A 55,332-nucleotide genomic window follows, 5' to 3' on the forward strand; every position below is an offset into this window, starting at 1 on the left:
AAGACCGTGCGCTCGACAATCTCATCTACCAGATCCGGATGAAGATCCGCGACGCGGGTGGAGGGGACGTGATCCTGTCCTCTCGCAACCGCGGCTACTACTTCACCGGATTCCCCGAGTGGGCCGGATAAGCCGGTTCCGCCTGTCGTTCTGCGCTACAGGAAATTCGGATATTTGCTCGAAATTTTACGAAAATCCATTAAATTGGTCACTTCTCTGAAGTCAACTTGATCCTGGACAGTCGGATTTGATGTTTCTGATAACATCTCAATATTTTTAATATTGATGCGAGCTTTGTCAGTTTCCGATCTGATCGTTCGGAACGAAAACAAATTCATTATCCGCGATAGCTTATCTTTGATCACGAAATCATGACCCCGATCGGAATGCATCATCCTATCGGGGTTTTTGAAAGTGTTGAAGGAATATTGAAATGGGCGCCGCGGCGATCTCATTCAGGATCCCGGCTCGAAATCCAGACTGAGCGGGCCCATCCCTGGGCCCACCCATTGCTCCGCGAAGCCCACCGTGCCGGTTTCCGCGCTGGCCCAGAAGCGATTCGTCACGGGCGAGAAGCCCGGCACCCGGCACCGCTCCTCGATCAGGATCATCCCCTCCTCGGTGCGGGCGCCGCGCAGGCGGCAGTCGAAGGCGACGCCGAAGCGCATGGTCTCCGGATCGCGCGAGGCGCCTGAGATATCCACCAGCCGCCGCACCTCGGCGCTGCGGTCCACCAAAGCGCGGGGATCGTCGAGCGGGTCGGGGCCGTCGAGGCGCGTGGCCATCACGATCTGCGGCAGCCCCGCCGTCGCCACCACGCGCGGGCCATCGGTCGCCACCACCACCCCGCCCGGGGCGCGCCACATCCGCCGCTCGCCCTGCTGCTGGATCAGCGTGGCATTGGCGGCGCGGCGGCCCAGCGCGAAGCGGAGCTGCGGCGTCTCGCCCTCCTCCTCGCTCTCGGCCTCGGCGATGGCGAGGCGGTCGGGCTCGCGCTCGCCGTCGAGGTCGAGCAGCCGCGTGACTTCCGCCCAGGGCGAGCCCCGGCCGCAGGCGGCGAGGGACAGCAGCAGAACCAGGATCGGCAGGACGCGCATGGGGTCAGCTTACAAACACAAATGCCATGTAACGAGGGGAGTCTTGCCCCCAGCCGGCAAAACCCGCAGAGACGCGAGGTCATGATCCCCCTCGCGAATGCCCGACGCATCGTCGTCAAGATCGGTTCCGCCCTCCTGGTGGAGAAGGCGGAGCCGCGCAACGCCTGGCTGGATTCCGTGGCCGCCGACATCGCCGCGCTCCGGGCGCGGGGCGTCGAGGTCGTCGTGGTCTCGTCGGGCGCGGTGGCGCTGGCGCGCGGCACGCTGGGGCTGAACCGCAAGGTGCTGAAGCTGGAGGAGAAGCAGGCGGCCGCCGCCGTCGGGCAGATCCGCCTGGCCGGCGCCTGGGACCGCGCGCTCTCGGCCCATGGGCTGCGCGCCGCCCAGCTGCTGCTGACGCTGGAGGACAGCGAGGACCGCCGGCGCTACCTGAATGCCCGCGCCACCCTGGCCACCCTCGCCGAGTTGGGCTGCGTGCCGGTCATCAACGAGAACGACACGGTCGCGACGGCCGAGATCCGCTTCGGCGACAATGACCGCCTGGCCGCCCGCGTGGCGGAGATGATCTCGGCGGACGCGCTGATCCTGCTCTCCGACATCGATGGCCTCTACACGGCCGATCCGCGCAAGGACCCGGCCGCGACGCATCTGCCCGAGGTGGATCGCCTCACCGACGAGATCATGGCCATGGGCGGCGATCCGCCCCCCGGCTATTCCTCGGGCGGCATGCGCACCAAGCTCATCGCGGCGCGCATTGCCACCGGCGCGGGCTGCGCCATGGCCATCGCGCTCGGCCACGCGCCGCATCCCCTGGCGCGGCTGGAGGCCGGCGAGCGCTGCACCTGGTTCCTGGCCTCGCCCGAGGGCCGCACGGCGCGCAAGCGCTGGATCGGCGGTTCGCTCCAGCCGCATGGCGCGCTGGTGGTCGATGCCGGGGCGGCGCGGGCGCTGCTGCGCGGCGGCTCGCTGCTGCCGGCCGGCGTGCGCGCGGTCTCCGGCGACTTCACCCGCGGCGATCCCGTGAGCGTGCAGGACGAGGCCGGGCGCGAGCTGGCGCGCGGGCTTTCCGCCTATGACGCGGCGGATGCCTCGCGCATCGCCGGCCATCGCAGCGCGGAGATCGAGGCGCTGCTCGGCTGGCGCGGGCGCGACGAGCTGATCCATCGTGACGATCTCGTGCTTCTGGAGGGATAACGGATGTTCGATGCTTTTCTGATGGGCCTTCTCGAGGGCCTCACGGAATTCCTGCCCGTCTCCTCCACCGGGCACCTGATCCTGCTGGGCCAGCTGATTGGCTTCGAGGGGCCGCCGGGCAAGGTCTTCGAGATCTCCATCCAGCTGGGCGCCATCCTCGCCGTCATCGTCGTCTTCTGGCGCAAGCTGCTGGACGTGGTGCTACGCATGTGGCGCCCGCGCTCGCCGCAGCGCTACTTCGCCGTCAACATCATCCTCGCCTTCCTGCCGGCGATGGTGCTGGGCGCGACGCTGCACAGCACGATCACCTCGCTGCTGTTCAACCCCTACGTGGTCTGCGTGGCGCTGATCCTGGGCGGCGTCGCCATCATCGCGATCGAACGCGCCATGCCCACGCCCACCATCCACTCCGTGCCCGAGATCGGGCCGCTCGCCGCCCTGCTGGTGGGCTTCGGCCAGGCGCTGGCGATGATCCCCGGCACCTCGCGCTCGGGCGCGACGATCATCACCGCGCTGCTCTGCGGCGTGGACCGCAAGACGGCCGCCGAGTTCAGCTTCATCCTCGCCATCCCGACCATGCTGGCGGCCACCGCCTATTCGCTGCTGAAAGCGCGCAACGAGCTCTCGATGGACGGGATGTCGATGATCGCGGTGGGCTTCGTGACGGCCTTCGTCGTGGCGCTGGTGACGGTGAAGGCGGTGCTGGCGGTGATCGGGCGGATCGGCTTCACGCCCTTCGGTTGGTATCGCATCGCGATCGGCGTGGTGATGCTGGCGGTGCTGCTGCTGGGCTAGTCCCGGCAACTCTCCAAGTCTCCCGGCGTTCAGAACGCATCCGCTGGCAACGGGTCGAGGGCTCGCCACTGCGGCGTTCCACGCCCGGCTTCGACCGGCTTGCGGCTCCGCGCGGCAACGCGCCTGGACACCGACCGATATGAGGAGGCCCCGAACATGCGTAACAGAACCTGGCTCCCCGCCGCCGTGGGCGCCATCCTGCTCGCCACCCCCGCTCTGGCGCAGGCACAGCACTATTCCAATCCCGGCCGCAGCGACGCCCTGACCGAGATGGAGCGCGAGCGCCGCAATGCCGGCCCGCCCTCCGTCCCGCTCCAGAACCGCGACGGCGCGGTCGCCGACGACATCGATGCGCGCAACGTGCGCGACTGGCTGATGCAGGCCAAGGCCGCCATCGGCCGCGGCCAGATGGGTCAGGCCAATGAGTTCCTGGAACGCGCCGAGACGCGCCTGCTGAGCCGCAGCACGGAGCCGTCGCGCGCGGGCGAGCCCGCTTCGGGACCGCGCGTGGAATCGATCGCCGGCGCCCGCCAGGCGCTGCGCAACCGCGATCGCCAGGAGGCGATCCGCCAGATCGAGACGGCCTTCCGCGGCGGCTGAGCGACGCGCGATCGCAGCTTCGAAGCCGGCGGGGGCGAAGGCCCTCGCCGGTTTTTTTTCGCCTGCGCCCGCGCGGCATGTCGGAGAAAGATTCACGATCTCGGGCGGCGTTAGCCGGGCGTTAACCGGCGCGGGTTCATTTTTACGGGACGACAGGATCGGACCCGCAGGATGCAGGACTCCTCATTGGCCGCGAAGGGCGTCTGGCCCGGCGGACCGCAAAGGCGCCGTTTCGCGGCCGCCGCTCCCGCGCGCTCGTCCCCGCAGAGCTGACCCACCCACCCGCGCCGGCCCCTGGGCGCCGACAGACGAGGAAAAACACCCATGTCGATGAATTCCGTGAACACCAATCTGGGCGCGATGGTCGCATTGCAATCGCTCAACCGGACGGGCGCCGAGATGGAGGCGACGCAGAAGCGCATCTCCACCGGCTATCGCGTGGCCGATGCGCGCGATGACGGCGCGGCCTATGCGGTGGCCGAGCGCATCCGGGGCGATCTTGCTTCCACCACCTCGGCGAACCAGCAGCTGGGCGGCATCAAGGGCCTGCTCGACACCACACGCACGGGGCTGGAGAACATCTCTACCGTGCTGAAGGACGTGAAGGCCACGATCGTGGCGCTGTCGGACGCGAACATCACCGCGAGCCAGCGCAGCCAGTACATCGCCGCGCTGAAGGAGAAGTTCAGCCAGATGGCGAACTTCGTGACGGACACGACCTATAACGGCCAGTCGATGCTCAACACAACCGCGACGGCGGGCGATACCGGCACCACGCTCGGCCAGGTGAAGACCGTCCGCAACGGCGAGGGCGCGACCTATTCCTTCGCGCGGGTGGCGACGCAGGGGATCAACGGCCAGGCCGGATTCACGGCGCTGACCCATCTGGGCATGACGACGTCGGGCGTGGCCCAGGGCGGGACGCTGGCCGCGGCGATCAGCAGCTTCGGCGCGGCGCTCACCACGGGCGGGGCGGTGAACGTCGCGATCAACAATGCGCTGACCGCGATGAACAACCTCGGCAGCTACAGCAAATACGTGGACAGCCAGATCACCTTCAACAAGGCGAAGATGGACGCGCAGGAAGCGGGCATGGGCGCGCTGATCGATGCGGATCTGGCGAAGGAATCGGCGCGTCTTCAGTCGCTGCAGATCCGCCAGCAGCTCGGCAGCCAGGCACTGGGCATCGCCAACCAGGCGCCGCAGATGCTGCTGTCGCTGTTCAAGGGATAGCGCGCGAGGTCGCCGCCCGGCCGTGACCGGCGGCGACCCGCGACGCCGAGGCCGCTATGCGCGCTCCAGGCACATGGCCACGCCCATGCCGCCGCCGATGCACAGCGTGGCGAGGCCCTTCTTCGCGTCCCGGCGCTGCATCTCGTAGAGCAGCGTGGTCAGCACGCGCGCGCCGCTGGCGCCGATCGGATGGCCGAGCGCGATGGCGCCGCCATTCACGTTCACCTTCGACGTGTCCCAGCCGAGATCCTTGTTCACCGCGCAGGCCTGCGCGGCGAAGGCCTCGTTCGCCTCGATCAGGTCGAGGTCGCCGACGGTCCAGCCGGCCTTCTCCAGCGCCTTGCGGCTCGCCGGGATCGGGCCCGTGCCCATGATCGAGGGATCCACGCCCGCCGTCGCCCAGCTCTTGATGGTCGCGAGCGGCTTGATGCCGCGGCGCTTGGCCTCCTCGGCCGACATCACCACCAGCGCGGCCGCGCCGTCATTGATGCCCGAGGCATTGCCGGCGGTGACCGTGCCGTCCTTCGAGAAGGCGGGACGCAGCTTGCCCAGGATTTCGGCCGTGGTCTCCGGCTTGGGGTATTCGTCGTCGGAGACGATGGTGTCGCCCTTGCGGCCCTTCACCGTGACGGGGACGATCTCGTCCTTGAAGCGGCCGGCCTTCATGGCCTCGCCCGCCTTGCGCTGGGAATTGGCCGCGAACTCGTCCTGCTCGCCGCGCGTGAGCTGGTATTTCTGCGCGACGTTCTCGGCCGTGTTGCCCATGTGGTAGCCGTGGAAGGCGTCCCACAGCCCGTCCTTGAGCATCGTGTCGACGAATTCGAGGCTGCCCATCTTCTGGCCGTTGCGCAGGTTCTGCGCGTGCGGCGCCTGGCTCATGCTCTCCTGCCCGCCGGCGACGACGATCTTCGCATCGCCGGTCGCGATCTGCTGCGCGGCCAGGGCCACGGCGCGCAGGCCGGAACCGCAGAGCTGGTTGATGCCGAAGGCGGTCGCGCCCACGGGGATGCCGGCGTTCACCGCGGCCTGGCGGGCCGGATTCTGGCCCGCGCCGGCGGCGAGGATCTGGCCGAGGATCACCTCGTCCACATCGGCGGCATCGACGCCCGCGCGGCTCAGCGCCGCCACGATGGCGATGCGGCCGAGCTCATGCGCGGGGAGGGAGGCGAGGGCGCCGTTGAAGCTGCCGACGGGCGTGCGGGCAGCCGAGGCGATGACGATGTCGGTCATGGGTCTCTCCCAGTGATGTAGGGCGTGTTTGGCGGCCACTCTGCATCTGGGGGCTCGCGACGTCCAGTTTGAGGGCGCGTCGACGAGAGCGGGCCCTGGTCCGGACAGCGGCGCGACAGATGCGACAGCAAAGGATTGGCCGATGAATATTTCCTGGGAATAGGATTTCCATGCATCAGGAGGAGTTTCGGTCATGGCTTCGATGGTCATCCACGACCGCCGGCTCAGCGGCGAGACGCCGGCCTTTTATAACTTCGTCATGCAGGTGAACATTCGCACGCATATCCGTCACATCACGGAGGTGGTCGCGCGCCGGGCGCGGCAGGTTCGCAAGCTGAACCGGCTGCACATCCTCTGTCACGGCTACGAGAACAACTGGGACCTGCGCGGCCAGATGTCCCTGCCCGCGGCCCATGGCGGCTTCGGCCTGCAGCTCGGCGCCGAGGGGCTGAACCTGTTCAATTATGGGCTGACGAGCGCCTGGAAGGGGCTGGTGGACGAGATCGTGCTCTTCGCCTGCGCCCCGGCCGAGACCTATCACGCCAATGCCGGTACCTGGGGCGACGGCAAGCGCTTCTGCGGCTACCTCGCGCTGACCTCGGGCGCGCGGGTGATCGCGGCGCGCGACACGCAATACTACAACGACGACAGCGGCCCGATCGACTTCCATGACTGGGAAGGGCCCGTCTACCAGTTCTCCGACGCGAGTCCCGAGGGGGCGATCATCAACAATCCCTCGCCCTATCGCGTGCAGCGCGACCGCGCCTCGGCCGCCGCCTAGAGACCCGTCAGCCAGTCGCCGAGCGGCCGCCACAGCGCGGCCTCGGCGCCCTGGCCGGCGACCATCCCGATATGCCCGGACGGCGCGATATGCGTCACCGCGCCGGGGATCGCCGCGGCCAGCGGCAGGGCAGAGCCCGGCGGCACGATGCGGTCGCGCGCCGGCACGGCGATGAAGGCCGGCTTGCGCCAGTCGCCGGGAAGCACCGGCAGGCCGGCCACCGTCCATTCGCCACGGGCCGGCGTGTTCGCGCCGTACCAGCCGCCGAGCGTCTCGCGCGCCACCGGGGCGGCGAGGGGGATGCCGTCATTCAGCCAGTCCTCCAGCGCGACGAAGCGGCGCGCGCGGGCGCTCGCGGGGTCGAGCCGGGCGAAGGCGCGGAACTTCTCCGGAATGCTGAAGGGATCGAGCATGGCGAAGAGGCTTTGCAGCGCGTCGACGCCAAGCGCGCCGGCGGGCTCCATCATTGGCTCCAGCCCCGGCAGCAGGCGCGACAATCCGCGCGACTGCGGATCGGCCGAGAAGTCCCAGGGCGTGGCCAGCAGCGCCAGGGCGTGGACGCGATCGGGCCGGCGCAGCGCGGCGGCCAGCGCCAGCAGCCCGCCCATGCAGTAGCCGGCCAGCACCAGGCCGGACGGCGCGGCGAGAAGCGCGCGCTCCAGCCGGCCGGCGATGTGGTCGGTGAGGGTGAAGCGCCGTTCGACCGGCCCGGGCCAGCCCCAGTCCAGCAGCAGGGGCCGCAGCCCGCGTCCGGCGAGGTGGCGCATGAGCGAGGCGCCCTCGTCCAGATCCAGCACGTAATGCCGGTTGATCAGCGAGGGCACGAAGAGCACCGGCCGTCCGCCGCCGCCATAGTCGAGCAGGCGCGCGGAGCCCTCGGCCCAGATCACCGGCGGGTCGGCCAGCTCGCGACGATGCGGATGGCGGCGATAGGCGGCGAGGCCGCGCAAAAGTCCGGCATCCTCGCGCCAGAGCCGCCGCAGCACGGCGGCCCGGAAGGCCTCAGGGCTTGCCGCGCCGGGCTCGAGGCTTGCGAGGGACCGGGCGATCCGTGCCGCCTCCGCCTGGCCCGCCTTCGAGCGCGGCCAGCCGTTGTTCCAGCTCGGCCAGCCGGGCGCGGAGGGTGGCATCCCCGGTAGAGGGAGTGGTCCCGGGAGCGGCATCGTCATCGCCGCCATGCCCCGCGCCGCGCCGAGCATCAGGTGCAGGGGCAAGGGGCGCGGGCCGCGGCGCGGCGGGGTCATGCGCGCGCCACGCCATCTGCGCCGACAGGAACGAGCCCTGCGCGCGCCAGAAGGCCGCCATCATCGCGACCGACGAGGCCCAGGCCTCGGCCAGCTCCGCATCCTGGCCGAGCGCCGACAGCTCGCTCTCCCACAGAGCGATCCAATCGGCGGCCAGTCGGTCGAGATCGTCGGGTCGGTCCATCCATGCCCGTGACTAATGCTGATACGGATCGGAACGCGAAGGTTGCTCGCATGCCGCGACCCCGTGCTACGCTCGCGGGGAAACAAACGCCAGACCACAAACGCCAGCCGTGGGAAAACGCCGCATGCTCGAACAATCGGCAGATACGAAGCCCGCGACGCCTCCGGTCGTCGTGAAGAAATACGCGAACCGCCGGCTCTACAACACGGAAAGCAGCAGCTACGTCACGCTCGAGGACCTGGCGCAGATGGTACGACTGGGTCGCGATTTCGTGGTCTATGACGCCAAGTCGGGCGACGACATCACGCGCTCCGTGCTCACGCAGATCATCGTCGAGGAAGAATCCAAGGGCAGCCATCTGCTGCCCGAGAGCTTCCTGCGCCAGCTGATCGGCTTCTACGGCGACAGCCTGCAGGGCGTTCTTCCCCGATACCTGGAGGCCACCATGTCCGGCTTCTCGCGCCAGCAGGACGAGATCCGCCGCGGCATGGAGCAGGCGCTGCGGCCCTTCTCGCTGGAGGAGGTCAGCCAGCGGAACATGGCGATGCTGGAGCGGGCGATGAGCCTCTTCACGCCCTTCCAGGCCGGCGCCCCGCGCAGCGAGGTCGATACGCTGAAGGCGGAGAACGCGGCGCTGAAGGCGGAACTGGCGGCGGCCCGCAAGGGCTCGTAACCGCCGCCAAGACCGATCCTGGGCTCTGGCCTCGGGTTTTGCGCGCGCATATGCGCAAGGTCATCGGCTCCATCGAACGCCACTCCGCGCAACGCCCCGAGGGCGATGTCCGAGACACCGCCCGGCGCGCCGGTTTGCGGAACCGGGGGCGTGTTCCCCCGACGGATCAGGAGGTCGCGCGCCGGGAGGGCCCGCCAGCCTCCGCGAGGCGCGTGAGCTCACGCCAGGTCGCGTCATATCCCGCATCGGCGACCAGGGCGCGCGGCAGGCTGCGCTTGCGCCAGGAGGCGTCCCAGGCCTCCGCCTCGGCCCAGCATTCGGCGGCGGCCGATGCCGTCATGGAAGCGGCCATGCGCTCGGCGAAACGTGCCTCCAGGGCATCGCGCCCGGGCTTCAGCTCCGCGAGCACCGCGGCGAAATCCCCGAGCAAGGCGCCGCGGTGCAGGTCCTCGTGCCGCCACCAGGGCGTCGCCGCGTCGCGTCGGTCGCTGGGGCGCGGTGCCTGCGGCGGCAAAGCGAGATCGGCGAGCACGGGGCGGAAGACCGAGAGGCAGGGCGCCGACGTGCCGGTCACCCAATGCAGGGCGCGCCCATCCGCATGCAGCTCCGAGACCAGGGAGGCCGTGCTCTGGCCGCGCCGCTCGTCTCCGGCGGCGTGCATGCAGATGGTGCGGCCGGTCGCGCGCGCGGGATGCCAGTGCGGGTCGCTTTCGCCCGCCGCGCCGTGGTCGCGCAGGATCGCCATCATATCGGCCGTGGTGAGGGCGCCGTCCTTGCGGGCCATCAGCTCGGTCGAGCGGGCGCAGCGCGCGCGGCCCTGGGTGGCGGCGTCACGCTCGGGGTCGAGATAGGCTTCCGCGAAGTCGAGATCGCCCTCGCCGCTGGCCCAGCCCCGCGCCGTCGCATCGGCGATCAGCGCGGGGCTGGCGCGCCAGATCGCGCCGCGCCCGATGGACAGCGCGTTGGAGATGGCGCGCGTCCTCGCGACGCGCTCCACCACCCAGAAGCGGCCCACCGTCTCCAGCACGAAAGCGCCGTCGCGGTCGGCGATGAGATAGGAGTTGTCGTAGAAATGCGCGTGAAGGTGGCCGCAATCGCCGCCCTGTCCGTGGCGTTCGAGCAGCTCGACGATGATCCCGACCGCCGCCTCGGCCGTGGCGGCGCGTTCCAGCGCGAGGCGAACCAGGTCCATGCCGATGAGCGAGGGCTCGCGACCTGGCGGGAGGCGGGCATGAACGGCCTCGTTGCCGATCACCACGCCGGCCGCATTGGCGCCGATCTCGGCACCCCAGCACCAGAAGGGCCGGCTCAGCAGGACGGCCTGCGTCTCGGCGACCTGCGGGATCTCGATATAGCTGCAGCGCAGCGGGCTGCCCGGCGGGTGGCGCGCGGCGGCGCGATGCTCGAGGAACTGGGCTTCGTTCCTCTCGCGGTCGCTGTTCTTTGCGAAAAGGACGTGGCCGGATGCGGTCGCCAGCGGCAGCGCCAACATGGTGTCGCACATTGTCAGTTTTCTCCAGGAATAGGTGAATCATCACGTTTCACGCCTGAAGCGAATAGCCACCCTTGCATCCGCCATGCCAACCTTGCGGAGCTCGTCGCGGTTGAGCGCAAGGCCGCCTCCTGCACGAAAAAGGTGCGCAGGGAGCAATTTTGAGTTGATATTTTGGTGTTTCGTTTATATTGTTAGATGAATTCGAGGAGGAAGCCATGTCTCAAAATATTTCTGGATCCCAAGTCCGGACCACGGAATCGATGCTGGCGGAGTTGGTCCATCACATGGCCGAGATGGTGAAGGCGCAGAAGGAAACCAACGTCGCCATTCATCAGATGCTTCTGAGCCAGAAGCGCGGCTGACTCTCTAAGGTCGGCACTAAATAGCTCACGAGAGCAAGTCGTAACGCGAGAGTGTTGACGGTTTTTCTGTCGGCATTCTTCCTGAGTGGCGGCTGTCGGCATTCGCCACAGAGGTTCGCCTTCGGTCATTCAGGCGAATATGCGCACCCCGACTGAGCTTGCGCCTGTCGAAGGCGCGCCCAGGCAGAAGCTGTCATGGGCCCCATGGGCGGGGCGCCGTCATCGGCATTGCAAAATCCCGATCGCCGAACCGTCGCCGATCCTGGTCAGCCCTCGCGGGATTCCCGGCATTCCTCGATCGGCTTGCCCAGCGCCGCCACCCGATCGCCGTCGCGCAGGCAGCCGGCCTGCCACTCCCCGCGGAACCAGCCTTCCTCGACGCTGTAGAACTCGCCGGGGCCCTGGGGCAGGCCGTCGCGGAACTCGCCGCGGAAGAGGTTGCCATTGATCCAGAACATCACGCCGCGGCCATGGCGCTGGCCCTGGCGCCACTCACCGTCATAACGGCCCGTGGGGAAGACGCGCAGGCCACGGCCATGCTCGCGGCCCTCCTGGAACTCGCCCTGGTAGATCTCGCCCGTGGATTCGAGATAGGTGCCGATGCCGTGCATCCGCCCGCGCGCCATGGTGCCGACGTAACGCTCGCTGCCCGGCTCGCCCTCGCGCTTGTAGTTCCAGCCGAGCACGCCCTCGCCCTGCGCCGGGCCCTCGGGGCAGGGACCGGTCCAGTGGACGGTCTCTTCCTGCTGCGGGTTGGGGTTCCAGACCCAGCAGCCGCTCCCGGCATCCACGGCCCAGCCGGGATGGTCGACCGAGGCGAGGGCCTCCGCGGCGGGAGGGGCCGGGCGCGGCTGCGCCGGCTCGGGGGTCTGGGCCGCGGCTGCACCCGTCAGGGCCAGGTAAAGAAGACACCAACGCATCGTCCGACTCCTCGTCACGCGCCCCTGCGGAGCGCGGATACACTGAGCGCCATTCCGCCGCCGAGCGCTACCACGGCCAGCGCAAGGGGCAGACCCCATCCGGGGGTGGATTCCAGCAACAACCCGCCCAGCGGCGCGCCGACGGCACCCCCCAGCAAATAGGCCGTGTTCAGCCCCGCCATGCCCAGGGCGCGCGCCGGGCCGGCGAAGCGCTGCACGGCGCGCACCATGCCCAGCGTGTAGATCGAGCCCGCCGCGCCGCCCCAGACGGCCAGGACCGGCCACATCCCCCAGCCCGGCACCAGCATCGGCCAGAGCAGCGATCCGATGGCCACCACCACCGCGCAGGCGAGCAGCGCGCGATGGGTGCCGAAACGGTCGGCCACCATCCCCACGGGATATTGGGCCAGGACATTGCCGAAGCCCGTCGCCACGACGATGGAGGCCGCCGCCGCGGCCGCCAGGCCGAGCGCCAGCCCCTGCACGGGAAAGACCGCGCCGGCCGAGCCTTCGAGCGCGCCGCAGAGCATCGCCGCGCCAAGCGGCGCGATCATCATCATCGCCACCGGCTTCAGCCGGAAGATCGACAGGCGCATGCGGCGCGGCACGGCGCCCGGCGGCTCGTGCAGCGCGAAGGTCAGCATCAGCCCGAGGCCCATGAGGAGCGCGGAGCCGTAGAAGGCCTCGTTGCGGACGCCGAAGAGCCACAGCGCCGCCGGCCCGCCGCCGATCGCGGCCGAGACGAAGGTCTGGTAGATGCCGAGGAACTGCCCCTCGCGCCCGGCCGGCGCCATGGCACCCGCGATCGCGTCCGAGCTTGTCCAAGTGAGGCAGGAGGCGATCCCCAGCACCGAACCCAGCACGAACCACAGCGCGATCGGCGGGTTGGAGCCGAGCCCGGCCAGGGCCAGCATCGACAGCACGACGGCCCCCTGATGCAGCCGCAGCGCGCCGCCCACCCGGCCCGCGAGCCAGGGCGAGAGGGGCGCGGCCAGCAGCGCTGAGATCCAGACGGCGGCGGCGTAGAGCCCGACCATCGCCGGAGAGGCGCCGCGCTCGGTCAGCAGGACGGAGGCCAGCGGCACGCTCATCCAGACGCCGGCGAAGGCGCAGGTGGCGGCGGTCACGAAGACGGGGAACTGGATGCCGCGCGGAATGGGCGCAGCCTGAAGCATGGACATGGGGTGATCGGCGCCCTGGGGCGCGTCCTCGGTCATGGGTTGCGGGTCGGCAGGCGCGGCGTCAGCCGCGTTTCAGCCCGCGTGATCCGGGGTCGAGGAGCGTCGCCCGCCACGCGGCAAGGCCCGCATGCGACGGAAGGCGGGAGGAGCGCATGGCGCGGATGTGCCCTGGCGCGGGGGCGAAAGTCAAACGCCTCACGGCTGCCTCCCGCGCCGCGCATGGCCTGGCGCGGCGGCTCAGCTCAGCTTGGACCAGGGTTCGCTGAAGCCGGTCAGTGCCTCCTCCGGCGTCTCCGGCAGCAGCGCCGCATAGAGCCCGCGCTCGCGTCCCGCCGTCGGGTGATCGCGGTGGAGGATGCGGTCGAAGCCCAGCTCCAGCAGCATGTGCTTCACCGCCTCGGGATTGGGCGCCCAGCCGGCCACGGCCGGGCCATAGGTCATGGGCATGGTCCGCGCCATCATCGCCGGCCGGGCCTGGTCCATCCCGCCCTGGATCGTCTCCAGGAGCAGCAGCCGCGAGGTCACCGCGCGCAACCCCTTGAGCCCGGCGATGGGATTGAACATCTGCGTGAAATACTCGGTCGCCACCACGACGTGGAACTGGCCGAAATCGGCGGTCAGCGCGCGCGGATCCACGGCCCGCGTCTCGATCTCCAGCCCCGTCGCGCGCGCGGCGAGTTCCGTCGCGGCCTGGGCCTCGGAGCCCGGCCGCGTCCAGGCCAGATGGTCCGTCGCCACCACGCGGGCCGCGCCGCGGCGCCGGGCCGCGAGGCTGAAGGCGCCGTTCCAGGCGCCCACCTCCAGGACCTCGGCGCCGCTCAGATTGAGCGGGCCGAACAGCGCCTCCTCGACGGCGGCGAGCTCCGCCTCGCCGCGGATGCCCGGCGTGACGAGGTCCGGGCGCAGGCGGAGGCTCTGCAGCCAGTTGTGGGAGGCGACGGCGACCGCGAGCTCGGCCTCGGAAAGGGGATGCATCGGGCTCATGCGCGGATCTCGGCCGCGAGAGCAGGGATCATCCCCGGCGCATCCAGGTCGCGCCATTCCGGCCCGATCTTCGCGATCAGAGCGGGGTCGGCCTCGGGCGTCAGGCAGGCGTATATGCCGCGGTTCATCGTCTCGCCCGCCGAATGCGGGTAGTGGCGGTACAGGATGCGGGCGAAGCCCAGCTGGTTCAGCAGGTGGCGCATCAGCGCGGGATTGGGTCCCCAGCAATTGGTGGAATCATGGTTCAGCGTCGCGCCGGGATAGAAGATCATGCCCGGCTCGGTCCGGTCGGCCAGGTCCTGATGGGTTTCGACCAGGAGCAGCTGGCTCGTCACCGAGCGCACGCGCTGCAGCACGTCGATCGGGTCGAAGAGATGGTAGAAGACGCCCAGGAACAGCACGATGTCGAAGCTGCCGAGCTCGGGCGTGATCTCCGTCGGGTCGATCAGCCGGGTCTCGATGTCCAGGCCGAGCTCGTCGCGCGCCAGCTCGAAGGTCTCCCGCCCGCGGAATTTGGGGTGGGTCCAGCAGAAGCTGTCGGTCGCGAGGACGCGCGCCGCGCCGAGGCGCTTGGCGGCGAAGCTGTAATACCCGTTCCAGGCGCCGATATCGAGCACGCTGCGGCCCTTGAAATCGATGCCGGAGGTGAGCGCGGCCTCCTCCGCCGTCAGGATCGCCTGGGTCTTCAGGCCAGGGGTCGTGATGCCGGGGCGCAACGGGATCGAGTGGAACCAGAAGAGCTGCTTGATGCGGGTCAGCAAGGCGTTGTTGCTGAGGCGGGGCTTGGGCAGATCCATGCGCGTCTCCCGAAATGAGGTGGGACCGCGTAGCACGGGCGTCCCGGAGCGGCCATTGACCCTGCGGCGGCCGCCAAGCAGAGAGAGGGCATGCGCGTCCTGATTCTCGGTGCCGGTGTCACCGGCCTGGCCAATGCCTACCTCCTCGCGCGCGAGGGCCATGCGGTGACGGTGCTGGACGCCGAGCCCGCGGTCGGTCGCGGCACCAGCTACGCCAATGGCGGGCAGCTCTCCTACAGCTACGTCGCGCCTTTCGCGGGGCCGGGTGTGATCCGCAAGGTGCCGGGGTGGCTGATGGACCCCGACGGGCCGCTGCGCTTCCGTCCGCGCATGGATCCCGGACAGTGGAAATGGCTGATCGGCTTCCTGCGCGCCTGCAACGCCGCAACCTCCGAGCAGACCACGCGCCGGCTGCTGCGGCTGGCCTATCTCTCGCGCGACCTGACGCAGGAGCTGGCGGCGCGCGAGGCCATTTCCTTCGACTTCGCGCCCGCGGGCAAACTCGTGGTGCTGCCCGACGCGGCGGCGGTGGCGGGCGCGCGGCGGCAGGTGGCGCTCCAGGCCGAGTGGGGCAGCGAGCAGCGCGTCCTGGACCGCGACGCCTGCCTGGCGCTGGAGCCGGCCCTGGCCGGCATCGCGCATCGCATCGCCGGCGGTGTGCATACGGTCAGCGAGGATGCGGGCGACTGCCGGCTCTTCTGCGAGGGCCTCGCGGCGGTGATGGCCGCCTCCAACAACGCCGTTCAGTTCGAGCTCGGCACGCGGGTGACGCAGATCATCCGGGCCGAGGGCCGGGTGCGCGGCGTGCAGACCTCCGCCGGGGTGATCGAGGCGGATGCCGTGGTGGTGTCCCTCGGCACCGGCGCACGCCCTTTGCTGCGGCCGCTGGGGATCGACCTGCCGGTCTATCCGCTCAAGGGCTATTCGCTGACCCTGCCGATCGCGCGCGACGAATCGGCGCCGCGCGTCAGCGTGACCGACAGCGCGGCCAAGGTGGTCTATGCCCGAATCGGGGATCGGCTGCGCGTGGCCGGCATGGCCGATGTGGTCGGCTATTCGCGCGCCTTCGACGAGAAGCGGCTCTCGACCCTGGTGCGCCAGGCGCGGGAGGCCTTCCCCGAGGCGGCCGACTGGACGGAGCTGAACCCCTGGACCGGCCTGCGCCCGGCGACGCCCAAGGGGCTGCCGCTGCTGGGCCAGGTGCCGGGAACGGCGGGGCTTTTCCTCAACCTCGGCCAGGGCGGACTGGGCTTCACCCTGGCGATGGGCTGCGCGGCGGTGGTGACGGCCGCGATCGAGGGCCGCCCGGCGCCGATTCCCCTCGACGGCCTGGGATTATGACGCACCGCACCATGGCTTGACCCTCGGTCAAGCCACTGCCAAACACCCCGCGCTCGCGCGATGTGAGCCAGCCTGACCGGGGTGTCCGGTCGCCCAGGGGCTGATTTCACAATCACCTCCTCCAGCGACAAGAGGCCGAACCAAGCCATGCGCGATACGGGCGAATATCTTTTCACTTCGGAGAGCGTCTCCGAGGGTCACCCCGACAAGGTTGCGGATCGCATCAGCGATACCGTTCTTGATACTTTCCTTGAGCAGGATCCGTATGCCCGCGTGGCGTGCGAAACGCTCGTCACGACCAACCGCATCGTCATCGCCGGCGAGACGCGCGGCCCGGGCTCCATCACGCCCGAGCTGCTGATCCACCGTGCCCGCATGGCGGTCCGTGACATCGGCTATGAGCAGGAAGGCTTCCATTGGGCCAATGCCCATGTCGAGTGCCACCTGCATGCCCAGTCCGCGCATATCGCGCAGGGCGTGGACGCGGCCGGCAACAAGGACGAAGGCGCCGGCGACCAGGGCATCATGTTCGGTTATGCCTGCACCGAGACGCCTGATCTCATGCCGGCGCCGCTCTACTACGCGCACCTGATCCTGCGCCGCATCAACGAGATGCGCCACAATGGCGACCTCGCCGTGAAGGGCCTGCTGCCCGACGCGAAGAGCCAGGTCACGCTGAAGTATGTGAACGGCAAGCCCGTCGGCGCCACCTCGGTCGTGCTCAGCACGCAGCACGAGGAAGGCCTCGACTCCGCCCAGATCAAGGCGATGGTGCGCCCCATCATCGAGACGAGCCTGCCCGGCGGCTGGATGTGCCCCGAGGCCGAGCTCTACGTGAACCCGACCGGCACCTTCGTGATTGGCGGTCCCGACGGCGATTGCGGCCTCACGGGCCGTAAGATCATCGTGGACACCTACGGCGGCGCGGCCCCGCATGGCGGCGGCGCGTTCTCCGGCAAGGATCCGACGAAGGTCGACCGTTCGGCCGCCTATGCGGCGCGCTATGTGGCGAAGAACGTCGTGGCCGCCGGCCTCGCCGACAAGTGCACGATCCAGGTCAGCTACGCGATCGGCGTGGCCAAGCCCCTCTCCGTCTATTTCGACCTCGCCGGCACCGGCAAGGACGTGGACGAGGAGAAGCTGGCCAAGGTCGTGCAGGAGCTGGTGAACCTGTCGCCGCGCGGCATCCGCGAGCATCTCCACCTCAACCGGGCCATCTACGTCCCGACCTCCAGCTACGGCCATTTCGGCCGCACGCCGGATGAGGAGAAGGGCACCTTCACCTGGGAGAAGACCGACCTGGTGGACGAGCTCAAGCGCGCCTTCGGCCGCTGAGTTCATTGTGACTTCGAAGGGGCGGCGCCGGTCTCGGCGCCGCCCTTTTTCGTTTATGGGTGGCGCATGACCGAAGACTTCCTTGCCGAAGAACCCCCGACCGATTGGCCGGAAGGCGTCCCGCATCGCCTCTATGGCCGCCGCCGGGGCCACAAGCTGCGCCCGCGCCAGGAGCGCCTTCTGTCCGAGGCCGTGCCGCGCATCCGCTTCGCCGATACGGGCTTCGCGGAAGGGGCCACCGCGCTCTGGATGGAGGTCGGCTTCGGCGGTGGCGAGCACACGCTGGCCTTGCTGCGCGAGCATCCGACCACGGCGATCATCGCCAGCGAGGTCTATGAGCATGGGCTCTGCTCGCTGCTGACGGAGATCGTCCCGGACGGGGCGGAATCGACCTTCCCGCTGCCCGGGCGCCTGCGCCTCTGGCCCTCGGACGCGCGCGAATTGCTGCTGGCCCTGCCGGAGGCGAGCCTGGACCGGCTCTACCTCATGTTCCCCGATCCCTGGCCCAAGACGCGCCACGCCAAGCGGCGCTTCGTGCATCCGGAGATGCTGCCCATCCTCTCCCGCGCGCTGAAACCCGGCGCTCAATGGCGCATCGCCTCCGACGACCCGACCTACCAGGCCTGGGTGGAGGAGGTCGTGCGGCCGAGCCCGCTGTTCAGCGGCGAGGCCCCGGCGGAGGAACGCCCCGAGGGCTGGCCGCCGACGCGCTACGAGGCGAAGGCGATCGTGGCGGGGCGCAAGCCGAAATACTGGGTCTGGACGCGGGTCTAGAGCCTTCTCCGTTCGCAAAGGCTCACTGCACAGGCCCTAGCTATTTGTTTTTACGAGCATCTTTATCCGGCCAGACGATTCCGTCTGGTCGGATGATGCTCTGGGGCGTTCCGTTCAGGTGAGGTCGTGCAGGTCCTTGCCGAGCGGGCGGCCGATCCGCCACTCCGAGAAGCGCACCGTCAGCCCGGCCCGCTCGGGCGAGCAGCACATGGGCCCGACGCGATAGCGCCTCGCCTCGGGGAAGGGGCATAGCCGAACCAGCGGCCAATGGCGGCCATCCCCGGAAACCTGCACGCGCAGGACGCCGCCCTGGACGGTGATGCGCATCCAAAAATCGGCCGGATCGCCGAGAAAGGGGCCGGTGGCCCAGTCGGATGTCTCGCGCGTGAGCACGCTGCCGAGCATGGGGCTTCCGTCGGAATATTCGAGGCCGGCCTTCAGCCAGTTCCGCTCGTCGATGAGCACCAGCAGACCGGCCTGATCGTAGAGGGCCTGATAGTCGCCCTGGACCCGGACGCTCGCGGTGAAATCCCCGGCGCGCGGGGCCAGGAGCGCATGGCCGCTGTGGCGGACGAAGCCGTAATGCGTCTCGCGCCAGAAGTCGGTCTTCGCCTCGGTGACGACGGTGAGCCGGCCCGCATCCTGGGACCATTGCCCCGGCTCGTTGAGCCACTCGCCGCCGTCGATCATGTCCCGGTCAGTGCGCCTTCGCCGCGCTCTCGCCGGGCTCCTTCGGGCCGAAGCCGAATTTGCCCTTGATCCATTCGCGCGTGCTCTGGAACACCACGTAGAGCATCGGGATCATGAAGATGCCGAAGATCGAGGCCGCGAGCATGCCGCCGAAGACCGGCAGGCCCACCGCCTGGCGCGACAGCGCCGCCGCGCCCTGCGCGATCACCAGCGGCACCAGGCCGAGGATGAAGGCGAAGCTCGTCATCATCACCGCGCGGAACCGCATGCGGCTGCCGAGAATGGCGGCCTCGCGGACGGTGTGGCCCGCCTCGCGCTGCTCCTTCGCGAATTCGATGATCAGGATGCCGTTCTTCGCCGCGAGCGCGATCAGCACGACCAGGCCGATCTGGGCATAGACGTCGAGCGGCTTGCTCGCGATGTACAGCGCGACGAAGGAGCCGAGCACGCCCACGGCGACCGACATGAGCACCGGGATCGGAATGGTCCAGCTCTCGTAGAGCGCCACCAGGAAGAGGTAGGCGAAGAGCAGGGCCAGTGCGATCAGCAGGCCCGTTTGCCCCGCGGCCTGCTTCTCCTGGAAGGCGGTGCCCGTCCAGTCGAAGCTGTAGCCCGAGGGCAGCACGCGCGCCGAGATCTCCTCCATCGCGGCCAGCGCCGCGCCCGAGGAGACGCCCGGCCGCCCCTGGCCGTTCAGCGTCAGGCTGCGCGTGTTGTTGTAGCGCTGGATGGTCTGCGGCCCGAGCACGACGCGGACGTCGGCGAAAGCGCGGATCGGCACCATCTGCCCGCGCGAGTTGCGGACCTGCAGACGCCAGATGTCCGGGATGTCGTCGCGATCCTCGGCCACGGCCTGGATGTTCACCTGCCAGGTGCGGCCGAAGAGGTTGAAGTCGTTCACGTAGAAGCTGCCGAGCGCCGCCTGCAGCGTGGTGAAGATGTCGCTGATGCGCACGCCGAGCGCCTGCGCCTTGTCGCGATCCACGTCGAGGTAGAGCGACGGCGTCGTGGGCGAGAAGGTGGAGAAGACGCCGACCAGCCGCGGGTCCGCATTGGCCGCGCCCATCATGGCGAGCATGACGCCGCCGAGCTCGACGGGGTCGCGTCCCTCGAAGTCCTGCAGCTGGTATTCGAAGCCGCCGCCGGTGCCCAGGCCGATGATCGGCGGGATGTTGAAGGCGAAGACATTGGCCGTGCGGATGCCCGCCGCGCCACCGAAGACGCGGCCGATCCCGGCGAAGACGCTGTCGCCGACCGCCGTGCGATCGGCGAAGGGCTTCATCCGGGCGACCAGGAAGGTAGCGTTGGACTGCGCGCCGCCGTCGATCAGCGAGAAGCCGACGATGGCCAGGACGTCCTGGATCGCCGGATTGCTGCGGAGCATGTTCTCCACCAGGATCGTCGCCTCGCGCGTGCGGGCGACGGAGGAGCCCTGGGGCAGCTGGAGCTGCACGAAGAAGGCGCCCTGATCCTCGGAGGGGAGGAAGCCCTGCGGCGTGCGGCTGCCGATCCAGCCGATGGCGAAGGCGATGACGCCGGTCAACACCAGCGAGAGCACGGCGAGGCGCACGAGCCGGGTCACGATCCAGGCATAGCCGTCGCGCACCTTGTCGATGCCGCGCAGCACGTACTTGATCGGCCCGCGCTTGGGCCCCTCATGCCGCAGGAACAGCGCGCAGAGGGCGGGCGAGAGGGTCAGCGCGTTGATCGCCGAGATCAGCATGGCGACGCTGATCGTGACGGCGAACTGCTTGAAGAGCTGGCCCGCGACGCCGGAAATCAGGCCGATCGGCACGAAGACCGAGAGCAGCACCAGGGTGATGGCGATGATCGGGCCGGTGATCTCGCCCATGGCCTTGATGGTGGCCTCGGAGGGCGTGAGCTCGGGATGCTCCTCCAGCACGCGCTCGACGTTCTCCACGACCACGATGGCGTCGTCGACGACGATGCCGATGGCGAGCACCAGCGCCAGCAGCGAGATGGTATTGGCCGTGTAGCCGATGGCGAAGAGCACCGCGAAGGTGCCGATGAGGCTGACCGGCACGGCGACCACCGGGATGATCGTGGCGCGGAAGGACCCGAGGAAGAGATAGACGACGATGACGACGAGGATGAACGCCTCGACCAGCGTCTTGATGACCTCGTGCATGGTGTCGAGCACGAAGGTCGAGGTGTCGTAGACGACGGTGGTGGACATGCCCTCGGGGAAGCGGGCCTGCAGGCGGGTCAGGGTCTGGGTCACCGTCTCGGCGACCTGCACCGCATTGGCGCCGGGGGAGAGGTAGATGCCCATGGTCACCGCGGGCTTGGTGTTCAGCCGCGCCTCGACGTCCATGCTGGCCGCGCCGAGCTCGACCGTGGCCACGTCGCGCACGCGCAGCACCGAGCCGTCCGGATTGGCCCGGATGACGATGTTGCCGAACTCCTCGGGCGTGACGAGGCGGCCGGCGGTCTGGATGTTGAACTGGAACTGCTGGTCGTCGCCGATCGGCCGCGCGCCGATGCGCCCCGCCGCCGCCTGGATGTTCTGGTTCTGGATCGCCGCGATGATCTCGGTGGTGGAGATGTTGAGGTTGTTCAGCCGGTCCACCTGGAACCAGACCCGCATGGAGTAGTCGAGCGCGCCGAACATCTGCACGTCGCCCACGCCGGGCAGGCGGCGCAGCACGTCGAGCATGTTGATGGTGACGTAGTTGGAAAGGAACAGCGGATCCTGCGCGCCGGAATCCGAGGTCACGGCGATGAACTGCAGCACGGCCGAGGATTGCTTGCGCACGGTCACGCCGCTGCGCTGCACTTCCTGCGGCAATCGCGCCAGGATGCCCTGCACGCGGTTGTTGACGTTCACCGTGTTGATGTCGGGATTGGTGCCCAGCGCGAAGGTGACCGCCAGCGAATAGGTGCCGTCATTCGCGCTGTTGGAGCGCATGTAGAGCATGCGGTCCGCGCCGTTCACCGCCGATTCGATGAGCTGGCCGACGGTGGATTCCACCACGGCCGCCGAGGCGCCGGGGTAACGCGCCGTCACCTGCACGACCGGCGGCACGATGTCCGGGAACTGGGCGACGGGAATGGCGGTGAGGGAGAGCAGCCCCGCCAGCGTCATCACGATCGAGATGACGATGGCGAAGCGCGGGCGTCGGACGAAGATCGCGGAGAACATGCGCCGGTCAGCCCGCCCGGCCGGGGGCGGCGGGTCGCGGCGCGCTGGCCGGGGCGGGGGTCACCACCGCCCCGGGGCGGACGCGCTGGATGCCCTCGGTGATCACCTTGTCGCCGACCTCCAGGCCGCTCTCGATGGTGGCGTTCTCGGCCGTGCTGGTGCCCAGGCGGATGTTGCGGCGCTGGGCCTTGTTCTCGCCGTCCACGACATAGACGAAGAAGCCCTGCTGGTCCTGCGCCACGGCCGAGCGGGGGATGACGATGGCCTGGACGGGCTCCGCGCCCTCCAGCAGCACGGTGACGAACTGCCCGTCGATGAGCCCCCGCGCGCCGGGCTGGTCCGCCTGCGCGCCGGGGCGGACGGGATTGGCGATGGTCGCGCGGATCAGCAGGGTGTCGGTGTCGCGGCTGATCGAGGTGTCGATGAAGTTGACGCGGCCGGCCTGCTCATAGATCGAGCCGTCCACGCGGCGGATGCGCACCACCACGGCCGAGGTGCCGCCCCGGCCCTCGAAGCGGTTGCGCAGCTCGATCGCGGTGCGCTGCGGCACGGTGAAGGCGATGCGCATCGGGTCCTGGCTGACGATGGTCGCCAGCGCCTGGCTCGAGGGCGAGACCACATTGCCCGGCGTATAGGTCGTGGCGCCGATGGCGCCCGCGATGGGCGAGGTGATGTCGGCATAGGCGAGGTTGATCTCGGCGATCCGCACGGCGGCCTGGGCGCCCAGCAGCTGGGCGGCGGAGGTGCGCTCCTGCGCGACGGCGTTGTCGAGGGCGACCTGGGTGCCGGTGCCGCTGGTGCGAAGGTCCCGCGCGCGGGTGAGGGAGACGCGGGCATTGGCGAGGCTGGCCTCGGCCGCGGCGACATTGGCGCGCGCCTGGTCAACCTGCGCCTCGAAGGGGGCGTGCTCGATGGTGAAGAGCCGCGCGCCCTCGGCGACCTCGCTGCCCTCGGTGAAGAGGCGCTGCTCCAGGAAGCCGGTGACGCGGGCGCGGATATCGACGCGGTTGATCGCCTCGATGCGGCCGATGAACTCGGTGCTTTCGGTGACGGGCCGGCGGGCGGCCTCGATGATGCCGACGGCGGGCGGCGGGCCGCCCGGCATCTGGGCCCGGGCCGCGGGGACCTGGGCCGCCAGGAGGACAACGCCCAGAATCAAGGGAGCCGAGGAAAGCCGCATTCGTGCCAGACCCTATGGTTTTCCGCTGCCATCCGAGAACAGGGCAGTCTTCAGGCAAACAATCCCATTCCTGCGTTCCCGAAACAAGGGCCGCGCGCGTCCACGATCATGCGCGTTCCAAAGGCTTCTCCGAGAGCGATCCGCCCTCGATCCAGGCGCGCCACGCGGGCCAGCGCGTGAAGGCATCGGCGATGAGCGCGTAGCCCTGCTCGTTCGGATGCGCGCCATCGCCTGCCGCGACCTCCTTCCGCCAGGCCTCGGACGCAAGGACGATATCAATGACCGGCAAGAACGCGAGGCCCAATCGATCGCAGAGCGCGGCGAACCGCCTCGACAGGGCCGCGACGCGCGCATCGGTGATCGGTTCGCCGATGGGGAAGGGGCCGACCATCAGGACAGGGCGCCGGGCCATCGCCGCGACAAGGATCGCCTCCGCATTCGCGACGGCGCGATCGGCGCTCACGCGCGGGGCGCCATCCTCGCCGGTGCAGGCGTCGTTGGCGCCGAAGCAGAAGACCAGGCCGCCGTCATGGCCGGGCGGAAGCCGGCCTTTCGTCTCGTATTCCCAACGGGCGTGGATATCCTCGCTCGTGTCGCCGCGGATGCCCAGATTGTAGAAGGTGAGATCGCGCCCGGCGCGTCGCGCGGCGGCGCAGGCGCGCCCGACCCAGCCGAGGGCCGTATCGTCGCCGGTGCCGTTCACCATGCTGTCGCCGAAGAAGCAGATGCGGAGGGGGAGCGCTTCATGGCCCGATTGCAGCACACGAAGAATGCTATCGTCCCCCTTTTCCTTTGGTCCATCATCGTCAGATGATGCGCTGAAACAGCGGCGAGGAGATTTCCATGGCGAAGTTCGGATTGAGCCAGTCGGTGCGGCGCATCGAGGATCCGCGGCTGCTGAAGGGCAACGGCCTCTACACCGGCGACATCCAGGTGCCCGGCGAGACCCATGCCTATGTGCTGCGCAGCCCCCATGCCCATGCGAAGATCCTCTCGATCGACACCACGGACGCCAAGGCGATGCCGGGCGTCGTCGGCGTCTTCACCCATGCCGACCTGATCGCGGCCGGCGTGGGCGAGGTGCCCTGCATGATCCCCATGAAGAACATCGACGGCAGCCGCCGCACCGACACGCCGCATTTCGCGCTGGCCAAGGACACCGTGCGCCATGTGGGCGACGGCGTGGCGCTGGTGATCGGCGAGACGCCGGAGGCCGCGCGCGACGCCGCCGAGGCCATCCTCGTCGATTTCGACATCCTTCCCTCCGTCACCGACCTCGCCACGGCGACGGACGCCGGCCAGCCGCTCGTCTGGCCGGATTCGAAGGACAATATCTGCTTCGATTGGGCGGTCGGCGACAAGGCCAGGGTGGACGGGCTCTTCGCCCAGGCCGCGCATGTCACCAGCCTCACCGTGGTGAACAACCGCGTGGTGGTGGCGAGCATGGAGGCGCGCGCCGCGCTCGCGCAGTACGACGCGGCGGCCGGCAGCTGGACGCTGCACACCAACACCCAGGGCGCCTGGTCGGTGAAGGGCATGCTGGCCGGCGTCTTCGGGCAGGAGGCGGAAAAATTCCGCGTGGTGACGACCGATGTGGGCGGTGGCTTCGGTATGAAGCTTTTTCTCTATGCCGAGCACGTGCTGACCTGCTTCGCCGCGCGCAAGACCGGCCGCCCGGTGAAGTGGGTGTCCGAGCGCACCGAGGCCTTCATGTCGGACAGCCACGGCCGCGACAACGTGACGCTGGGCGAGCTGGCGCTGGATGCCGGCGGGAAATTCCTTGCCATGCGCACGCGCAACCTCGCGGGCATGGGCGCCTATCTCTCCAACTACGCGCCCTTCATCCCGACCGGCGCGGGCACCAAGGTGCTGGCGAGCGTCTATAACTTCCAGGCCATCTACGCCCATGTCATCGGCGTGCTGACCAACACCGTTCCGGTGGACGCCTATCGCGGCGCGGGCCGGCCGGAATCCAATTATCTCGTGGAGCGCCTGATCGACACGGCGGCGGGCGAGATCGGCGTGGACCGCATCGAGCTGCGCCGGCGCAACATGGTTCCCTCCAGCGCGATGCCCTACGTCTCGGCGATGGGCCAGCGCTACGACAGCGGCGAATTCGCCATGCTGATGGAAGAGGCGCTGAAGCGGCTGGACTGGGCCGGCTTCCCAGCCCGCAAGGCGGCCGCCGCGGCGCGCGGCAAGAAGCGCGGCATCGGCATCGCCTATTACCTCGAAGCCACCGGGGGAGACGCGACGGAGAACGCCTCGGTGAAATTCGCCGAGGACGGCTTCGTCGACGTCTATGTCGGCACGCAGAGCACCGGCCAGGGCCATGAGACGGCCTATGCCATGCTGACCTCGCACGAGCTCGGCGTGCCGATGGACAAGATCCGCATCCGCCAGGGCGACAGCGACAGCCTGCCCTCCGGCGGCGGTACGGGCGGGGCGCGCAGCCTTTACTCCGAGGGCCAGGCGATCCTGGTGACGACGGCCTCCGTGATCGAGAAGGGCCGGCAGGCGGCGTCGGAGATCCTGGAGACGGCGCTGATCGACATCGAATTCGACAAGCTTCGCGGCTTCCACGTCGTCGGCACGGATCGCGAGATCGGCATCATCGACCTCGCCTCGCAGCAGCGCGCGCGCATCGCGGCGGGCGAGGACACGATCCTGCTGGACGCGCTGGAGATCGCCAAGATCGACAACCACACCTTCCCCAATGGCTGCCACGGCGCCGAGGTGGAGGTCGATCCCGACACGGGCATGATCCGCTTCGAGAAATACGTGGTGGTGGATGATGTGGGCCATGCGCTGAACCCGCTGATCGTACGCGGCCAGGTGCATGGCGGCGTGGCCCAGGGCATCGGCCAGGCCTTCATGGAACGCACCTCCTACGATCCGGAGAGCGGGCAGCTGCTTTCGGCCAGCTTCATGGACTACGCCCTGCCGCGCGCCGAGGACCTGCCGAGCATCGAGGTCGAGCTGATGTCGGTGCCCTGCGAGACCAATCCGCTCGGGGTGAAGGGCGCGGGCGAGGCGGGCGCCGTGGGCTCGCCGCCGGCGGTGGTGAACGCGCTGATCGACGCGCTGGGCGTGAAGTCCATCGACATGCCGGCGACGCCGGAGATCGTGTGGCGGGCGCTGCAGGCGGCGTGACGCTCACGCCTTAGGCCCGAAGGTCAGTCGGGGGCGTCGAGCGGCACGCCCTCGGGCGCGTGGCTGCCGGAGCGATAGCGGTGCGTGGAGGCCCCGAAGGCGACCAGGGTTCCGGCCTCGTCCTTCACCTCGCCGCGGGCGAAGAAGATGTTGCGGCCCGCGGTGACGACACGGCCCTCGGCGATGAGCTTTCCGCCCAGCTTCGCCTGGCCGGTGAAGCGCGTGTCGAGATCGAGCGTGACGGCCAGCCGCGTCCGGCCGGGGAAGGGGCAGAAGAGCCCCGCGAAGGCGTTGCACTGGTCGAGCAGCGCCAGCATCACGCCGCCATGCACGATGCCCGAGCGGTTCGCATGCGCGGGCCCCGGCGTGCAGACGAGCCGCGCGAGCCCGTCCTCCCAGGTGAGCAGGGAAACTCCCATGAGTTCATGGAAGGGCGAGCGCGTCTGGGCGCGGATGTGGTCGGGCAGGTCCATGCGCAAGGCGTCCGACGTGGCGCGCCGCGCGTCAAGAGCCCCGGTTCAGGTGATGGTGAGTTCCTGCAACGCCGCCTCCATCTCCTGGAAGGACGGCATCAGCCCCGAGGGCGCGACCTTCCGCCCCGTCTCCACCGAGACCTGGGGCGCATTGCCGTGCAGATGCGCCACGATCACCGCGCGGATCACCTCGTAATAGGGGGCCTCCTCGTCCACGACGCCCTTCAGCCGCGAGGCGAAGGGTCCCATCATCCCATAGGCCAGCAGCACGCCGAGAAAAGTACCGACCAGCGCGCCGCCGATCATCCCGCCCAGCACGGCGGGCGGCTGGTCGATCGCCGCCATGGTCTTGATGACGCCCAGCACCGCCGCGATGATTCCCAGGGCCGGCAGCGCGTCCGCGATGTTCTGCATCGCGTGGGAGGGGTGCATCTCCTCCTCTTTGATCTTCTTGAGCTCCCGCGCCATCGTGTCCTCGATCTGGTGCGGGTCGTCGGCATTCATGCCGACCATGCGCAGATAGTCGCAGATCAGCACCGTCGCGTGATGGTCCTTCTGGATCTTGGGGAACTTCGCGAAGGCGATGCTCTCCTCCGGCTTCTCGATATGCGGCTCCAGCGCCATCGCGCCCTTGGTCTGGGCGAGCCGGACGAAGAAGTAGAGCAGCGACAGGAGCGCGGTGTAGTCCTCCTTGCGGAAGCGCGAGCCTTTGACGATCTTCCCGAAGCCCGCGAGCGTGTGCTTCACCTCATGCATCGAATTCGCCATCAGGAAGGCGCCGATGGCGGCGCCGCCGATCATCATCATCTCATAGGGCAGCGAGTGCAGGATGATGCCGAACTTGCCGCCGGCGATGGTGTAGCCGCCGAAGACCATGGCGAGCATGAAGACGAAGCCCAGGATCGTCATCATCGCGGCGCATCCTGCCGCAGCAGCGTGATCGCGACGCGGCGGTTTCCGGCGGCCTGGGGCTGCGCGGGCAGCAGCAGGTCACGATCGGCCATGCCGCTGACGCCGCGGATGCGGGCATCCGCGACACCGTCCTCGGCGAGCAGCCGGCGCGTGGCATTGGCGCGCTCGGCCGAGAGATCCCAGTTGCTGCGGCCCGTGCCGCGGAAGGGCGCGCTGTCCGTGTGGCCCGTCACCTGGATCGCATTGGGCAGCCGCCCGGCCGCCTGCGCGACGGTGCGGATCATCAGCCGCGCGCGCTCGGTCGGGGCGGCGCCGCCTGTGGCGAACATGGGCTGCCCGTCCGCCTCGAGAAGCTGGATGCGCAACCCCTCGGGCGCGATCTCCACCAGCACCTGGCGCGCGAGCTCGGCTAGGGCGGGATCGGCGCGGAAGGTCTCGCGCAGGGCGTCCACCATGCCTTCGAGCGATTGCTGCTCGCGCTCGGCGGCGGCGCGCCGCATCTCGCGCTCGCGGGGCGATTCCACGAAGGCCTCGGCCTCGCCGCCGCCGGAACTTCGCGGCCCCCCGCCGGGGCCGGAATCGCCGTCGGCGACGCGGCGGGCCAGCACCTCCTGATCGCCCGCCGGGCCGTCGAAGCGGGTGACGGGTTCGGCCGGGCGATCGTTGTCGTCTTCCTCCTCGATATGCGTCGGGCGGGGGCCGCGTTCGACGCGGATGGCGCCGGTGTCGGCGGCCATCTCGCCCACGCTGTGCGGCGTGCGCCCGCCAAAGGGCATGCCCGTGCCGGAGGAGGAGGAGACGAGGGCGGTGGAGGGATTGAAGTAGTCGGCCAGGCCGCGGCGCTGCTCCTCCGTGGTGGCGTTCAGCAGCCACATCAGCAGGAAGAAGGCCATCATCGCCGTCACGAAATCGGCATAGGCGACCTTCCAGGCGCCGCCATGATGCGCATGCGCCCCGTCTTCGATCCGCTTGATGATGATGGTCCCGCCACCATTGCCGCGCCTGGCCAATGCCGCACCCTGACTGTCCTGCGCGAGAATGTGACGCGCAGGGGTTGAGGGAGCGTTAACGCGAGGAACTAGGCCGCCTGGGCCGCGGCGCGGCGGCCCAGAAGCCGGCCCGGCTCCAGGGCGAAGGCGCCGGCGCCGAGACCCGCCTGGACCACCAGCAGCGCCGCCAGCAGGGCCGGATACTCCCAGCCGCCGCCCGGCGCGTTGAAGACCCAGCCATTGCCGGCATGCACGAAGGTGGCGCCCAGCACGATCGGCAGAGCGAGCAGCGAGGCGGTGCGCACCAGCACGCCGGCGATCAGCGCCAGGCCGGCCGCGGTCTCGCCGAAGGCGACGATCGCACCCAGGATGGGCGGCAGGCCGAGCGAGCCGAAATAGCCCATCGTTCCGGCGAGGCCGAAGGTGCCGAGCTTCAGCACGGCGCCATGCGCCAGCAGGGTCAGGCCGAGGGAAAGGCGAAGGAGAAGGGCCGAATAGGCCGCGGTGTTGAGGTTCATGGGATGGCTCCTGAAAGACCGGTTTTGATGGAGCGGAGACTGATCCTTGGCGCGCGGCGCTTCCAATGCCGTATCGGAACGTGGAACATCACCATCATGAATGATGCGACGCGCCGATGACCGACCTCGCCCATCTGGATCTCAACCTGCTGCGCGTCTTCGACGCCGTCGCGCGCGAGCGGCACGTCACCCGCGCGGCCGAGCGGCTGAACCTCTCCCAGCCCGCCGTCTCCAACGCGCTGGCGCGGCTGCGCGTGGCGCTGGGCGACGAGCTCTTCCTGCGCCGGCCCGGCGGGGTGGAGCTGACCGCGCTCGCCACCGCGCTCGCCGCCCCCATCGCCGAGGCGCTGGACCGGCTGGCGGAAACGCTTTCCGTCCGCGCGCCCTTCGACCCCGCGACGGCGCGGCGGGTCTTCACCATCGGCATGTCGGAATATGCGGAGGCCGCGCTGGCGCCGCGCGTGCTGGAGCGCATGCATCGCGAGGCGCCGAACTGCCTGCTCGCCATCAGCCATGCCGACCGCACCAATGCCGAGGCGCTGCTGGAGCGCGGCGACGCGCAGCTCGCCATCGCCGTCCTGGCCGAGCCGAGCGCGCTCTACACGCGCGTTCGCATGCTGCCCGAGGCCTTCCAGACGCTGATGCGCGCGGACCACCCTTTGGCCGAGGGCGAGCTGACGCTGGAGCGCTTCACCTCCGTGCCGCATCTGCTGCATTCGCCCAACGGCTCGCGCGACGGCGCGATCGATCGCGTTCTGGCGGGGCTGGGGATGTCGCGGCGGTTGGGGGCGGTGGTGGCGCATCTCTGCGCGGTGCCGCAGATTCTGGCGCGGACGGACATGATCATGACGCTCTCCGCGCGGCTCGCGACGCAGATGGCGGAGGTGCACCAGCTCGTCGTCCGCGATGCGCCGGTCGACGTGAAGCACACCCGTCTCTCGATGGTCTTCCACCGGCGCTTCGAGGCCGATCCCGGCCATGCCTGGCTGCGGCGCATGCTGATCGCCGAGGCGCGCGAGGCCTGAAGCCTCTCCGTTCGCGAGGGCTCGCTGCAAAGTCTCCAGCCCCGTTGTTTGACGGCGGGCTTCACGCCTCCGATGACTCCACCTCGGCGATCATGCTCAGCTTCGCCGCAGCAGCACCGCCCCCTGGCCCGCCTGCCCCAGCGCATCGGCCGGGTTCCGCAGCGGGCATTCCTGCAGGGAGAGGCAGCCGCAGCCGATGCAGCTCTCGAGCTGGTCCCGCAGCTGCGTCAGATCCGCGATCCGCCCTTCCAGCATGGCCTTCCAGCGGGACGAGAGGCGGTGCCAGTCATCGAGCGTCGGCGTGCGGCCGGCGGGCACCTCGCTCAGCGCCTCCTGGATCGCGGCGAGCGGGATGCCGGCGCGCTGCGCCACCTTGATGATCGCGATCCGGCGCAGGACCTCGCGCGGATAGCGCCGCTGGTTGCCGGCATTGCGCTCGCCGGCGATCAGGCCCTTGGCCTCGTAGAAATGAATCGTGGAGACGGCGACGCCGCTGCGGCGGGCGACCTCGCCCACGGAGAGCTGGAGCTTCACTTCGCTTCGGGCGGGCATGGGTGCTTGACCTCAACTTAACTTGAGGTCCTATGCCTCCCAGCGGCTTGCCGGGGCAAGCTCCCGGCCCATGCCGGGTTCCTTGGGTCGGGACACGGCATCGATGCGCATCGCCTCACTCGGCGGGCAGGAGCGTCCGGAGGAAGATGTCCGAGCCGTCGCGCAGGACCGCGCCCGCGCGCTTGCCGCCCAGATAGGGAATGCTCGACCAGGCGCCGTCGAACAGCATGGAGAGCAGCTCGCCCAGCCGCTGGGGCTCCGCCGCGCCGGCCTCGCGCGCGAGCTCGATGAGCGCGTGGCACACGCGCGCCTTGAAGGCGGCGACGAGGCGATGGGTGGGATGCTCGGGGTCGGGAAACTCGGCCTGGGCGAGGAGCATGGGGCAGCCGCGGTAATCCGGATCCTCCATCTCCTGGGCGGCGGCGTTCATGAGGGCGCGCAGCTTGCCGGCGGCGGTCGGAACCACGTCCGTGACCTCCTTGAACCACACCTCCCATTCCTGGGCGTCCTCGCAGAGAATGGCGGCGATCAGCGCATCCTTGCTGGGATAGGCGCGGTAGAGGCTCATCTTCGTCGCCTCGGCGACACGACAGACCTCTTCCACGCCGGTGGCGCGGATGCCCTGGCGATAGAACAGGTCCTTGGCAGCGCTCTGGATGCGCTGCGCGGCTTTCGGCTTGGTCGCCGTGGCCTCGGACATGATGACGCAACTCCTTTCTTCGAAATGCCGCCTTGAAATTTTTGCGGTGCAACAAACTTTCACCCTTGATGATACCGACCGGTCACTCTAATTGGGGACGAACCGGTCGGTAACATCCGTCCTCGGAGAATGGCTATGTCGATCCATCAAAGCAAGGCCCTTGACGCGGCCCAGGCGGAAATTGCGGCCGAGACCCCTTGGTTCTCCTGGCTTTCCAAGACGTTGTCGGCGGGGACGGGGCGCGCGGCCCAAGGTGCGGCCGCGCTCGCCTTGCTGGCCAGCGTCGCCACCACCGAGCCCGTCTTCGCCCAGGGCGCGCCGCCGCCTCCGCCCGTGACGGTCGCCACCCCCCGCTCTCGCGCTCCGTCCAGCAATGGGACGAGCACACGGCCCGCATCGAGCCCCTGGCCCGCGTCGAGATCCGCCCGCGCGTGTCGGGCCAGGTGACGGAGGTGCATTTCCAGGACGGCGCCCCGGTCAGCGCTGGCGATCTGCTCTTCACGCTCGACCAACGTCCCTTCCAGATCGCGGTTGCGAGCGCCCGCGCCGAGGTCTCCCGCAACGAGGCGCGCGTGACCGTGGCCGAGCAGCAGGTGAACCGCTACGCGCCGCTCGTCGCGCAGCGCTTCTCCTCCGAAGCCGATATGGACAACCGCCGCAGCGCGCTGCGCGAGGCCCAGGCCGGCGTCGCCGCCAGCCGCGCCGCGCTGCGCCAGGCCGAGCTCGACCTCGAATTCTCGCAGATCCGCGCCCCGCGCGCCGGCCGCGTCAGCGACCGCCGCGTGGATGCCGGCAATCTCGTCCAGCAGGGCACGACGCTGATGACCACCCTGGTCGCGCTCGACCAGGTCTATGCGATCTTCGACGCGAGCGAGGCGCAGTATCTGCGCTATGCCCGCGCGGCGGGCGGCGGGATGCGGCCGGGCGGCGCGCAGGAGGGCACGCCCGTCCAGCTGCGCCTGCTGGACGAGACGGATTATTCGCATCGCGGCCAGCTCGACTTCGTGGACAGCGTCTTCGATGCGCGCAGCGGCACCATCCGCGGCCGCGCCATCGTCCAGAACGCCGACTTCCTGCTCACGCCGGGCAGCTTCGCGCGGCTGCGCCTCTTCGTGGGCGACAGCGCCTCGCTGCTCATCCCCGATTCCGCCGTCCTCGCCGAACAGGGCGGGCGCATGGTGCTGACGGTGAACGAGCAGGGCACGGTCACGCCCAAGCCGGTGCAGCTCGGCCAGCTCGTGGACGGGCTGCGCGTCGTGCGCTCCGGCCTGACCGCGCAGGACCGCGTGATCATCGGCGGCCTGCATCGCGCGCGCCCCGGCGCTGCGGTGACGGCCCAGGCCGGCAGAATCGGGCCGGCGCCCCTGGCCTCGGCCGACTAGAGCAGATTTCGATCAACAACGCCGCGTCCGTACAGGCGCGAAATCCAAGCCATCCGCTGCACGCCTGAGCGCGTGACGCGGGGACCGGCGTCCAAGGACCAAGACCATGCGTCTCGCTCGCTTCTTCATCGACCGGCCGGTCTTCGCGGCCGTGGTTTCCATCGCGATCACGCTGATCGGCGCCATCGCCGCGACGCGTCTGCCGATCGGTGAATTTCCCGAGATCGCGCCGCCCACCGTGCAGGTGACGGCGATCTATCCCGGCGCCTCGGCCGAGACGATCGCCTCCACCGTCGCGGGCCCGATCGAGCAGGAGATCAACGGCGTCGACGGGATGCTGTACCTCTCCTCGCAATCGACGGGCGACGGGCGCGTGGCCATTAGCGTCGTCTTCCGCCAGGGCGTGGACGTCGACCAGGCGCAGGTGCTCGTGCAGAACCGCGTCGCCATCGCCGAGCCCCGGCTGCCGGAGGATGTGCGACGCCTGGGCGTGACGGTGAAGAAGGCCTCGCCGGACTTCCTCATGGTCGTGCACATGCTCTCGCCCGACGGCAGCCGCAGCCCCGAATTCGTGTCGAATTACGCGACGCTGACGATCAAGGATCGCCTCGCGCGGCTCGAGGGCGTGGGCGATGCCCAGGTCTTCGGCGCGCGCGACTATGCGATGCGCGTCTGGCTGGATCCCGATCGCGTCGCGGCCCGTGGATTGTCGGCGGGCGATGTGGTCGCGGCCCTGCAACGGGCCAATGTGCAGGTCGCGGCCGGCGCCATCGGCCAGGCGCCGCGCGCCAATGCCGCCGGCGCCTTCGAGATCGCGCTGCAGGCCCAGGGCCGCCTCTCCACGCCCGAGCAGTTCGACGAACAGGTCATCGGCACCGGTGCGGGCGGCGCGCCCATCCGGCTACGCGACGTCGCGCACACCGAAATCGGCGCGAACGACTACACCATCAACGCGCTGCTCGATAACCAGGTGGCGGTCGGCATCGGCGTGTTCCAGCGGCCGGGCAGCAACGCGCTCGCCACCGCGGCGGCCATTCGCGCCACGATGGAGGAGGCCGCGCGCTCCTTCCCGAGCGGCATCGCCTACGACATCGTCTACGACCCGACGCGCTTCATCGCGCAGAGCATGGAGGCGGTGATCCACACCTTCATCGAGGCGATCGTGCTGGTCGTGCTCGTGGTGATCGTCTTCCTGCAGAACTGGCGCGCGGCGGTGATCCCGCTCATCGCCATTCCCGTCTCCATCATCGGCACCTTCGCCATCCTGCTCGCGCTGGGCTTCACGCTCAACTCGCTCACCATGTTCGGTCTGATTCTGGCCATCGGCATCGTGGTCGACGACGCCATCGTGGTGGTGGAGAACGCCGAGCGGCACATGGCGCTGGGGCTCTCGCCGCTGGAAGCCGCGCGCAAGACGATGGATGAGGTGGGCTTCGCCCTCATCGCCATCGCGCTGGTGCTGGTCGCGGTCTTCATCCCGACGACCTTCATCAACGGCATTTCGGGCGCCTTCTACCGGCAGTTCGCGGTGACGATCTCGGTGGCCACGATCATCTCGGCCATCGTGTCGCTGACGCTCTCGCCGGCGCTGGCCGCGATCCTGCTGAAGCCGCATGGTCACGGCAAGCCGAACAAGCTGTTCCTGCCGATCACGCTGTTCTTCCGCGGCTTCAACTGGTTCTTCGACAAGCTCTCCTTCGGCTATGGCGGGCTGACGCGGAAGTTGGTGCGCCTGCCGGTGATCCTGCTGGTCCTCTATGCCGGCCTGCTGGGCGCGACCGCGCGGCAGGTGCTGGTGACGCCGACCGGCCTGATCCCGCCGCTGGATCGCGGCTATCTCATCGCCGCCTTCCAGCTGCCGCCGGGTTCCAGCCTCAGCCGCACGGATGAGGTGATCCGCCGCGCCTCGGACGCCATCGCCGGGGTGCCTGGCGTCGCCAATTCCATCGCCTTCGTGGGCCTGGACGGCGCGACCTTCACCAATGCGCCGAACACCGGCGTGGTCTTCGCCGGGCTGAGGTCCTTCGAGGAGCGCGCGCATCTGGGCGTCACGGCCAATTCCATCCTGGCCGAGATCCAGCAGCGCGTGGCCGGCGAGGATGCCGCGATGGTGCTGGTGATCCCGCCCCCGCCGGTGCCCGGCATCGGCACGGGCGGTGGGTTCAAGCTGATGATCCAGGACCGCGCGGGCCGTGGCCCGCAGGAGCTGGAGCGCGTCACGCAGCAGGTGGTCGGCGCCGCCTTCCAGACGCCGGGCATCGCCTTCGCCTTCAGCCTGTTCAACACCTCCACCCCGCAGATCCGCGCGGAGATCGACCGGCCGCGCGCGGAGATGATCGGCCTGCCCGTCTCGCGCATCCATGAGGCGATGAGCATCTACATGGGCTCGGCCTTCGTGAACGACTTCAACCTGCTGGGACGCACCTGGCGCGTCACGGCCCAGGCCGACCAGCAGCACCGCATGTCCGTGGACGACATCGCCGCACTCCGGGCGCGGACCGATTCGGGCGCGATGGTGCCGCTGGGCAGCGTCGCGACCTTCCACGAGACGGCGGGCCCCTATCGCGTGCCGCGCTACAACCTCTTCCCCGCGGCGGAGGTGCAGGGCGTGGCCCTGCCGGGCACTTCCACGGGCCAGGCCATCGCGGCGATGGAGCAGGTGATGCGCCAGACGCTGCCCGAGGGCTTCGGCTTCGAATGGACCGAGATCGCATTGCAGGAGACGACGCAGGGCAATACCGCGCCCATCGCCTTCGGCCTCGCGGTGGTCTTCGTCTTCCTCGTGCTGGCGGCGATGTATGAGAGCTGGCTGCTGCCGCTGGCGGTGGTGCTGATCGCGCCGATGTCGGTGCTGGCGGCGCTGCTGGGCGTGCATCATGCGGGCCTCGACAACAACGTGCTGGTGCAGGTGGGCCTGGTGGTGCTCGTCGGCCTCGCGGCGAAGAACGCGATCCTGATCGTGGAATTCGCCCGGGCGCGGGAGCATGAGGGCGCGACGCGCTGGGAGGCGGCGGCAGATGCCGCGCGGACTCGCCTGCGCCCGATCCTGATGACCTCGCTGGCCTTCATCCTCGGCGTGCTGCCGCTGACGGTGGCGACGGGCGCGGGCGCGGAGATGCGCCAGAGTCTGGGCACAGCGGTGTTCTACGGCATGCTGGGCGTGACGATCTTTGGCCTGATCTTCACGCCCGTCTTCTACGTGGTTGCGCAATGGGCGTCCGGCCTCGGGAGGAAGAAGAAGAAGGCGCCCGAGCCGGTCGCGCAGGAGCATGCGACCTCGCACTGAGGGCGTTCAGGCCGGTGATCCGGGAAGGGCGGCGTCCGCGAGGGCGCCGCCTTTTTTTCGATCCTCCCGCCGTCTCGGGCGTTAACCTGCGAGCGACACCGAACCGACGAGGACGCCATGGCCGAGACCGCAGCCCACTACCTTGCCGCGACGCTGGAGAAGGCGGGCGTGAAGCGCATCTACGGCGTCGTCGGCGACTCCCTGAACGGCTTCACCGAAGCGCTGCGGGCCCGCGGCGCCATCGACTGGGTGCACACGCGCAACGAGGAGGCGGCGGCCTTCGCGGCAGGGGCCGAGGCGCAGCTGACGGGCCAGATCGCGGTCTGCGCGGGCAGCTGCGGGCCGGGCAATCTGCACCTCATCAACGGGCTCTTCGACTGCCATCGCAGCGGCGCGCCGGTTCTCGCCATCGCCGCGCATATCCCGAGCAGCGAGATCGGCATCGACTATTTCCAGGCGACGCATCCCGAGGCGCTGTTCCGCGAATGCAGCCACTACGTGGAGCTCGTCTCCAACCCCGCGCAACTGCCGCAGATCCTCGCGCGGGCGATGCGCGCGGCGATCGCGCGCAGGGGCGTCGCCGTCGTCGTCATTCCCGGCGACGTGGCGTTGAAGCCCCTGGATGCGACCCCGCCGGCCTGGATCGCTCCCCTTCCGCCCGTCGTGGTTCCGCCCGCCGGAGAGCTCGCCAAGCTCGCGCAGATCCTGAATGATTCGGGCAAGGTCACGATGCTCTGCGGCGCGGGCTGCGCGGGCGCGCATGCCGAGATCCTGGCCCTGGCCGAGACGCTGAAGGCGCCCATCGTCCACGCGCTGCGTGGCAAGGAGCATGTGGAATACAATAACCCCTATGACGTCGGGATGACGGGGCTGATCGGCTTCGCCTCCGGCTATGCCGCGATGATGGCCTGCGACACGCTGGTGCTGCTGGGCACCAATTTTCCCTATCGGCAATTCTATCCCGCCGATGCGCGGATCGTGCAGATCGACATCGCGCCGGAATCGCTCGGCAATCGCTGCCCGCTGGAACTCGGCGTTCTGGGCGGCGTGCGCGAGACCCTGCGGGCGCTGCTGCCGGCCCTGGCCGTCAAAACGGACCGCGCGCATCTCGACAGGTCGCTCGCGCATTACGCCAAGGCGCGCAAGGAGCTCGACGATCTCGCCGAGACGGATCGCAGCAGCGACGTCATCCATCCGCAGCTCGTCACGCGCCTGGTCAGCGAGCTGGCGACGGAGGATGCCATCTTCACCTGCGATGTCGGCACACCCGTCGTCTGGGCGGCGCGCTACCTGACGATGAATGGGAAGCGGCGGCTGCTGGGCTCGTTCAACCACGGCTCCATGGCCAATGCGATGCTGCAGGCCATCGGCGCGCAGGCCGCCTTTCCGTCACGCCAGGTGGTGTCGCTCTCCGGCGATGGCGGCTTCACCATGATGATGGGCGACTTCATCACGCTCACCCAGATGGGCCTGCCCATCAAGGTGGTGGTGCTGAACAACGGCACGCTGGGTTTCGTGGAGATGGAGATGAAGGCGAGCGGCTTCCTCGACGTCGGCTGCGAGTTGAAGAATCCCGACTTCGCGGCCATGGCCAATGCGATGGGCATCAAGGGCCTGCGCGTCGAGCGGCCGGACGGGCTGCGCGACGCGCTGGCGGCGGCCTTCGCGCATCCCGGACCGGCCTTGGTGGACGTGGTCAGCGCCCGGCAGGAGCTGGCCCTGCCACCGAAGACCACCTTCGCCCAGGCGCGCGATTTCGGGCTTTTCGCGTTGAAGGCCGTGATGGACGGCCGGGCGGCGCAGCTGGTGGATCTGGCGAAGGTGAATCTGCGCTAAGCGTTCAGCGGGATGTCCACGTCCAGCAGCGGCGCGTGCTGCTGCGCGCCATAGACATCCGTATCGCCGAAAGCGCCGGCGGGAACACGCCGCGGCAGCGTCGCCTTGAAGGCCGAGGCGGTGTCATAGGGCGTGAAGAGCACGTCCGCTTCGTCCACGCCGTAGAGCTGCGCGAAGAGCGCCGCATTCAGCACCCCCGTCGCCTTCACCCGGCGGTAGAGCGCCGCGTCCTCGAAGAGAACGTCGATGGTGACGTAGAAAGGGCCGGCATTCTTGCTCTTGCAGACCTGCGCGATGTCGCGGATGCGGGCCATGTCAGACGCTCTCGTATTCGATGGGGAAGATGCTGCACGGATCCTCCAGCGCCAGCGTGTGGAAGACGCTGAAGCTGTAGAGCGGCCCGAGCTCGATGTCCGAGGGCGAGAAGGGGAAGGCCATGTTGCCCTCCTTGCACAAGCGCCCCGGGAAGTCCGCATGCAGCAGCGAGGTGCGGGCCATGGCGAGCACCGCATTGGCGATGTCCTGGCTGTCGGCCAGCACCTCGACGATGAAGGCGAGCTCGTGCGGCGGCGGCGCGTTGTGGCGTTCCCAGGAGGCCATCACGCCGTCCTTGCCATAGACGCGCAGCCCCATCCTGTAGCTGGAGGGTACGACGCCGAAGGCCGCGGCCTTGGCGATGACCTTCTCGCGATGGACCTCGAGATAATCGTCGATCTGGCCGATCAGCACGGGATCGCGCGTGCCGCAGATGGTGATGGCGCGATAGCCGGAACGCTCCACGCCCTCCAGCTTCACGGTATAGGGCTTCGGGGTCCAGCGCATGCCGCTGACCTTCACGGCCCGATCCGAGACGGGATCGAAGACGACATCGGAGGTATCCAGCAGGCCGCCCGGCTCGATGTGATGGATCGGGCTCGCATTCTCGTGCAGCGCGAAATTGGCGACGGAGAGCGGCGTGCAGCGGCGGATCGGATTGGGCGGCTCGCAGATCAGGTGATCGTCGCGCAGGGTGACGAGCAGGCAGTCCGGCTCTTTCGGCACGGCGGGTTCCGCGCCGCATTCCAGCATCTTGCCCGCATACCAGGAGACGGCGGGCGGAATGCCCGCGCGCAGCGCCACGGCCGCCCATTGCGCGGGATCGCTGCTGCGCCCGCAGAGGATCACCTGCGCGCCGCAGTCGAGCGCGCGGGCGATGGGCTCGGGGCCCATCATCGCCACGATGCGCTCGGCGCGGCGGATGGTCGCGGCATCGAGCGGGGCGAGCTTGGCCAGCGCCTTCACGCGCCCGGCGCCGACCGCCTCGACGAGCATGTCCCGATCGGGTTCGGCATGGATCAGCGCCATGCGGAAGTTGAGCTTTTCCTCGCGCGCGATCTCGCGCACCAGGGCCGCCGTGTCCTGCAGATGTGGCTCGCCGCCCGCGCCGCCGGCGGTGCCGACGATGCAGGGGATCTTCGCCGCCATCGCGGCGAGGATCATTAGCTTCAGGTCGCGCTTCACCGAGAGGCGCGAGCAGAAGGACGTTCCCGCGCCGAGGTAATGCGGCCCCGGATCGGTGCTGCCGCCATCCGCGCCGATGGCATGCGGCTCGCGCGCCATGCCGATGCGCAGCGATTCCTCGGCATAGCCATAGCCCAGGATGCCGCTCGTGGAGAGCATGCGGATTTCGTTCATGGGGTGCGCCTGATCAAGCCGTCGCGCGTCGCCTGCGTCCAGCGTTCGTCGTCCGAGCGCATGAGCGCCTGGAGCTGCTCGAGGTCGAGCGGGGAGAATTCGTTGCCGAGCGTCGCGTAGCGGGCCTGCATGGTGGGGGTCGCGATGATCTCGCTGATGGCCGCGTTCAGGGGCACGCCGATCGAGGCGGGCAGATGCGCCGGTGCCAGCATCGCGAACCAGCCGACGAAATCCGCCTCCGCCACGCCCAGTTCGCGCAGCGTCGGCACATTGGGCAGGTGGGGCGAGCGCGTGGGCGAGGTGACGGCCAGCAGCTTCACCGCGCCGGAGGCCACGATCGCCGCCGCCGTCGCCGGGCTGCCCCAGGCGATGGGGAGGTGACCGCCCGTGAGGTCGGCCAGATAGGCACCGCTGCCGCGATAGGGCACCTCATTGAACTCGATACCCGTGCGGCGGGAGAAGAGCGCCGCGGCGAAGGAGGACTGCGCATCCGACGTGCCCTGCGGCAGGCCGCCGGCCGTGGCGCGCGCGGCGGCGAGCATGCTGGGGACGTCGTGGAAGGGCGCCCGCGCGCTGGCCATCATCACCAGCGGATAGCGCGCGGTGAGGGAGATCATGGTGAAATCCGTCACCGGATCATAGGGCAGGGGGCCCATCTGTCGCGCCATGATATGCGTCGCGGTCTGGGCGCCGAGGGTGTAGCCGTCCGGCGCACTGCGGGCCACGGCCTCGGTGCCGACGATGCCATTGGCGCCCGCGCGGTTTTCCACCACGAAGCTCCGGCCAAAGCGTGCGGTGAGCTGCTCGGCGATGGCGCGCGTGGTGACGTCGGTGCCGCCGCCGGGCGCATAGGGCACGATGATGCGGACGGTGCGCGAGGGCCACACGTCCTGCGCGGAAGCCGCGATGGCGGGCAAGGCGAGCGCCCCGCCCAGGGTAGCTCTACGGGTGACGGCGCGCATTGGCGCTTGTTCGTTCATGGATGTTTCCTCCGTTTGATCAGCGACGCCAGTCGCGCGCGTTCGGACGCACCAGGCCGAGATTCTCGCGCAGCGTGGAGCCGGTGTAGTCCTGGTGGTACAGCCCGCGCCGCTGCAGCTCCGGCACGACAAATCGCGAAAAATCCTCGAAGGCGCCGGGCGTGTGCGTGGCGACGAGCACGAAGCCGTCGCAGGCGCGGGTGGTGAACCATTCCTCCATCTGGTCCGCGACGTCGGACGGCGTGCCGACGAAATTCGGGAATTCGCGGATGGTGCCGCGGCCGGAGAAATGCACGAAGTCGCGCACGGTCGGATTGGGCTTGCCGCTGAGCTGCACCACACGGTCCTTGAAGCCGGTCCAGGAGATCTTTTTCAGCTCCTCGTCGGTGAAGACGTCGTCGAGCTGCTTGCTGGCGAAGTCGAAATTCGTGACCTCGGAGAGCAGCACCATGGCGTCGATCGGCTTGGACAGCGCCAGCACGGCCTCGCGCTTCGCCTCGGCGATGGCGCGCGTCTCGCCCACGCAGACGTAGCAGGCGGGGGCGACGAAGACCTTGTCCGGATCACGGCCCTCATCGGCGACGGCCTGCTTGAGTTCGGCATATTGCTTCCGGCCGGTCTCGATATTCGGATAGATCACGAAAATCAGCTCGCCCCAGCGCCCGGCGAACTTGCGTCCGCGGCCGCTTTGCCCGGCCTGGATGAGCACCGGATGGCCCTGCGGCGAGCGCGGCACCGAGAGCGGGCCCTGCGACTGGAAATAAGTGCCCTTGTGCTTCAGCGCGTGGACGCGATTGCCGTCGGCGAAGCGCCCGCTCGCCTTGTCGGCGATGATCGCGCCTTCCTCCCAGCTGTCCCAATGGCCCATGACGACCTCGACGAATTCATCGGCGCGGTCGTAGCGCTGGTCATGGGCCAGATGCTCGACGCGGCCGAAATTCGCGGCCTCGGAATCGTTGAGCGAGGTGACGATGTTCCACGCCGCGCGGCCCTGCGTCATCAGATCCAGCGTCGCAAAGAGGCGCGCGACGTGGAAGGGCTCGTAATAGGTCGTGGAATAGGTGGCGCCGAGGCCCAGATGCTTCGTCGCGCAGCCGATGGCGGTGAGGATGGAGATGGGGTCCATCTTCACCACGCGGATGCCGTTCTCCACCGCCTCGCGATGGTCGTGGCCGAAGATGTCGGGCATGGCGAGACGGTCGTCGAAGAAGGCGAGGTGGAACTTGCCGTCCTCGAGCACGCGGCCGATGCGCTGGAAGTAGTCGGGCGTCAGGAAGTCGAGCGCGTTGGACGGATGGCGCCAGGATCCGGGGGCGATGGAGCAGTTCTGGGCCTGCATGAAGCCCACCATGGCCATCTGGCGCGGCGTGTCACTCATTCGGATTATTTCCTCGATTGGTCGATTTTCCCCGGAGGCTAGGTCCCTTGGCGGATTTCGTCCAGACGAATTGTGCCAACGTTTGCGCAATTTTAACCGGTGGTTTTTGGCGGGTGAAATCAACGAAGTGAGACCGAAATGCCTTACTTTGATGCGAAGCTTTGCGCAGAGCCCCGCTCGCGTGATAGCCCGGAGGGATCATGGATCATCCGCCCAGCCGGTCCCGCGCGACGATCGTCACCCTCTCGCGCCTGGCCGGCGTCTCGGCGTCCACCGTGTCGCGCGCGCTGAAGGGCGATGCGCGTATTTCGAAGGCCACGCGGCTGCGCATCGCCTCCCTCGCGCAGGAGGCGGGCTATATGCCCAATGCGCTGGCGCGCACGCTGTCCTCGGGCAAGAGCGGCCTGCTCGGCCTCGTGCTCGGGCCGCGCACCAATCCCTTCTATGCGATGCTGCTGGAGGAGGTGGTCAGCCAGGCCGCCGCGCGCGGGCTGCGCTTCCTGATCCTGCATGCCGGCGCCGGCCCCATCGAGGACCGTACCGCCGAGGCGCTGCTGCAATACCAGGTCGATGGCTGCCTCATCAGCTCGGCCGACATGTCCTCGCGCGCGGCGGAGATCTGCGCGGCCAACGCCGTGCCGGTGGTGATGATCAACCGCGTGCCGCGCCTGCATGCCAGCGCCGTTTCCTGCGACAATGCCGATGGCGGGCGGCGCATGGCCGAGCACCTGCTGGCCGGCGGGCATCGTCGCGCCATCATCGTCCATACCGGCGGCGCGAGCTCCAACGGCATCGATCGCGACCGGGGCTTTACCGAGGTGTTTTGCCGGGACGGCGCGCGGGTGCTGGACCGCCTCGACGGCCGGTCGATCTATGAGGGCGGCTTCGAGGCGGGGCTGAGGGTCGCCGCCATGCCGGCGGCGGCGCGGCCCGACTGCGTCTTCGCCGTCAGCGACATCATCGCCATGGGCGTGATCGACGCGCTGCGCCTGAACGGCCTGCGCGTGCCGGACGACATCTCCGTCGCCGGCTTCGACAGCATCCCCGAGGGCGCGCGCCCGGCCTACGACATCACCACCTTCGAGCAGCCGCTGCCCGCCATGGTGCGCCGCGGGCTCGACTGGCTGGTGGGCCGCATCGCCGACGCCACCATCCCCGACGAGGCGGTGACCCTGCGCGGGACGCTCATCGCGCGCGGCTCTACCCGCAATCCGCAGGCCTGCTAGGCTCCCCGCGAAACGGGAGAACCGCCATGAACGTCACACCGGAAATCATCGCCCAGCTCGCGCCCACGGGCGTGCTTCGCGTGGGCGTCAACATGTCCAACTTCCTGCTGGTGAACGGCCGCAGTGCCGATGGCGGGCCGACGGGCGTCTCGCCGAGCATGGGCAAGGCCATCGCCGACCGGCTGGGCGTGCCGGTGCGATACGTCACCTTCGCCAATCCCGGCCTCGCCGGCGATGCGGCGGGCACCAATGCCTGGGACATCGTGAACATCGGCGCCGAGCCGCAGCGCGCGGAGAAGATCGCCTTCACCAATGCCTATGCCGAGATCGAATGCACCTATCTGGTGCCCGCCGGCTCGCCCATCACGGCCATCGCCGAGGTGGACCGCCCGGGCATTCGCATCGCCGTCTCGGCGCGGGCGGCCTATGACCTCTGGCTGGAGCGCAACATCAAGCAGGCCACGCTGATCCGCGGCCAGGGCCTCGACGCCACCATGCAGATGTTCGGCGAGCAGAAGCTGGAGGTCCTCGCCGGGCTGCGTCCGCGTTTGCTGACCGATGCGGAATTCTACCCCGGCGCGCGCATCCTGGACGGCAACTTCATGGCGGTGCAGCAGGCCGTCGGCACGCTGCGCGGCAACCCCGCCGCCGAGGCCTTCCTGCGCGACTTCGTGGAGGAGGCCAAGCGCTCCGGCCTCGTCGCCGGCTTCATCCAGGAGCACCAGGTGCGGGGACTTTCTGTCGCGCCTGTCGCGTGACGGCTGAATGGCCATAGCGTTACCTCCCGGAAAAATGCTGCACTGGGCATGATTCCGGGAGGGAATATGACCAACTACCTTGCCACACTGCCAGCCTTCCTGACCTGGTTCCCGGTCTGCGCGGCCCTGCTGGCGGCCTTCGCCGCGATCTACATCCGCGTGACGCCCTGGGCCGAGCTCCGGCTGATCCGCGCGGGCAACAACGCCGCCGCCGTCAGCTTCTCGGGCGCCATTCTCGGCTATTCGCTCGTCGTCGCCTCGGTGATGCTGCATGCGGTCAGCCGGATCGACCTGCTGGTCTGGGGCATCGTCGGTCTCGTCGTGCAGGTGGTCGCCTTCTATGTCGCCGAGAAGCTGCTGGGCGCCGACCTCCCGCGCCGGATGGAGGAGGGGCAGCTCTCCTCGGGGATCATGCTCGCATCCACATCCCTGGCGGCGGGCGTGCTCAACGCCGCCACCATGGCCTTCTGAGGAGGGTACGAATGCGCCGTTCGCACACTGTCCGTCTGACGCTTCTCGCCGCTTCCGCCGTCGCCTTGCAGGCCTGCGGGGACGATGTGGACACCACCGATTTCGTCGTCACCGACGTCGCCTCCTGCGTCGCGCGCTATGGCGCGGGGGCGCAGGCGGAATGCGAGCAGACCTGGCTCCAGGCGCAGCAGCAGCATCTGGCCTCGGCCCCGCATTACGCGACGGTGGAGCAATGCCGCGAGGCGACCGGCGGCGACTGCGAAACCACCCCGGCCAATCGTCCGTCCGACAAGCCCTTGCTGGGCTCGGGCACCGGGTCGGTCGCGATGCCGCTCCTCGCCGGCGTGATGATCGGGCGGATGATGGACAACGGCGCGGGCCGCGTGACGACGCCGCTTTATGCCGGCCGCCCGCCCGGCGAGTGCGCGCCAGGCGTGCAGACGCCGGGTTGCACGCCGCGCGGCTCCTCGTCCTCGTCGAGCGGGGGGCGGTTCTACTACTCCGGCGGCAGCTATGCCGGCACCACGGGCGGCGCCGTCGCGCGCGGGAGTTCCACGGCCTTCACCCCGTCCTCCGACATGGCGCGGACCATCTCCACCGGCTCGGGCAGCAGCGCGATGGGGCGGGCGGGCACCCCCTCGATCGCGCGCGGCGGCTTCGGGGCCTCGGCGCGCGGCTATAGCGGCGGCGGCTGATGGAACGCTTCGAGACCCCGCCGCGCCCGGACTGGCAGGCCAAGCTCGAGGAGGTCGGGCTCACCTATCACTCCAATGGCGCCGAGCCGCAGTCGGGCATGGAGGGTGGGCTGTGGTGGCACGAGGCCTCGCATTGGCGCCTCACCTCCGCCGAGGTGGATCTGCTGGACGATGCGACGGTGGAGCTGCATGCGCGCTGCCTCGACGCCGTGGATTTCCTGGTGAATCGCGAGCCCGCGCAACTCCAGGAGCTCTTCGGTCTTCCGGAGTGGATGGCGCATTATCTGCGCCGCTCCTGGAAGCGCGGCGACCCCACACTGATGGGGCGATTCGACCTCGCCTTGGACGACCGCGCTGGCGTGGTGAAGATGCTCGAATACAACGCCGACACGCCCACTCTGGCCATCGAGACCGGCGTGGCGCAGTGGTTCTGGTTGCAGGACACGCATCCCGGGGCCGACCAGTTCAACTCCCTGCACGAGAAGCTCCTGGCCGCCTTTGGCGAGCTCGCGCCGCGCGTGCAGGGAAAGCCCATCCACTTCGCCGCCTTCGAGGACAGCGCGGAGGAATGGGCGCATGCGACCTATTACCGCGACCTCGCCGAACAGGCCGGCATCCGCACCGTGCCGATCGACCTGCATCGCATCGGCTGGAACGGCGTGCAGTTCATGGACGAGGCCAATGCGCGCATCCATTTCCTGCACAAGCTCTACCCCTGGGAATGGGTGGAGCGCGACGCCTTCGGCCCGAATCTCGCCGCGGATTCCTGCGGCGTGCTGGAGCCGCCGTGGAAGGCCGTGCTGTCGGACAAGATGATCATGGCCGTGCTCTGGCGGCTCTTCCCCGGTCATCCGAACCTGCTGGAAACGGTGCCGGGCCGCGTGGCGCTGGAGGGGCCGCATGTGCACAAGCCGTGCCTGGGGCGCGAGGGCGCGAATATCGCGATGATCCAGAGCGGGATCACCCTGGCCACGACCGACGGGCCCTATGGCGGCGAGGCCGCGCGCTTCGTCACCCAGGCGATGGCGACGCTGCCGGAGCGCGACGGCTGGAAGGCGCTGATCGGCTCCTGGATCGTGGGAGCGGAGGCGGCCGGCATCATCATCCGCGAGAGCCAGCAGGCGATCCTGCGCGACAACAGCCGCGTGGTGCCGCATTATTTTTAGCGCCCTCAGACGCCGGGCGCGGCCTCCGGCGGCTTGGCCTCGCCGCGCTACTGCGCGGGCACGGCCCGCATCTCCTCATGCACCTCCGACAGGATCGTGAAGGAGCGCTTGCGTGCCTCGGGATCGTGGATTTGCGCGGTCACCATCAGCTCGTCCGCGCCCGTGCGCTCGATGAACTCCCCGAGCTCGCGGCGCACCGTTTCGCGAGAGCCGACGAAGGAGCAGGAGAGCGTGCTCTGCAGCACGCGCTGCGCATAGGAATCGAGTGAATCCGCATAGCCTTCCAGCGGCCGGGGCAGCTTGCCGGGGCGGCCGGTGCGCAGGTTCACGAAGGCCTGCTGCTGCGAGGAGAAGAGCAGCCGCGCCTGCGCATCCGTGTCCGCCGCGAAGACGCCGCAGCCCAGCATCAGATAGGGCTTCTGCAGCCGCCCGACCGGCTTGAAGCGCGCACGGTAGATCTCGGCCGCCTCCATCATCTGGGCGGGCGCGAAATGCGAGGCGAAGGCATAGGGCAGCCCCATCATGGCCGCGAGCTGCGCGCCATAGGTGCTGGAGCCGAGAATCCAGAAGTCGATATCGAGCCCGGCGCCGGGCACGGCCTGGATGGCCTGGCCGGGCGCGGCCGGCTTGAAGTACTCCATCAGCTCCATGACGTCCTGCGGGAACTCGTCCGGCCCGGTGCCGAGGTTGCGGCGCAGGGCGCGCATGGTGTTCTGGTCGGTGCCCGGCGCGCGGCCGAGGCCCAGGTCGATCCGGCCCGGATGCAGCGCCGCCAGCGTGCCGAACTGCTCCGCGATGATCAGCGGCGCATGGTTCGGCAGCATGATGCCGCCCGCGCCGAGCCGGATGGTCGAGGTGTTCGTCGCCACATGGGCCAGGGCCACGGCCGTCGCCGCGCTCGCGATGCCGGGCATGTTGTGGTGCTCGGCCATCCAGAAGCGGTGGAACCCCAGCGCCTCCACGTGATGGGCCAGATCGGCCGAGTGACGGAGCGCGTCGCCGGCGCTGCTGCCTTCGGGGACGGGGGAGAGGTCGAGCACGGAGAGCAGGGTCATGGCCGAGATATAGGTGCCGATTGCGCCCGTGGAAGGCGTCGTTCCCGCAATTGGCATGTTGGGGGAAACCGCATCGCCCCTGCGCCGTTGGCCTGGAACCAGAATGACGGGAGGAAGCGAGACATTGCACAGGCCGATGGTTCGTCACACCTTTCGCTGATGCCGCATATGTCCGACGAAGCCGGGGTCGAGGCCGTGGCGCGCTCCGCGCCGTGGCCGCCTGAGGGATCGCATCCGCCGGGAGCGACGAGCCGGGTCGCGCTTCTCGCCGATGGCGACGCGGCCTTTGCCGCGCGCGTCGCCTCCGCGCGGGCGGCGGAGCGCACGCTCGATCTGCAATACTACCTCTGGCACGGCGACGTGACGGGCCGGCTGATGGCGCGCGAGGCGCTGATGGCCGCCGATCGCGGCGTGCGCGTCCGCATCCTGATCGATGATCTCTACGGCATCGGGCGGGAGCGCGACATCGCCTCGCTGAGCGGCCATCCGCGCATCGCGCTGCGCTGGTTCAACACCTCGAAATGGGGGCGCTGGGGCTGGTTCGGGCTGATGCTGGAATTCGCCTTCGGCAGCTGGCATCTCAACCGGCGCATGCACAACAAGGCCTGGATCGCCGATGGCGGGACGGTGATCTGCGGCGGGCGCAATATCGGCGACCGCTATTTCGACGCCCCGGCCGATTTCAATTTTCGCGACCTCGACGTCCTGGTGCGGGGGCCGGCGGCGCAGGAGGCCACCGCGCTCTTCGAATCCTATTGGCGCAGCCCGCTGGCCCGTCAGCTGCGCCGCCTGCCGCGGATGCGCACGCGCAAATCGGCGCTCAAGAAGCTGCGCCGCAAGCTGGAGGCGACGGCACAGACGCCCGAGGCGAGGGAATTGCTCGACGCCGCCTGCGCGACGGGCGCCCCGGTGGGGATCGAGATCGGCAACGATGCCATCCGCATCCTCGCCGATCCGCCGGAGAAGGTGCGCGGCCGCGAGGCGAGCGTGATCGCCCCGATCGTGCATGACCTGCTGCTCTTCGCGCAGCGCGAGGCCCTGCTCGTCTCCCCCTATTTCGTGCCTGGCGAGGCGGGGACGGAGGAGCTCATCGCGCTGCGCCGGCGCGGCGTGCGCGTCAGCGTCGTCACCAATTCGCTGGAGGCGACCGATGTGGTCGCGGTCCATGGCGGCTATGCGCGCTATCGCGAGCGGCTGCTGGCCGAGGGCGTGGAGATCCATGAGCTGAAGGCCGTGGGCGAGCCCAGGGCCGGCGTCTTCGGCTCGCGCGGGGCGAGCCTGCACACCAAGGCGGTGCTGGTGGATGACGGGCCGGTGCTCGTCGGCTCCTTCAATCTCGACCCGCGCTCGGTCGCGCTGAACACGGAGATGGGCGTGCTGGTGAAGCATGCGGCGCTGGCGCGGATGGTGCGCCGGCAGTTCCATCGCCTGGCCGCGCCTTCCCGCAGCTGGAAGCTTGCTCTGGTGAAGGGCAAGCTGAGCTGGGAGGGCAGCCGGCAGGCCGAGCCGGGCGCGACGCTGAGGCGTCGTTGCCTGGCCTGGCTGGTGCGCTGGCTGCCCGTCGAGTCCCAGCTCTGAGAGGTCAGACCTTCTCGATCTCGCCGCCCGCCTCGGCCCAGCTCTTGAAGGTGCCGAGGTTGCGGACCTTGTCGTAGCCCATGTCCTTGAGCGTCTTCAGCACCAGGGCCGAACGTCCGCCCGAGGCGCAATAGGCCACGACCGTCTTGCTCTGGTCGAAGTTCTTGTCATGCGCGGGCGAGGCCGGGTCGACGCGGAATTCCACCAGGCCACGGGGGATGGCGACGGCGCCGGGAACCTTGCCGGAGGCCGCAACCTCGGCTGGCTCGCGCACGTCGAGGAAGACGACATCCGCGCGGCCCACCAGCGCCTTGGCCTCGTCGACGGTGATGCGGGGCACGGCGGCCTCCGCTTCGGCGAGCATCTTCTGAACGGTCAGGGCCATGGGTGTCTTCCTCCGGAGGGTTATACGCCGGAGGCTAGACCAAGCCCCCGTCGCGTCAAATCTCCAGCAGTTCCACCCGGCCGGTGACGAGGTCGTAGACGCCGCCCTCGACGCGCAGCTCGCCGCGCTCGACCATTCCCGCCATGATCGGCGGGGAATTGCGCAGCAGCTCCACATTGTAGCGGACATTGGCGACCGTCGCCCGGCGGATCAGATCCTCGCCCGGCTCGGACAGGACCGGCTGTATGCCTGGCGCCATGCTTTGCACCAGCTCGTCGATATGGCCCGGATAGATCTCGCCCGTCTGGAGCGAGCGCACCGTGGCGTCCACCGCGCCGCAGCTCGTATGGCCCAACACCATGATGACCTTGGCGCCCAGCATGGCCACACCGAACTCCAGCGAGCCCAGCCCCTTCTGGGTCACGAAATTGCCGGCGACGCGCACGATGAAGATGTCGCCCGGCCCCCGGTCGAAGACCATCTCGGTCAGGACGCGGGAATCCGAGCAGCCGACGACGGCCGCGAAGGGGGCCTGGCCCAGGGCGCGGCTAGGCCTTCCGGCCGAGTAGTCGCGCTCCAGGGGCTCGTTGGCGACATAGCGGGCATTGCCCTCCATGAGCAGCCGCAGGGCCTCGTCGGGCGTGCCGGCGGCCGAGCGGGGGGGCTCGGCCGAGGTTCCGCCGTCATCCTGGGGCGCGGAAACGGCCCGGCGCCATTTGCCGGCCTTCGCGCAGATCGCACACATCCTGAAACTCCTCGGAAACGGTCAGTCTGTTCCGAACGCAATTCAATCGGGGACGTGTGACAGCGCGTTGGGGCTGTGGCGTCAATCCTCATCCCGTTCTTTGGCCCAGCCTCGCGAGGCGACGGGGCGTCGCGCAAGCCCTATTTGCGCAGGGGCGCGGCCGGACCTGCGCAATTGGCTAAATTCGAATCCACATGGCCCCATCGCCGCGCCGCAGAGGCATCGGCCGGCGACGGGAGCCGGCACGGCTCCGTCCTCAGTCCTCCGTCTGCCGTCGCGCCAGGATCTCGCGCTTGCCGACATGGTTGGCGGGGCTGACGATTCCCTCCTTCTCCATCTGCTCGATGAGCTTGGCGGCGCGGTTATAGCCGATGTTGAGGTGGCGCTGGATGAAGCTGGTGCTGGCCTTGCCCTCGCGGGTGACGACATCCACCGCCTGGTCGAAGAGCGACTTGTCCGCATCCGAGGCGGCCGCGATGCCGGACATGCCGGATTCCGCCTCCTCGTCCACCTCGGTGACCTCTTCCACGTAATCCGGCTCGCCCTGCTCGCGCAGCCAGTTCGTGATCTCCTCGACCTCGCTGTCCTTCACGAAGGGGCCGTGCACGCGGGTCATGCGCCCGCCGCCGGGGAGGAAGAGCAGGTCGCCCTGGCCCAGCAGCTGCTCGGCGCCCTGCTCGCCCAGGATGGTGCGGCTGTCGATCTTGCTCGTCACCTGGAAGGAGATGCGGGTGGGGAAGTTCGCCTTGATGGTGCCGGTGATGACGTCCACCGAAGGCCGCTGCGTCGCCATGATGACGTGGATGCCGGCCGCGCGCGCCATCTGGGCGAGGCGCTGAACCGCGGCCTCGATCTCCTTGCCGGCGACGATCATGAGGTCCGCCATCTCGTCGATGACGACGACGATCATGGGCAGCTTCTGCAGGGTGAGCGACTGGTCCTCGAAGACGGGCTTGTTCGTCTCGGGGTCGAAGCCGGTCTGCACGCGGCGCGTCAGCAGCTCGCCCCGGGCGAGCGCCGCGGTGACCTTCTCGTTGTAGCCGGCGATGTTGCGCACGCCGATCTGGCTCATGGAGCGATAGCGGCGCTCCATCTCGCGCACGGTCCATTTCAGTGCGCCGATGGCCTTGGGCGGCTCGGTGACGACGGGGGCCAGCAGATGCGGGATGCGGTCATAGACCGACAGCTCCAGCATCTTGGGGTCGATCATGATGAAGCGGCATTCCGACGGGCTGTGCTTGTAGAGCAGCGAGAGGATCATCGTGTTGATCCCCACCGACTTGCCCGAGCCCGTGGTGCCCGCGATCAGCAGATGCGGCATGCGCGCGAGGTCGGCGATGATGGGCGTGCCGCCGATGTCCTTGCCCAGGATGAGCGGCAGCGAGGCGTTGCTGCGCTGGTATTCGTCCGAGGCCAGCATCTCGCGCAGATAGACCGTCTCGCGCCGGATATTGGGCATCTCGATGCCCATCACGCTGCGGCCCGGAACGGTGGCGATGCGGACCGAGATCACGCTCATGCTGCGCGCGATGTCGTCGGCGAGGCCGATGACGCGCGAGGACTTGGTGCCCGGCGCCGGCTCCAGCTCGTAGAGCGTGACGACGGGGCCGGGGCGGATCTCGGTGATGGCGCCGTTCACGCCGTAGTCGTTGAGCACCTGCTCCAGCATGCGGGCATTGGCCTGCAGCGCCTCCGCGCTCGGTCCGCCGGCGACGCGCGGCGGGGTGGGGGCCAGCAGGTCGATCGAAGGCAGGCGCCAGCCCTCGGCGGGCAGGTCCAGCGAGGGCTGCGCGGCGGCGGGCGGCTTGGGCTTGGGGGGCACGGCGACGCGGGGCTGGCTGCGCGGCGCGGGGCGCATCTCCGGCTCGCGCCGGAGCGGCGGGCGGACCGGCTCGGCGGCGACGCGGTCGGCTTCCTGCAGCACGTCCACGAGGTCGGCCGCGGGCTCGATGCGGTTGCGGGCGATGAGGTTCTTCGTCCCGCGACCGGCCCAGAGGAAGGGGCGGAAGAGGTGGTGGCGCTTGCTCGCGCCGAATTCGGCCGCGCTGCCCAGGCCCTGCGAGGCGGCCACGGCCGAGACGCGCGCCGCGCGGCGCCATTCCCCGGGCGAGAAGCCGAAGGCGATATAGACCAGCAGGCCCGTCAGCCCGCCGGTGATGAGTTGGGTGGAGAAGCGCCCGAGCGGGCCGAAGAGGCCCTCCAGCCCGTGGAGCAGCGCCTCGGCCACCAGCGGTCCGGCCGCGCCGCCCTCGGCGCCGGGCAGGAGCGCGAGCCAGGCGGCGAAGAGCGGCGTCGCCAGCAGCAGCGCGGCGATGCGCGCCGGCAGCAGGCTCACGCCGCGATGCGTGGCCATGCGCAGCGCCCAGCCCAGCAGCACGACGCCCGGCAGATAGGCCGCCCAGCCGCAGGACTGGCAGAGGATGTCGGCGACGATGGCGCCGAAGGGGCCGGCCAGGTTGGTGGCATGCCCGCTGGTCGCGGTGGAGAGCGAGGGGTCGGAGGGGTTGTAGGTGCCGATGGCGACGAGCAAGGCGAGGCCGAGGAAGCCGAGCAGCAGGCCGCCCATCTCATTCGCGCGCCGACGGATCGCGGCCTTGACCGCGGGCGACGCAAGTCGCCCCAGCCCGGCGGCGGGATCGGAAGGCTCGGCTAGTTCACGCGCCATTTCGGCCAGACCTCATGGGGGGAGGGAAGCAGCCGGGGGGATTCGCAGGATAACAGGCCGCTCGGCGCTTCGCTACGGTCCGCAGTCGCGCCGCCGATGGGCCGGGGGCGCATCCTATGGCATAGCAACGACCATGGTTCTGGACTTCACGTCCCTTTTGGTGGCGGTCGGCTTCTCGGCCGCCGTGCTGTCGGCCGTGCTGGTCGCGGCCTGGCGGATGTCCCGAATCGACCGGTTTCTGCTGACCTGCGCCCTGGGCGCCGTCCTGATCGCGATCGGCGTGGGGTTTTCCGCCCTCTACATCGCGCGGCCCGCGCCGCCGTTCGACGCGATGGCCTTCGCCCTCATGCTCACCGGGCTGGCCACGCTCCACGGCACGGCGCGGCAGTTCAGCTCCGGCGCCTCGCCGGCCGGGGCGATTGCCGCCGCGAGCCTCGCGACCCTCCTCGTGACCGTGCCGCCGCTGTTGCTCGGCTATACGGGCCTCGGCTTCTTCCTGGGCTACTGCGCCTCGGCGGCGCTGCTGGGGATGACCGCGCTGCACTACTGGCGGGCCCGCGAGGAGGCGCCCGGCATCGTCATGGCGATCGCCGGGCTGTACTTGGCCGTCGGGCTGTCCTTCCTGCCGCGCGCGATGCTCGTCCTGCTGGAAGGCAAGCTCGTGATCCCCGGCCAGCCGAGCAACTGGGCGGAGGACCTCTCCATGGTCCTGGTCGTCGCCGCGATTCCGGGGATCGGGGCCATGACCATGTCGCTGAGCCAGATCCGTCTGGTGCGAACCCATCGGCTCGCGGCGCTGACCGATCCGCTCACCGGGCTCATGAACCGGCGCGCCCTGGCCGAGGCCCGGCTCGGCGGTGTCGTCGCCGCGACGCTCTTCGACATCGATCGCTTCAAGGCCATCAACGACACCCACGGCCATGCCCGGGGCGACCGCGTGATCCTGCTCTTCGCCGCCGCGTTGCGGGATGGATCGGCGGCCGGGGAGCTGGCGGCGCGGATCGGGGGCGAGGAATTCGCGCTCATCCAGCCGCTCTCCACGCCCGAGGCCGCCCGCCGCCGCGCGGAAGAGGTGCGCGCGCGCTTCGCCGCCATGGTCCGCGAGAGCGAGGGGCTGGCCTGCACTGCCAGCGCGGGCCTCGCCATCGGTGGGAGCGCCGATGGGTTCGAGGCAGTACTGGGCGAGGCCGACCAGGCTCTCTACGCGGCGAAGCGCGAGGGCCGGGACCGGCTGGTGCTCGCTCAGAGCCCTTCGAAGAGCTCGGTCGAGAGGTAGCGCTCGGCGAAGGAGGCGGCGATGCCGACGATCAGCTTGCCCTCCATCCCCGGCTGCCGGGCGATCCGCATCATGGCGGCGAGCACCGCGCCGGTGGAGATGCCGACCGGCACGCCGTCCAGCCGGGCCACGGCCCGCGCCGCGGCGAAGGCGTCGCGCTCGGCCACGCGCTCCACGCCGTCGAGGCTGGCAAGGTCCAGCACGGTGGGGCGGAAGCCGGCGCCGAGGCCCTGGATGAGGTGCGGCCCCGGCTCGTCGCCGTTAAGCACCGCCGATTCGGCGGGCTCGACGCCGATGACGCGCAGGCTCGCCTTGCGTGGCTTCAGCGCGCGGGCGATGCCCGTCAGCGTGCCGCCCGTGCCGATGCCGCCGACCACCACGTCCGCCGCGCCGGCGGTGTCGCGCCAGATCTCCTCGGCGGTGGTGCGGGCGTGGATGTCGGGATTGGCGGGATTGTCGAACTGCCGGGCGATCCAGGCGCCGGGGGTCGCGGCCTGGATATCCTCGGCGCGGGCGATGGCGGCGGCCATGCCCTTCTTGCCCGGCGTGAGCTCCAGCTCGGCACCCAGCAATTTCAGCATCTTGCGCCGCTCGATCGAGGCGGCGTCGGGCATGACCACGATCAGCCGGTAGCCCTTGGCGGCCGCGACCAGCGCCAGCGCGATGCCGGTATTGCCCGAGGTCGGCTCGATGATGGTGGAGCGTCCGGGCTCGATGATGCCGGCGGCCTCGGCGGCTTCGACCATGGCCAGGCCGATGCGGTCCTTCACCGACCCGCCCGGGTTGAAGAACTCCAGCTTCAGCGCGAGCCGGGCGGGCGACTTCTCCTCGGCCATGAGGCGTGGGAGCAGCACCGTCGGCGTTCCGCCGATGGTGGTGAGAATGCTGGCATGCAGGCCTTGGCCGGCCCCGGGCGAATCGGCGTCCATCCCCTCCGGTAGCACGAAAAATGACCCGTGATGCCAGAGGCGGGTTGGAATTTTATGCGAGACGCGCCAGATTTCACGCGAATCACCTGGAGATTTCGCAAACATGCTGTTGCGGCGGGACCGTGCCTTGCTCGCGCTCGACATCGCGCTCGATATCGCTTTCCACGCTGGGCGTGGCGGCGAGGTCACGGGCGCGTCCGATATCGCGGAGCGGCTGAACGCCGCGCGGCGCGGAATCGAGCCCCTCCTCCAGGCGCTGGTGCGCTCGGGCC

At 69.4% G+C, this 55,332-nt stretch carries 52 protein-coding genes (2 of these 52 only partly in view); 24 read left to right on the forward strand and 28 right to left on the reverse strand.

Annotation, left to right across the window (positions count from 1 at the left end):
• On the forward strand, window positions 1-131 hold the final stretch of the coding sequence (locus tag ACO057_RS09145) for a response regulator transcription factor (RefSeq protein ID WP_421990846.1). Its footprint begins 580 nt before the window's first position; only the last 131 of its 711 coding nucleotides appear in the window; its start codon lies off the left edge, out of view; it ends in the stop codon at window positions 129-131.
• 324 nt (window positions 132-455) lie between these two features.
• Here the strand turns inward: ACO057_RS09145 and ACO057_RS09150 are convergent, their stop codons facing one another.
• A complete protein-coding gene (locus ACO057_RS09150; RefSeq protein WP_421990848.1) occupies window positions 456-1,097 on the reverse strand; it encodes a YjbF family lipoprotein in 642 nt (213 codons plus the stop codon).
• A gap of 81 nt (window positions 1,098-1,178) precedes the next feature.
• Here ACO057_RS09150 and proB point away from each other — a divergent pair, with 81 nt between their 5' ends.
• From proB to ACO057_RS09170, 4 genes are all read left to right on the forward strand, one after another.
• Complete coding sequence (proB, locus tag ACO057_RS09155) at window positions 1,179-2,291, forward strand: glutamate 5-kinase (RefSeq protein WP_421990850.1); 1,113 nt, start codon at window positions 1,179-1,181, stop codon at window positions 2,289-2,291.
• A gap of 3 nt (window positions 2,292-2,294) precedes the next feature.
• Window positions 2,295-3,086 carry an undecaprenyl-diphosphate phosphatase gene (locus ACO057_RS09160; protein ID WP_421990852.1) on the forward strand — a complete coding sequence of 264 codons (792 nt, stop codon included), beginning with the start codon at window positions 2,295-2,297 and terminating at the stop codon, window positions 3,084-3,086.
• A 156-nt stretch (window positions 3,087-3,242) separates the two neighbouring features.
• Complete coding sequence (locus ACO057_RS09165) at window positions 3,243-3,686, forward strand: hypothetical protein (RefSeq protein ID WP_421990854.1); 444 nt, start codon at window positions 3,243-3,245, stop codon at window positions 3,684-3,686.
• A 324-nt stretch (window positions 3,687-4,010) separates the two neighbouring features.
• Window positions 4,011-4,919, forward strand: a complete 909-nt coding sequence (locus ACO057_RS09170) for a flagellin (RefSeq protein ID WP_421990856.1) — start codon at window positions 4,011-4,013, stop codon at window positions 4,917-4,919.
• Between the two features lie 54 nt (window positions 4,920-4,973).
• Here the strand turns inward: ACO057_RS09170 and ACO057_RS09175 are convergent, their stop codons facing one another.
• Window positions 4,974-6,149 carry an acetyl-CoA C-acetyltransferase gene (locus tag ACO057_RS09175; RefSeq protein ID WP_421990858.1) on the reverse strand — a complete coding sequence of 392 codons (1,176 nt, stop codon included), beginning with the start codon at window positions 6,147-6,149 and terminating at the stop codon, window positions 4,974-4,976.
• A gap of 193 nt (window positions 6,150-6,342) precedes the next feature.
• Here ACO057_RS09175 and ACO057_RS09180 point away from each other — a divergent pair, with 193 nt between their 5' ends.
• Window positions 6,343-6,930, forward strand: coding sequence for a hypothetical protein (locus tag ACO057_RS09180; protein ID WP_421990860.1), 588 nt, complete (start codon window positions 6,343-6,345; stop codon window positions 6,928-6,930).
• Here ACO057_RS09180 and ACO057_RS09185 read toward each other — a convergent pair.
• Window positions 6,927-7,916, reverse strand: a complete 990-nt coding sequence (locus ACO057_RS09185; protein ID WP_421991166.1) for an alpha/beta fold hydrolase — start codon at window positions 7,914-7,916, stop codon at window positions 6,927-6,929. The two genes, ACO057_RS09180 and ACO057_RS09185, sit on opposite strands and share 4 nt — an antisense overlap.
• A gap of 16 nt (window positions 7,917-7,932) precedes the next feature.
• On the reverse strand, window positions 7,933-8,358 hold the full coding sequence (locus ACO057_RS09190) for a hypothetical protein (protein WP_421990862.1): 426 nt from the start codon (window positions 8,356-8,358) through the stop codon (window positions 7,933-7,935).
• A gap of 124 nt (window positions 8,359-8,482) precedes the next feature.
• On the opposite strand from ACO057_RS09190, the gene phaR reads away from it, so the two are divergent.
• Window positions 8,483-9,031 (forward strand): polyhydroxyalkanoate synthesis repressor PhaR, encoded by a 549-nt coding sequence (gene phaR, locus ACO057_RS09195; protein ID WP_421990864.1) that lies wholly within the window; start codon window positions 8,483-8,485, stop codon window positions 9,029-9,031.
• Window positions 9,032-9,197: 166 nt separating this feature from the next.
• Here phaR and ACO057_RS09200 read toward each other — a convergent pair whose 3' ends face one another.
• Entirely contained in the window at window positions 9,198-10,535 is a 1,338-nt protein-coding gene (locus tag ACO057_RS09200) for a hypothetical protein (RefSeq protein WP_421990866.1), read from the reverse strand.
• A 206-nt stretch (window positions 10,536-10,741) separates the two neighbouring features.
• Between ACO057_RS09200 and ACO057_RS09205 the strand changes: the two genes are divergently transcribed.
• Window positions 10,742-10,888 carry a hypothetical protein gene (locus ACO057_RS09205; RefSeq protein WP_421990868.1) on the forward strand — a complete coding sequence of 49 codons (147 nt, stop codon included), beginning with the start codon at window positions 10,742-10,744 and terminating at the stop codon, window positions 10,886-10,888.
• Window positions 10,889-11,154: 266 nt separating this feature from the next.
• Here ACO057_RS09205 and ACO057_RS09210 read toward each other — a convergent pair whose 3' ends face one another.
• The 4 genes from ACO057_RS09210 to ACO057_RS09225 all read right to left on the reverse strand — a co-directional run bounded on the left by ACO057_RS09210 (window position 11,155) and on the right by ACO057_RS09225 (window position 14,770).
• Entirely contained in the window at window positions 11,155-11,808 is a 654-nt protein-coding gene (locus tag ACO057_RS09210; protein WP_421990870.1) for a hypothetical protein, read from the reverse strand.
• A gap of 14 nt (window positions 11,809-11,822) precedes the next feature.
• Window positions 11,823-13,025, reverse strand: a complete 1,203-nt coding sequence (locus tag ACO057_RS09215; RefSeq protein WP_421990872.1) for an MFS transporter — start codon at window positions 13,023-13,025, stop codon at window positions 11,823-11,825.
• A gap of 201 nt (window positions 13,026-13,226) precedes the next feature.
• Window positions 13,227-13,973, reverse strand: coding sequence for a hypothetical protein (locus ACO057_RS09220; RefSeq protein ID WP_421990874.1), 747 nt, complete (start codon window positions 13,971-13,973; stop codon window positions 13,227-13,229).
• Entirely contained in the window at window positions 13,970-14,770 is an 801-nt protein-coding gene (locus ACO057_RS09225; protein WP_421990876.1) for a class I SAM-dependent methyltransferase, read from the reverse strand. The genes ACO057_RS09220 and ACO057_RS09225 overlap by 4 nt, the downstream gene beginning before the upstream one ends.
• A gap of 90 nt (window positions 14,771-14,860) precedes the next feature.
• Between ACO057_RS09225 and ACO057_RS09230 the strand changes: the two genes are divergently transcribed.
• From ACO057_RS09230 to trmB, 3 genes are all read left to right on the forward strand, one after another.
• On the forward strand, window positions 14,861-16,111 hold the full coding sequence (locus ACO057_RS09230) for a D-amino acid dehydrogenase (protein ID WP_421990878.1): 1,251 nt from the start codon (window positions 14,861-14,863) through the stop codon (window positions 16,109-16,111).
• 147 nt (window positions 16,112-16,258) lie between these two features.
• Window positions 16,259-17,446, forward strand: a complete 1,188-nt coding sequence (gene metK, locus ACO057_RS09235) for a methionine adenosyltransferase (protein WP_421990880.1) — start codon at window positions 16,259-16,261, stop codon at window positions 17,444-17,446.
• A 66-nt stretch (window positions 17,447-17,512) separates the two neighbouring features.
• Entirely contained in the window at window positions 17,513-18,220 is a 708-nt protein-coding gene (trmB, locus tag ACO057_RS09240) for a tRNA (guanine(46)-N(7))-methyltransferase TrmB (RefSeq protein ID WP_421990882.1), read from the forward strand.
• Window positions 18,221-18,334: 114 nt separating this feature from the next.
• Here the strand turns inward: trmB and ACO057_RS09245 are convergent, their stop codons facing one another.
• The 4 genes from ACO057_RS09245 to ACO057_RS09260 form a co-directional block, all read right to left on the reverse strand.
• Window positions 18,335-18,910 carry a DUF1349 domain-containing protein gene (locus ACO057_RS09245; RefSeq protein WP_421990884.1) on the reverse strand — a complete coding sequence of 192 codons (576 nt, stop codon included), beginning with the start codon at window positions 18,908-18,910 and terminating at the stop codon, window positions 18,335-18,337.
• Window positions 18,911-18,917: 7 nt separating this feature from the next.
• A complete protein-coding gene (locus ACO057_RS09250) occupies window positions 18,918-22,073 on the reverse strand; it encodes an efflux RND transporter permease subunit (protein WP_421990886.1) in 3,156 nt (1,051 codons plus the stop codon).
• A 7-nt stretch (window positions 22,074-22,080) separates the two neighbouring features.
• Window positions 22,081-23,232, reverse strand: a complete 1,152-nt coding sequence (locus tag ACO057_RS09255) for an efflux RND transporter periplasmic adaptor subunit (RefSeq protein ID WP_421990888.1) — start codon at window positions 23,230-23,232, stop codon at window positions 22,081-22,083.
• A gap of 127 nt (window positions 23,233-23,359) precedes the next feature.
• Window positions 23,360-24,016: a GDSL-type esterase/lipase family protein gene (locus ACO057_RS09260; RefSeq protein WP_421990890.1), complete on the reverse strand. Its 657-nt coding sequence runs from the start codon at window positions 24,014-24,016 to the stop codon at window positions 23,360-23,362.
• 80 nt (window positions 24,017-24,096) lie between these two features.
• On the opposite strand from ACO057_RS09260, the gene ACO057_RS09265 reads away from it, so the two are divergent.
• Window positions 24,097-26,406, forward strand: a complete 2,310-nt coding sequence (locus ACO057_RS09265; RefSeq protein WP_421990892.1) for a xanthine dehydrogenase family protein molybdopterin-binding subunit — start codon at window positions 24,097-24,099, stop codon at window positions 26,404-26,406.
• 23 nt (window positions 26,407-26,429) lie between these two features.
• Here the strand turns inward: ACO057_RS09265 and ACO057_RS09270 are convergent, their stop codons facing one another.
• From ACO057_RS09270 to ACO057_RS09285, 4 genes are all read right to left on the reverse strand, one after another.
• The gene (locus ACO057_RS09270) at window positions 26,430-26,879 is read right to left on the reverse strand and encodes a PaaI family thioesterase (protein ID WP_421990894.1); all 450 of its coding nucleotides are present in this window, start codon (window positions 26,877-26,879) and stop codon (window positions 26,430-26,432) included.
• A 45-nt stretch (window positions 26,880-26,924) separates the two neighbouring features.
• Window positions 26,925-27,791 carry a flagellar motor stator protein MotA gene (motA, locus tag ACO057_RS09275; RefSeq protein WP_421990896.1) on the reverse strand — a complete coding sequence of 289 codons (867 nt, stop codon included), beginning with the start codon at window positions 27,789-27,791 and terminating at the stop codon, window positions 26,925-26,927.
• Window positions 27,788-28,801 carry a flagellar motor protein MotB gene (locus ACO057_RS09280; RefSeq protein WP_421990898.1) on the reverse strand — a complete coding sequence of 338 codons (1,014 nt, stop codon included), beginning with the start codon at window positions 28,799-28,801 and terminating at the stop codon, window positions 27,788-27,790. The genes motA and ACO057_RS09280 overlap by 4 nt, the downstream gene beginning before the upstream one ends.
• Before the next feature lie 68 nt (window positions 28,802-28,869).
• The gene (locus ACO057_RS09285) at window positions 28,870-29,298 is read right to left on the reverse strand and encodes a DoxX family protein (RefSeq protein WP_421990900.1); all 429 of its coding nucleotides are present in this window, start codon (window positions 29,296-29,298) and stop codon (window positions 28,870-28,872) included.
• 116 nt (window positions 29,299-29,414) lie between these two features.
• Here ACO057_RS09285 and ACO057_RS09290 point away from each other — a divergent pair, with 116 nt between their 5' ends.
• A complete protein-coding gene (locus tag ACO057_RS09290; RefSeq protein ID WP_421990902.1) occupies window positions 29,415-30,323 on the forward strand; it encodes a LysR family transcriptional regulator in 909 nt (302 codons plus the stop codon).
• A 96-nt stretch (window positions 30,324-30,419) separates the two neighbouring features.
• Here ACO057_RS09290 and soxR read toward each other — a convergent pair whose 3' ends face one another.
• Together soxR and ACO057_RS09300 are read right to left on the reverse strand one after the other, a co-directional pair.
• Window positions 30,420-30,875: a redox-sensitive transcriptional activator SoxR gene (soxR, locus tag ACO057_RS09295; RefSeq protein WP_421990904.1), complete on the reverse strand. Its 456-nt coding sequence runs from the start codon at window positions 30,873-30,875 to the stop codon at window positions 30,420-30,422.
• Window positions 30,876-30,990: 115 nt separating this feature from the next.
• Complete coding sequence (locus tag ACO057_RS09300; RefSeq protein WP_421990906.1) at window positions 30,991-31,575, reverse strand: TetR/AcrR family transcriptional regulator; 585 nt, start codon at window positions 31,573-31,575, stop codon at window positions 30,991-30,993.
• 197 nt (window positions 31,576-31,772) lie between these two features.
• Here ACO057_RS09300 and ACO057_RS09305 point away from each other — a divergent pair, with 197 nt between their 5' ends.
• The 3 genes from ACO057_RS09305 to poxB all read left to right on the forward strand — a co-directional run bounded on the left by ACO057_RS09305 (window position 31,773) and on the right by poxB (window position 38,079).
• Window positions 31,773-32,957, forward strand: a complete 1,185-nt coding sequence (locus ACO057_RS09305) for an efflux RND transporter periplasmic adaptor subunit (RefSeq protein ID WP_421990908.1) — start codon at window positions 31,773-31,775, stop codon at window positions 32,955-32,957.
• Between the two features lie 106 nt (window positions 32,958-33,063).
• Window positions 33,064-36,243 carry an efflux RND transporter permease subunit gene (locus tag ACO057_RS09310; RefSeq protein ID WP_421990911.1) on the forward strand — a complete coding sequence of 1,060 codons (3,180 nt, stop codon included), beginning with the start codon at window positions 33,064-33,066 and terminating at the stop codon, window positions 36,241-36,243.
• Window positions 36,244-36,360: 117 nt separating this feature from the next.
• Window positions 36,361-38,079 carry a ubiquinone-dependent pyruvate dehydrogenase gene (gene poxB, locus ACO057_RS09315; RefSeq protein ID WP_421990913.1) on the forward strand — a complete coding sequence of 573 codons (1,719 nt, stop codon included), beginning with the start codon at window positions 36,361-36,363 and terminating at the stop codon, window positions 38,077-38,079.
• On the opposite strand, the gene ACO057_RS09320 is transcribed toward poxB, so the two are convergent.
• The 4 genes from ACO057_RS09320 to ACO057_RS09335 are packed head-to-tail and all read right to left on the reverse strand — an operon-like array spanning window position 38,076 to window position 42,111.
• Window positions 38,076-38,393 carry a DUF4387 domain-containing protein gene (locus tag ACO057_RS09320; RefSeq protein WP_421990915.1) on the reverse strand — a complete coding sequence of 106 codons (318 nt, stop codon included), beginning with the start codon at window positions 38,391-38,393 and terminating at the stop codon, window positions 38,076-38,078. The two genes, poxB and ACO057_RS09320, sit on opposite strands and share 4 nt — an antisense overlap.
• A 1-nt stretch (window position 38,394) precedes the next feature.
• A complete protein-coding gene (locus ACO057_RS09325; protein ID WP_421990917.1) occupies window positions 38,395-39,753 on the reverse strand; it encodes an acyclic terpene utilization AtuA family protein in 1,359 nt (452 codons plus the stop codon).
• Window positions 39,750-40,733 (reverse strand): Bug family tripartite tricarboxylate transporter substrate binding protein, encoded by a 984-nt coding sequence (locus ACO057_RS09330; RefSeq protein WP_421990919.1) that lies wholly within the window; start codon window positions 40,731-40,733, stop codon window positions 39,750-39,752. Before ACO057_RS09330 ends, ACO057_RS09325 begins: the two co-directional genes overlap by 4 nt.
• A gap of 19 nt (window positions 40,734-40,752) precedes the next feature.
• Window positions 40,753-42,111 carry an LLM class flavin-dependent oxidoreductase gene (locus ACO057_RS09335; RefSeq protein ID WP_421990921.1) on the reverse strand — a complete coding sequence of 453 codons (1,359 nt, stop codon included), beginning with the start codon at window positions 42,109-42,111 and terminating at the stop codon, window positions 40,753-40,755.
• Between the two features lie 200 nt (window positions 42,112-42,311).
• On the opposite strand from ACO057_RS09335, the gene ACO057_RS09340 reads away from it, so the two are divergent.
• From ACO057_RS09340 to ACO057_RS09360, 5 genes are all read left to right on the forward strand, one after another.
• Window positions 42,312-43,337: a LacI family DNA-binding transcriptional regulator gene (locus tag ACO057_RS09340; protein WP_421990923.1), complete on the forward strand. Its 1,026-nt coding sequence runs from the start codon at window positions 42,312-42,314 to the stop codon at window positions 43,335-43,337.
• A 26-nt stretch (window positions 43,338-43,363) separates the two neighbouring features.
• Window positions 43,364-44,095, forward strand: a complete 732-nt coding sequence (locus ACO057_RS09345; RefSeq protein WP_421990925.1) for an ABC transporter substrate-binding protein — start codon at window positions 43,364-43,366, stop codon at window positions 44,093-44,095.
• A gap of 66 nt (window positions 44,096-44,161) precedes the next feature.
• Window positions 44,162-44,566, forward strand: coding sequence for a DUF350 domain-containing protein (locus ACO057_RS09350; protein ID WP_421990927.1), 405 nt, complete (start codon window positions 44,162-44,164; stop codon window positions 44,564-44,566).
• Window positions 44,567-44,577: 11 nt separating this feature from the next.
• Window positions 44,578-45,261: a DUF1190 domain-containing protein gene (locus tag ACO057_RS09355; protein WP_421990929.1), complete on the forward strand. Its 684-nt coding sequence runs from the start codon at window positions 44,578-44,580 to the stop codon at window positions 45,259-45,261.
• Complete coding sequence (locus ACO057_RS09360) at window positions 45,261-46,427, forward strand: glutathionylspermidine synthase family protein (protein WP_421990931.1); 1,167 nt, start codon at window positions 45,261-45,263, stop codon at window positions 46,425-46,427. The genes ACO057_RS09355 and ACO057_RS09360 overlap by 1 nt, the downstream gene beginning before the upstream one ends.
• A 47-nt stretch (window positions 46,428-46,474) precedes the next feature.
• On the opposite strand, the gene ACO057_RS09365 is transcribed toward ACO057_RS09360, so the two are convergent.
• On the reverse strand, window positions 46,475-47,482 hold the full coding sequence (locus tag ACO057_RS09365; RefSeq protein WP_421990933.1) for an LLM class flavin-dependent oxidoreductase: 1,008 nt from the start codon (window positions 47,480-47,482) through the stop codon (window positions 46,475-46,477).
• A 168-nt stretch (window positions 47,483-47,650) separates the two neighbouring features.
• On the opposite strand from ACO057_RS09365, the gene ACO057_RS09370 reads away from it, so the two are divergent.
• Window positions 47,651-49,060 (forward strand): phospholipase D family protein, encoded by a 1,410-nt coding sequence (locus ACO057_RS09370; RefSeq protein ID WP_421990935.1) that lies wholly within the window; start codon window positions 47,651-47,653, stop codon window positions 49,058-49,060.
• Window positions 49,061-49,064: 4 nt separating this feature from the next.
• Here ACO057_RS09370 and ACO057_RS09375 read toward each other — a convergent pair whose 3' ends face one another.
• The 3 genes from ACO057_RS09375 to ACO057_RS09385 all read right to left on the reverse strand — a co-directional run bounded on the left by ACO057_RS09375 (window position 49,065) and on the right by ACO057_RS09385 (window position 52,855).
• On the reverse strand, window positions 49,065-49,445 hold the full coding sequence (locus ACO057_RS09375) for a rhodanese-like domain-containing protein (RefSeq protein WP_421990937.1): 381 nt from the start codon (window positions 49,443-49,445) through the stop codon (window positions 49,065-49,067).
• Between the two features lie 55 nt (window positions 49,446-49,500).
• On the reverse strand, window positions 49,501-50,190 hold the full coding sequence (locus ACO057_RS09380; protein WP_421990939.1) for a carbonic anhydrase: 690 nt from the start codon (window positions 50,188-50,190) through the stop codon (window positions 49,501-49,503).
• 256 nt (window positions 50,191-50,446) lie between these two features.
• A complete protein-coding gene (locus ACO057_RS09385; RefSeq protein ID WP_421990941.1) occupies window positions 50,447-52,855 on the reverse strand; it encodes a DNA translocase FtsK in 2,409 nt (802 codons plus the stop codon).
• A gap of 133 nt (window positions 52,856-52,988) precedes the next feature.
• Between ACO057_RS09385 and ACO057_RS09390 the strand changes: the two genes are divergently transcribed.
• The gene (locus ACO057_RS09390) at window positions 52,989-54,131 is read left to right on the forward strand and encodes a diguanylate cyclase domain-containing protein (RefSeq protein WP_421990943.1); all 1,143 of its coding nucleotides are present in this window, start codon (window positions 52,989-52,991) and stop codon (window positions 54,129-54,131) included.
• Here ACO057_RS09390 and cysK read toward each other — a convergent pair.
• The gene (cysK, locus tag ACO057_RS09395) at window positions 54,098-55,060 is read right to left on the reverse strand and encodes a cysteine synthase A (protein WP_421990945.1); all 963 of its coding nucleotides are present in this window, start codon (window positions 55,058-55,060) and stop codon (window positions 54,098-54,100) included. The genes ACO057_RS09390 and cysK overlap by 34 nt on opposite strands.
• A 103-nt stretch (window positions 55,061-55,163) precedes the next feature.
• Here cysK and ACO057_RS09400 point away from each other — a divergent pair, with 103 nt between their 5' ends.
• Window positions 55,164-55,332 carry the 5' portion of an RrF2 family transcriptional regulator gene (locus ACO057_RS09400; protein WP_421990947.1) on the forward strand. Its footprint extends 278 nt past the window's final position, so 169 of the gene's 447 nt are visible here — the first part of the coding sequence; the start codon lies at window positions 55,164-55,166; the stop codon falls past the right edge of the window.

The sequence above is a fragment of the Roseococcus sp. genome (genome assembly GCF_965227005.1).
Classification (GTDB): Bacteria; Pseudomonadota; Alphaproteobacteria; order Acetobacterales; family Acetobacteraceae; genus Roseococcus.

Coding starts and splice junctions, on each gene's coding strand:
- ACO057_RS09350 (WP_421990927.1), top strand. CDS start 44,162: ATGACCAACTACCTTGCCACACTGCCAGCCTTCCTGACCTGGTTCCCG.
- ACO057_RS09325 (WP_421990917.1), bottom strand. CDS start 39,753: ATGAACGAAATCCGCATGCTCTCCACGAGCGGCATCCTGGGCTATGGC.
- metK (WP_421990880.1), top strand. CDS start 16,259: ATGCGCGATACGGGCGAATATCTTTTCACTTCGGAGAGCGTCTCCGAG.
- ACO057_RS09330 (WP_421990919.1), bottom strand. CDS start 40,733: ATGAACGAACAAGCGCCAATGCGCGCCGTCACCCGTAGAGCTACCCTG.
- ACO057_RS09285 (WP_421990900.1), bottom strand. CDS start 29,298: ATGAACCTCAACACCGCGGCCTATTCGGCCCTTCTCCTTCGCCTTTCC.
- ACO057_RS09335 (WP_421990921.1), bottom strand. CDS start 42,111: ATGAGTGACACGCCGCGCCAGATGGCCATGGTGGGCTTCATGCAGGCC.
- phaR (WP_421990864.1), top strand. CDS start 8,483: ATGCTCGAACAATCGGCAGATACGAAGCCCGCGACGCCTCCGGTCGTC.
- ACO057_RS09345 (WP_421990925.1), top strand. CDS start 43,364: ATGAACGTCACACCGGAAATCATCGCCCAGCTCGCGCCCACGGGCGTG.
- ACO057_RS09360 (WP_421990931.1), top strand. CDS start 45,261: ATGGAACGCTTCGAGACCCCGCCGCGCCCGGACTGGCAGGCCAAGCTC.
- ACO057_RS09385 (WP_421990941.1), bottom strand. CDS start 52,855: ATGGCGCGTGAACTAGCCGAGCCTTCCGATCCCGCCGCCGGGCTGGGG.
- ACO057_RS09230 (WP_421990878.1), top strand. CDS start 14,861: ATGCGCGTCCTGATTCTCGGTGCCGGTGTCACCGGCCTGGCCAATGCC.
- ACO057_RS09160 (WP_421990852.1), top strand. CDS start 2,295: ATGTTCGATGCTTTTCTGATGGGCCTTCTCGAGGGCCTCACGGAATTC.
- ACO057_RS09245 (WP_421990884.1), bottom strand. CDS start 18,910: ATGATCGACGGCGGCGAGTGGCTCAACGAGCCGGGGCAATGGTCCCAG.
- poxB (WP_421990913.1), top strand. CDS start 36,361: ATGGCCGAGACCGCAGCCCACTACCTTGCCGCGACGCTGGAGAAGGCG.
- ACO057_RS09180 (WP_421990860.1), top strand. CDS start 6,343: ATGGCTTCGATGGTCATCCACGACCGCCGGCTCAGCGGCGAGACGCCG.
- ACO057_RS09365 (WP_421990933.1), bottom strand. CDS start 47,482: ATGACCCTGCTCTCCGTGCTCGACCTCTCCCCCGTCCCCGAAGGCAGC.
- ACO057_RS09205 (WP_421990868.1), top strand. CDS start 10,742: ATGTCTCAAAATATTTCTGGATCCCAAGTCCGGACCACGGAATCGATG.
- ACO057_RS09300 (WP_421990906.1), bottom strand. CDS start 31,575: ATGTCCGAGGCCACGGCGACCAAGCCGAAAGCCGCGCAGCGCATCCAG.
- proB (WP_421990850.1), top strand. CDS start 1,179: ATGATCCCCCTCGCGAATGCCCGACGCATCGTCGTCAAGATCGGTTCC.
- soxR (WP_421990904.1), bottom strand. CDS start 30,875: ATGCCCGCCCGAAGCGAAGTGAAGCTCCAGCTCTCCGTGGGCGAGGTC.
- ACO057_RS09390 (WP_421990943.1), top strand. CDS start 52,989: ATGGTTCTGGACTTCACGTCCCTTTTGGTGGCGGTCGGCTTCTCGGCC.
- ACO057_RS09375 (WP_421990937.1), bottom strand. CDS start 49,445: ATGGCCCTGACCGTTCAGAAGATGCTCGCCGAAGCGGAGGCCGCCGTG.
- cysK (WP_421990945.1), bottom strand. CDS start 55,060: ATGGACGCCGATTCGCCCGGGGCCGGCCAAGGCCTGCATGCCAGCATT.
- ACO057_RS09380 (WP_421990939.1), bottom strand. CDS start 50,190: ATGTGTGCGATCTGCGCGAAGGCCGGCAAATGGCGCCGGGCCGTTTCC.
- ACO057_RS09220 (WP_421990874.1), bottom strand. CDS start 13,973: ATGAGCCCGATGCATCCCCTTTCCGAGGCCGAGCTCGCGGTCGCCGTC.
- ACO057_RS09200 (WP_421990866.1), bottom strand. CDS start 10,535: ATGTGCGACACCATGTTGGCGCTGCCGCTGGCGACCGCATCCGGCCAC.
- ACO057_RS09370 (WP_421990935.1), top strand. CDS start 47,651: ATGTCCGACGAAGCCGGGGTCGAGGCCGTGGCGCGCTCCGCGCCGTGG.
- ACO057_RS09215 (WP_421990872.1), bottom strand. CDS start 13,025: ATGACCGAGGACGCGCCCCAGGGCGCCGATCACCCCATGTCCATGCTT.
- motA (WP_421990896.1), bottom strand. CDS start 27,791: ATGATGACGATCCTGGGCTTCGTCTTCATGCTCGCCATGGTCTTCGGC.
- ACO057_RS09265 (WP_421990892.1), top strand. CDS start 24,097: ATGGCGAAGTTCGGATTGAGCCAGTCGGTGCGGCGCATCGAGGATCCG.
- ACO057_RS09165 (WP_421990854.1), top strand. CDS start 3,243: ATGCGTAACAGAACCTGGCTCCCCGCCGCCGTGGGCGCCATCCTGCTC.
- ACO057_RS09150 (WP_421990848.1), bottom strand. CDS start 1,097: ATGCGCGTCCTGCCGATCCTGGTTCTGCTGCTGTCCCTCGCCGCCTGC.
- ACO057_RS09290 (WP_421990902.1), top strand. CDS start 29,415: ATGACCGACCTCGCCCATCTGGATCTCAACCTGCTGCGCGTCTTCGAC.
- ACO057_RS09355 (WP_421990929.1), top strand. CDS start 44,578: ATGCGCCGTTCGCACACTGTCCGTCTGACGCTTCTCGCCGCTTCCGCC.
- ACO057_RS09210 (WP_421990870.1), bottom strand. CDS start 11,808: ATGCGTTGGTGTCTTCTTTACCTGGCCCTGACGGGTGCAGCCGCGGCC.
- ACO057_RS09340 (WP_421990923.1), top strand. CDS start 42,312: ATGGATCATCCGCCCAGCCGGTCCCGCGCGACGATCGTCACCCTCTCG.
- ACO057_RS09170 (WP_421990856.1), top strand. CDS start 4,011: ATGTCGATGAATTCCGTGAACACCAATCTGGGCGCGATGGTCGCATTG.
- ACO057_RS09175 (WP_421990858.1), bottom strand. CDS start 6,149: ATGACCGACATCGTCATCGCCTCGGCTGCCCGCACGCCCGTCGGCAGC.
- ACO057_RS09320 (WP_421990915.1), bottom strand. CDS start 38,393: ATGGCCCGCATCCGCGACATCGCGCAGGTCTGCAAGAGCAAGAATGCC.
- ACO057_RS09190 (WP_421990862.1), bottom strand. CDS start 8,358: ATGGACCGACCCGACGATCTCGACCGACTGGCCGCCGATTGGATCGCT.
- trmB (WP_421990882.1), top strand. CDS start 17,513: ATGACCGAAGACTTCCTTGCCGAAGAACCCCCGACCGATTGGCCGGAA.
- ACO057_RS09310 (WP_421990911.1), top strand. CDS start 33,064: ATGCGTCTCGCTCGCTTCTTCATCGACCGGCCGGTCTTCGCGGCCGTG.
- ACO057_RS09270 (WP_421990894.1), bottom strand. CDS start 26,879: ATGGACCTGCCCGACCACATCCGCGCCCAGACGCGCTCGCCCTTCCAT.
- ACO057_RS09225 (WP_421990876.1), bottom strand. CDS start 14,770: ATGGATCTGCCCAAGCCCCGCCTCAGCAACAACGCCTTGCTGACCCGC.
- ACO057_RS09250 (WP_421990886.1), bottom strand. CDS start 22,073: ATGTTCTCCGCGATCTTCGTCCGACGCCCGCGCTTCGCCATCGTCATC.